Annotated in this window: 50 protein-coding genes (1 of these 50 running past the window's edge); 29 read left to right on the top strand and 21 right to left on the bottom strand. The window is 34.3% G+C overall.

Going from position 1 to position 57671, the window contains the following annotated elements; translation table 11 throughout:
* Together HQN85_RS12370 and HQN85_RS12365 are read left to right on the top strand one after the other, a co-directional pair.
* A protein-coding gene (locus tag HQN85_RS12370; protein ID WP_173272684.1) for an NAD-dependent epimerase/dehydratase family protein crosses the window boundary here: on the top strand, positions 1-592 show its 3' portion. 356 nt of this gene lie to the left of the window's left edge; 592 of the gene's 948 nt are visible here — the last part of the coding sequence; its start codon lies off the left edge, out of view; the stop codon is at positions 590-592.
* 41 nt (positions 593-633) lie between these two features.
* Positions 634-1362, top strand: coding sequence for a YebC/PmpR family DNA-binding transcriptional regulator (locus tag HQN85_RS12365; RefSeq protein ID WP_173272683.1), 729 nt, complete (start codon positions 634-636; stop codon positions 1360-1362).
* A gap of 54 nt (positions 1363-1416) precedes the next feature.
* Here the strand turns inward: HQN85_RS12365 and HQN85_RS12360 are convergent, their stop codons facing one another.
* The 11 genes from HQN85_RS12360 to HQN85_RS12310 form a co-directional block, all read right to left on the bottom strand.
* Positions 1417-2193 (bottom strand): carboxylesterase family protein, encoded by a 777-nt coding sequence (locus HQN85_RS12360; protein ID WP_173272682.1) that lies wholly within the window; start codon positions 2191-2193, stop codon positions 1417-1419.
* Positions 2193-4490 carry a beta-glucosidase BglX gene (gene bglX / locus HQN85_RS12355; protein ID WP_173272681.1) on the bottom strand — a complete coding sequence of 766 codons (2298 nt, stop codon included), beginning with the start codon at positions 4488-4490 and terminating at the stop codon, positions 2193-2195. The genes HQN85_RS12360 and bglX overlap by 1 nt, the downstream gene beginning before the upstream one ends.
* 24 nt (positions 4491-4514) lie before the next feature.
* Positions 4515-5843 carry a glucoamylase family protein gene (locus tag HQN85_RS12350; RefSeq protein ID WP_173272680.1) on the bottom strand — a complete coding sequence of 443 codons (1329 nt, stop codon included), beginning with the start codon at positions 5841-5843 and terminating at the stop codon, positions 4515-4517.
* Between the two features lie 29 nt (positions 5844-5872).
* Positions 5873-7549: a glucoamylase family protein gene (locus HQN85_RS12345; RefSeq protein ID WP_173272678.1), complete on the bottom strand. Its 1677-nt coding sequence runs from the start codon at positions 7547-7549 to the stop codon at positions 5873-5875.
* A gap of 57 nt (positions 7550-7606) precedes the next feature.
* The gene (locus HQN85_RS12340) at positions 7607-8479 is read right to left on the bottom strand and encodes a LamG domain-containing protein (protein WP_173272677.1); all 873 of its coding nucleotides are present in this window, start codon (positions 8477-8479) and stop codon (positions 7607-7609) included.
* 10 nt (positions 8480-8489) lie between these two features.
* Positions 8490-10049, bottom strand: coding sequence for a RagB/SusD family nutrient uptake outer membrane protein (locus tag HQN85_RS12335; protein WP_173272676.1), 1560 nt, complete (start codon positions 10047-10049; stop codon positions 8490-8492).
* A gap of 23 nt (positions 10050-10072) precedes the next feature.
* Complete coding sequence (locus tag HQN85_RS12330) at positions 10073-13093, bottom strand: SusC/RagA family TonB-linked outer membrane protein (protein WP_173272675.1); 3021 nt, start codon at positions 13091-13093, stop codon at positions 10073-10075.
* Between the two features lie 254 nt (positions 13094-13347).
* Positions 13348-16251, bottom strand: a complete 2904-nt coding sequence (locus HQN85_RS12325; protein ID WP_173272674.1) for a ligand-binding sensor domain-containing protein — start codon at positions 16249-16251, stop codon at positions 13348-13350.
* A 68-nt stretch (positions 16252-16319) separates the two neighbouring features.
* Positions 16320-16691 carry a DMT family protein gene (locus HQN85_RS12320; RefSeq protein ID WP_173272673.1) on the bottom strand — a complete coding sequence of 124 codons (372 nt, stop codon included), beginning with the start codon at positions 16689-16691 and terminating at the stop codon, positions 16320-16322.
* Positions 16688-17617: an oxygen-dependent tRNA uridine(34) hydroxylase TrhO gene (trhO, locus tag HQN85_RS12315; RefSeq protein WP_216847279.1), complete on the bottom strand. Its 930-nt coding sequence runs from the start codon at positions 17615-17617 to the stop codon at positions 16688-16690. Before trhO ends, HQN85_RS12320 begins: the two co-directional genes overlap by 4 nt.
* 146 nt (positions 17618-17763) lie before the next feature.
* Positions 17764-20217 (bottom strand): DUF5686 and carboxypeptidase regulatory-like domain-containing protein, encoded by a 2454-nt coding sequence (locus HQN85_RS12310; protein WP_173272672.1) that lies wholly within the window; start codon positions 20215-20217, stop codon positions 17764-17766.
* Between the two features lie 129 nt (positions 20218-20346).
* On the opposite strand from HQN85_RS12310, the gene kbl reads away from it, so the two are divergent.
* The 10 genes from kbl (at position 20347) to HQN85_RS12260 (ending at position 29053) form a co-directional block, all read left to right on the top strand.
* Positions 20347-21534 carry a glycine C-acetyltransferase gene (gene kbl, locus HQN85_RS12305; protein WP_173273506.1) on the top strand — a complete coding sequence of 396 codons (1188 nt, stop codon included), beginning with the start codon at positions 20347-20349 and terminating at the stop codon, positions 21532-21534.
* 26 nt (positions 21535-21560) lie between these two features.
* The gene (locus tag HQN85_RS12300) at positions 21561-22496 is read left to right on the top strand and encodes an alpha/beta hydrolase (RefSeq protein WP_173272671.1); all 936 of its coding nucleotides are present in this window, start codon (positions 21561-21563) and stop codon (positions 22494-22496) included.
* A 117-nt stretch (positions 22497-22613) separates the two neighbouring features.
* A complete protein-coding gene (pheS, locus tag HQN85_RS12295) occupies positions 22614-23654 on the top strand; it encodes a phenylalanine--tRNA ligase subunit alpha (RefSeq protein WP_173272669.1) in 1041 nt (346 codons plus the stop codon).
* Positions 23654-24067 carry a Rieske (2Fe-2S) protein gene (locus tag HQN85_RS12290; RefSeq protein WP_173272667.1) on the top strand — a complete coding sequence of 138 codons (414 nt, stop codon included), beginning with the start codon at positions 23654-23656 and terminating at the stop codon, positions 24065-24067. The genes pheS and HQN85_RS12290 overlap by 1 nt, the downstream gene beginning before the upstream one ends.
* Positions 24067-24642: a TetR/AcrR family transcriptional regulator gene (locus tag HQN85_RS12285; RefSeq protein ID WP_173272664.1), complete on the top strand. Its 576-nt coding sequence runs from the start codon at positions 24067-24069 to the stop codon at positions 24640-24642. The genes HQN85_RS12290 and HQN85_RS12285 overlap by 1 nt, the downstream gene beginning before the upstream one ends.
* A gap of 1068 nt (positions 24643-25710) precedes the next feature.
* A complete protein-coding gene (locus tag HQN85_RS12280) occupies positions 25711-26130 on the top strand; it encodes a hypothetical protein (RefSeq protein ID WP_173272662.1) in 420 nt (139 codons plus the stop codon).
* Positions 26131-26352: 222 nt separating this feature from the next.
* Positions 26353-26463 (top strand): phenylalanyl-tRNA synthetase subunit alpha, encoded by a 111-nt coding sequence (locus HQN85_RS12275; protein ID WP_173272660.1) that lies wholly within the window; start codon positions 26353-26355, stop codon positions 26461-26463.
* 176 nt (positions 26464-26639) lie between these two features.
* On the top strand, positions 26640-28073 hold the full coding sequence (rlmD, locus tag HQN85_RS12270) for a 23S rRNA (uracil(1939)-C(5))-methyltransferase RlmD (protein ID WP_173272658.1): 1434 nt from the start codon (positions 26640-26642) through the stop codon (positions 28071-28073).
* Positions 28070-28636: a hypothetical protein gene (locus tag HQN85_RS12265; RefSeq protein WP_173272656.1), complete on the top strand. Its 567-nt coding sequence runs from the start codon at positions 28070-28072 to the stop codon at positions 28634-28636. Before rlmD ends, HQN85_RS12265 begins: the two co-directional genes overlap by 4 nt.
* Before the next feature lie 3 nt (positions 28637-28639).
* Positions 28640-29053 carry a hypothetical protein gene (locus HQN85_RS12260; protein ID WP_173272654.1) on the top strand — a complete coding sequence of 138 codons (414 nt, stop codon included), beginning with the start codon at positions 28640-28642 and terminating at the stop codon, positions 29051-29053.
* Positions 29054-29209: 156 nt separating this feature from the next.
* Here the strand turns inward: HQN85_RS12260 and HQN85_RS12255 are convergent, their stop codons facing one another.
* Positions 29210-29920 (bottom strand): head GIN domain-containing protein, encoded by a 711-nt coding sequence (locus HQN85_RS12255; protein WP_173272652.1) that lies wholly within the window; start codon positions 29918-29920, stop codon positions 29210-29212.
* A 134-nt stretch (positions 29921-30054) separates the two neighbouring features.
* Here HQN85_RS12255 and HQN85_RS12250 point away from each other — a divergent pair, with 134 nt between their 5' ends.
* Genes HQN85_RS12250 through hemH form a run of 5 tightly spaced genes read left to right on the top strand, consistent with a single transcriptional unit; the run spans position 30055 to position 35565 of the window.
* Positions 30055-30564: a phosphoribosyltransferase family protein gene (locus HQN85_RS12250; protein ID WP_173272650.1), complete on the top strand. Its 510-nt coding sequence runs from the start codon at positions 30055-30057 to the stop codon at positions 30562-30564.
* Between the two features lie 53 nt (positions 30565-30617).
* On the top strand, positions 30618-31241 hold the full coding sequence (locus tag HQN85_RS12245) for a lysophospholipid acyltransferase family protein (RefSeq protein WP_173272648.1): 624 nt from the start codon (positions 30618-30620) through the stop codon (positions 31239-31241).
* 59 nt (positions 31242-31300) lie between these two features.
* Positions 31301-32152, top strand: a complete 852-nt coding sequence (locus HQN85_RS12240; protein WP_173272646.1) for a 4-hydroxy-3-methylbut-2-enyl diphosphate reductase — start codon at positions 31301-31303, stop codon at positions 32150-32152.
* Between the two features lie 23 nt (positions 32153-32175).
* Complete coding sequence (locus HQN85_RS12235; RefSeq protein ID WP_173272645.1) at positions 32176-34548, top strand: TonB-dependent receptor; 2373 nt, start codon at positions 32176-32178, stop codon at positions 34546-34548.
* Positions 34549-34551: 3 nt separating this feature from the next.
* Positions 34552-35565: a ferrochelatase gene (gene hemH, locus HQN85_RS12230; RefSeq protein WP_173272644.1), complete on the top strand. Its 1014-nt coding sequence runs from the start codon at positions 34552-34554 to the stop codon at positions 35563-35565.
* Here the strand turns inward: hemH and HQN85_RS12225 are convergent.
* Positions 35562-36776: a 3-deoxy-D-manno-octulosonic acid transferase gene (locus HQN85_RS12225; protein WP_173272643.1), complete on the bottom strand. Its 1215-nt coding sequence runs from the start codon at positions 36774-36776 to the stop codon at positions 35562-35564. The two genes, hemH and HQN85_RS12225, sit on opposite strands and share 4 nt — an antisense overlap.
* A gap of 66 nt (positions 36777-36842) precedes the next feature.
* Between HQN85_RS12225 and HQN85_RS12220 the strand changes: the two genes are divergently transcribed.
* From HQN85_RS12220 to HQN85_RS12195, 6 genes are all read left to right on the top strand, one after another.
* A complete protein-coding gene (locus tag HQN85_RS12220) occupies positions 36843-38153 on the top strand; it encodes a UDP-glucose dehydrogenase family protein (RefSeq protein WP_173272642.1) in 1311 nt (436 codons plus the stop codon).
* A 2-nt stretch (positions 38154-38155) separates the two neighbouring features.
* Positions 38156-39145, top strand: a complete 990-nt coding sequence (locus tag HQN85_RS12215; protein WP_173272641.1) for a UDP-glucuronic acid decarboxylase family protein — start codon at positions 38156-38158, stop codon at positions 39143-39145.
* Positions 39146-40168: a UDP-glucose 4-epimerase GalE gene (galE, locus tag HQN85_RS12210; RefSeq protein ID WP_173272640.1), complete on the top strand. Its 1023-nt coding sequence runs from the start codon at positions 39146-39148 to the stop codon at positions 40166-40168.
* 76 nt (positions 40169-40244) lie between these two features.
* Positions 40245-40811, top strand: coding sequence for a hypothetical protein (locus HQN85_RS12205; RefSeq protein ID WP_173272638.1), 567 nt, complete (start codon positions 40245-40247; stop codon positions 40809-40811).
* Positions 40812-40813: 2 nt separating this feature from the next.
* Positions 40814-41866 carry a dTDP-glucose 4,6-dehydratase gene (gene rfbB / locus HQN85_RS12200; protein ID WP_173272637.1) on the top strand — a complete coding sequence of 351 codons (1053 nt, stop codon included), beginning with the start codon at positions 40814-40816 and terminating at the stop codon, positions 41864-41866.
* Positions 41867-41868: 2 nt separating this feature from the next.
* A complete protein-coding gene (locus tag HQN85_RS12195; protein ID WP_173272636.1) occupies positions 41869-42606 on the top strand; it encodes a tyrosine-protein phosphatase in 738 nt (245 codons plus the stop codon).
* Between the two features lie 36 nt (positions 42607-42642).
* Here HQN85_RS12195 and HQN85_RS12190 read toward each other — a convergent pair whose 3' ends face one another.
* Together HQN85_RS12190 and HQN85_RS12185 are read right to left on the bottom strand one after the other, a co-directional pair.
* Complete coding sequence (locus tag HQN85_RS12190) at positions 42643-43875, bottom strand: ABC transporter permease (RefSeq protein ID WP_173272635.1); 1233 nt, start codon at positions 43873-43875, stop codon at positions 42643-42645.
* Between the two features lie 90 nt (positions 43876-43965).
* Positions 43966-44319 (bottom strand): HesB/IscA family protein, encoded by a 354-nt coding sequence (locus HQN85_RS12185; protein ID WP_173272634.1) that lies wholly within the window; start codon positions 44317-44319, stop codon positions 43966-43968.
* Between the two features lie 90 nt (positions 44320-44409).
* On the opposite strand from HQN85_RS12185, the gene HQN85_RS12180 reads away from it, so the two are divergent.
* The 3 genes from HQN85_RS12180 to dnaA all read left to right on the top strand — a co-directional run bounded on the left by HQN85_RS12180 (position 44410) and on the right by dnaA (position 48118).
* Positions 44410-44940 (top strand): DUF7935 family protein, encoded by a 531-nt coding sequence (locus tag HQN85_RS12180; RefSeq protein WP_173272633.1) that lies wholly within the window; start codon positions 44410-44412, stop codon positions 44938-44940.
* Positions 44941-44945: 5 nt separating this feature from the next.
* Positions 44946-46493 carry an acyl-CoA mutase large subunit family protein gene (locus HQN85_RS12175; protein WP_173272631.1) on the top strand — a complete coding sequence of 516 codons (1548 nt, stop codon included), beginning with the start codon at positions 44946-44948 and terminating at the stop codon, positions 46491-46493.
* A gap of 194 nt (positions 46494-46687) precedes the next feature.
* Positions 46688-48118 carry a chromosomal replication initiator protein DnaA gene (gene dnaA / locus HQN85_RS12170; RefSeq protein WP_173272629.1) on the top strand — a complete coding sequence of 477 codons (1431 nt, stop codon included), beginning with the start codon at positions 46688-46690 and terminating at the stop codon, positions 48116-48118.
* 77 nt (positions 48119-48195) lie between these two features.
* On the opposite strand, the gene HQN85_RS12165 is transcribed toward dnaA, so the two are convergent.
* The 6 genes from HQN85_RS12165 to HQN85_RS12140 form a co-directional block, all read right to left on the bottom strand.
* Positions 48196-51459, bottom strand: a complete 3264-nt coding sequence (locus HQN85_RS12165; RefSeq protein WP_173272626.1) for a S41 family peptidase — start codon at positions 51457-51459, stop codon at positions 48196-48198.
* 24 nt (positions 51460-51483) lie between these two features.
* Entirely contained in the window at positions 51484-52026 is a 543-nt protein-coding gene (locus tag HQN85_RS12160; protein ID WP_173272624.1) for an NUDIX hydrolase, read from the bottom strand.
* Complete coding sequence (locus HQN85_RS12155) at positions 52026-52424, bottom strand: hypothetical protein (RefSeq protein WP_173272622.1); 399 nt, start codon at positions 52422-52424, stop codon at positions 52026-52028. The genes HQN85_RS12160 and HQN85_RS12155 overlap by 1 nt, the downstream gene beginning before the upstream one ends.
* Before the next feature lie 55 nt (positions 52425-52479).
* Positions 52480-53259, bottom strand: coding sequence for a TPM domain-containing protein (locus HQN85_RS12150; RefSeq protein ID WP_173272620.1), 780 nt, complete (start codon positions 53257-53259; stop codon positions 52480-52482).
* Between the two features lie 38 nt (positions 53260-53297).
* Entirely contained in the window at positions 53298-53741 is a 444-nt protein-coding gene (locus HQN85_RS12145) for a TPM domain-containing protein (protein ID WP_173272618.1), read from the bottom strand.
* A gap of 75 nt (positions 53742-53816) precedes the next feature.
* A complete protein-coding gene (locus HQN85_RS12140; protein ID WP_173272616.1) occupies positions 53817-54398 on the bottom strand; it encodes a LemA family protein in 582 nt (193 codons plus the stop codon).
* A 189-nt stretch (positions 54399-54587) separates the two neighbouring features.
* On the opposite strand from HQN85_RS12140, the gene HQN85_RS12135 reads away from it, so the two are divergent.
* From HQN85_RS12135 to HQN85_RS12125, 3 genes are read left to right on the top strand one after another with little or no spacing between them, the layout of a single operon-like run.
* Positions 54588-56126 carry an NAD(P)/FAD-dependent oxidoreductase gene (locus HQN85_RS12135; RefSeq protein WP_173272614.1) on the top strand — a complete coding sequence of 513 codons (1539 nt, stop codon included), beginning with the start codon at positions 54588-54590 and terminating at the stop codon, positions 56124-56126.
* Between the two features lie 34 nt (positions 56127-56160).
* Positions 56161-56628: a DinB family protein gene (locus tag HQN85_RS12130; protein WP_173272612.1), complete on the top strand. Its 468-nt coding sequence runs from the start codon at positions 56161-56163 to the stop codon at positions 56626-56628.
* 3 nt (positions 56629-56631) lie between these two features.
* Complete coding sequence (locus tag HQN85_RS12125; RefSeq protein WP_173272610.1) at positions 56632-56991, top strand: CoA-binding protein; 360 nt, start codon at positions 56632-56634, stop codon at positions 56989-56991.
* Positions 56992-57671: the final 680 nt, after the last annotated feature.

The raw sequence follows: 57671 nt of genomic DNA, 5'->3' as shown, positions 1-57671 counted from the left end.
TGCCGTTTTTGGTCCAAATTCTCCAAAAGATCATACACCACAATATTGCACCATGGATCCAAATACGGTTTATGGTATTAGTAAACTGGCTGGCGAGCGTTGGTGTGAATATTACAATCAGAAATATAATTTAGATGTGAGAAGTATTCGTTACCCTGGATTAATTAGTTGGAAAGCGGCACCAGGCGGAGGAACAACAGATTATGCAATTCATATTTTTCATGAAGCTTTAAAAAAAGGAAGTTATTCATCGTTTTTATCAGCTACAACAGAATTGCCAATGATGTATATGGATGATGCAATTCGCGGAACAATAGAATTGATGGATGCTCCGGCAGAAAAAATTTCTATTCGTTCAAGTTATAATTTTGGCGGAGTTAATTTTACACCAGAAGTATTAGCCGCAGAAATTCGTAAACATATACCAGATTTTAAATTATCTTATACAGAAAATGATCCACGTCAGGAGATAGCTAATAGTTGGCCAAAATCAATTGATGATAGCTTTGCTAAAAAAGATTGGGGTTGGAAACCTGAATTTGATTTATCAAAAATGACGGAAGACATGTTAACGAATTTAAAAAAGGGATAAAACCAACTAAAAGCAGAATAAAGTATTCAATACTATAAATAATGGGAAGAGCATTCGAATTTAGAAAAGAAAGAAAATTTAAACGTTGGGCCAAAATGGCCGTTCAGTTTACCCGTATTGGTAAAGATATTGTAATGGCGGTTAAAGATGCCGGCGCAAATCCTGAAACAAACTCTCGTTTAAGAACAGCAATGCAAAATGCAAAAGCTGTAAATATGCCTAAAGATAGGGTAGAAGCTGCAATTAAAAGAGCTTCTGATAAATCACTGGCGAATTATGAAGAACTGGTTTATGAGGGCTATGCTGCACATGGTGTTGCTGTCTTGATTGAAACTGCAACAGATAATACCAACCGCACAGTAGCAAATATTCGTAGTTATTTTAATAAGACTAATGGAACTTTAGGCAAAACTGGTTCACTAGACTTTGTGTTTAATCGTAAATCTATTTTTAGGTTCGTACCTGCGGAAGACTTAGATTTAGAAGAACTAGAATTCGAATTAATTGATGCAGGTTTAGAAGAGTTATATGTAGAATCTGATGAAGAAGGTAATGATATTGCAGTAGCTCAAGGTGCTTTTGAAAATTTTGGCTCGTTACAAAAGGCTTTAGAAGAAAAAGGAATTGAGTTAAAGAGTTCTAAATTAGAGCGCATTGCATTATCACATCATGCAGTTTCTGAAGAACAGGCAGTTGATGTATTAAAGCTGATTGATAAGTTAGAGGAAGATGATGATGTTCAAGCTGTTTACCATAATATGGCAGAATAATAATTGAAAATTAAAAGAAAAGGCTTCGAATATTCGAAGCCTTTTCTTTTATAGTTACTGTTGTTTACTAAATAACCAAGGAATTAAATTAGGTTCTGCAAATGTAGAATCCCAACTGTTATGATTGGCTTTTAAGTAGATGGTGTATTTTGGCTCATGCCCTAATTTCTTTAATTCTCTATACACATTGTAAGATAATTGTGGATTTACAACATCGTCCAATCCTCCATGGAAGATCCATAAAGGCACATTTTTATATTTTTTTGCATTTGTAGGATTATCGCCTCCACAAATCGCGAATGCAGCGGCAAAGAGGTGTGGCTTTCTTCTCAAAATTTCAAACGTTCCCATTCCGCCCATAGATAAACCCCCTACATAAACTTTATTTTTATCAACAAAAGATTGATTTACGAATTGATCGGTTAATTTTAGTAAAAGCGCCATCGATTTTGTAGGTTCACCGCTTTTTTGAAAAGTGAAAAAACGTTTACCACTTACTTCTTCGATTTCTACATTAGACCAATAGCTATTCTCGGCACATTGAGGAAAAATAACAATAGCAGGATAGTTTTTTCTAAATTCATCTGTTAAAAATAACTTACCGCCATGTGTTAACTGTTTTTCATTATCGTTTCCTCTTTCGCCACTTCCATGTAAGAAAAAAACAACAGGATATTTTTTTGTAGCATCAAAGTTTTCAGGATATAAAATTCTGTACTTCAATGTATCATTAGCAAAAACGAAATTCTCTTTTTTATACTTTGATATATCTTGAGCAAATGCTGAAAAAAGTGTTAAACAGCAAATTAAGAAAGGGATTATTTTTTTCATTATTTAACTAATTTAAAGTCAGCTTCTTTTACATCTCTAACATTTGGTCCAACAAATACTTTAAAATCACCGGGTTCAGCTACAAATTTAAGCTCACTGTTGTAAAATTTCAAATCTTGTTCAGTTAGGTTAAATGTAACTATTTTGCTTTCACCAGGCTGTAATTTAATTTTTTGAAATCCTTTTAGCTCCTTAACAGGTCTGGTACTAGTACCAATTAAATCACGAGTATACAGTTGAACTATTTCTTCGCCAGCCAAATTACCAGTATTAGTTACTGTTATCGTAGCCGTTATTTTCTGACCAGGTTTTAATGTGTTCGAACTCAGTTTTAAATCGCCGTAGGTATAGGTAGTATAGCTTAACCCAAATCCAAAAGGGTATAATGGCTCATTACTTACATCTAAATAATTTGAACGGAAACGATAAAACCAATTTTGCTCTGCTAAAGGTCGACCAGTGTTTTTATGGCTATAATACAATGGAATTTGTCCAACATTTTGAGGGAAAGTTACAGTTAGTTTCCCTGAAGGGTTTGCATCCCCAAATAAGACATCCCCAATTGCTCTGGTTGCTTCAACACCGCCAAACCAAACATTTAAAATTGCAGGAACATTCTCACTTTCCCACTTCAACGTCATTGGTCTGCCTGCAAATAGAACCAACACCACAGGTTTGCCAGTTTTTAATAAAGCTGCCAATAATTTTCGTTGTGTTTCAGGAATTCCGATATCTGTACGACTTGAACTTTCTCCACTCATTTCAGATGCTTCGCCTAAAGCTGCAACAACAACATCTGATTTATTAGCAGTTTTTACGGCCTCAGCAATTATTTCTTCTTCAGGTCGATTATCTCTTGGGATATCCCTGCCATGAGCTGTTGCCCAAGCTTGTTGATTTGCATCTGCGATTAAGTTTGATCCCAATGCATGCAAAATTTTCACATTTTTACCTGCCACTTCTGTTAAACCTTGCAATAAAGTTGGCACATTCGCTAAATCAGCATTTACACTCCAAGTCCCAGGCATATTTGAGCTTGTGTTAGCCAAAGGGCCAATTAAAGCTATTGTTCCCGATCTTTTTAAGGGTAAGGTTTTATTATCATTTTTTAACAAGACAAAAGTTTTGGTTGCTGTTTCTCTAGCGAATTTTAAATTAGCAGGAGTTAAGATCTCGGTTTTAGCACGTTCTTCGTTACAGTATCTAAAAGGATCCTCAAATAAACCTAATTTATATTTTGCCTCTAAAATTAAGCGACAAGAGTTGTTTATTTGAGCAATAGTTACTTTGCCTTCTTTTAACGATTGCTTTAAGGTAGATAAATAACCTTCACTCACCATATCCATATCAGTACCTGCTTTGAGTGATAAAGCAGAAACAGTTTTTAAATCACCTAAACCATGATTGACCAATTCACTTACGCCGGTATAATCTGAAGCCACAAACCCCTTAAATCCCCATTGTTTACGTAAAACATCTGTTAAGAGCCATTTATTAGCAGTTGCAGGTACACCATTAATGTCATTAAAAGAAACCATAAAACTTCCAGCTCCAGCATCAAGCGCAGCTTTGTAAGGGGGTAAGTAATCGTTATACATTCTGTCCAAACTCATATCAGTCGTATTATAATCTCTTCCGGCTTCTGAGGCACCATATAATGCAAAATGTTTTACACAAGCCATAATGGTGTTGTATTTAGATAAATCATCGCCTTGATATCCTTTAACCATTACTTTGGCAATTTGCGAACCTAGATAAGTATCTTCACCACTTCCTTCAGCAATTCTTCCCCATCGGGCATCACGAGCAACATCCACCATAGGTGAAAATGTCCAGTTTAAACCATCGGCACTAGCTTCAATTGCAGCAGTACGAGCAGTTTTCTCAATTAAAGGTAAGTCCCAACTGGCAGCTAGAGCTAAAGGAATTGGGAATGTAGTTTTATAACCATGAATTACATCCTGCCCAAAAATTAAAGGAATTTTTAAGCGACTTTTCATGGCAATTTCTTGAGTTTTACGAATTTTCTCCGGAGTTGTCATGCTGAAAATTCCTCCAACATTGCCTTTTGCAATTTTAGCTTCTACATCAGTACTTACAGCAGCACCTGTTGTAGCTTCTCCGCCAGTAACTAAATTTAATTGACCAATTTTTTCATCGACGGTCATTTTTGACAGCAAGTTATTTATGAATGTATCCATTTTTTGCTGCGCAGGATTTACTGTTTTCTTTTGCTGAGCAGAAATAGAATTTGAGATAAGAGCGGCTAATAAAAGAAGGTAGCTGAATTTTTTCATTGTATTGTGTTTTGTATTCAAATTTTATTTTTTGTAAGTGAAGCCAAGTTTGTCTAAGCCTGTTTGAACTTCCGGGCAACTCATAAATAAGTTCCATAATAACCCAGTTCTTCCATTTTCAATCATGATTATTATAGGGCCTTGATCAATGCCTAAATATCTTTTAGGATACCAATTTGCTGTTTCGCTATAGGCATCATAAAATCCATATTCACCCCAAACTTTGTCGCCTAAATCTTCATATAAATGTCTAATCATTTTCATTGATTCATTAGGTGTATATGGATAAGAAGCTAGCGCTGCGGTTGGAGAAATTACCCCTAAGTCATTTGAAGGGCTATGTGCAGAATATCCGTTTACAGAATAGCTTGCGGTAAAACCCCAAGAATCTGCGCCATATCCTTTGTACTTTTTAGGGTTTTCTAGGGCATAATCGTAATGAATTAAGGCATGATTTGTATTTTCTTTCCAATAATCTGCATATCGATCTTTTAATCCTTTTGGATTTAATCCTAAATAAGAATATTGAGCCCAAAATAAAGGGCCAACATTATTTTTTTCGCCATTATGTGCTAATTTGATCTCATGACCGTACAACTTGAAGTCTGTGTTGATACCGCCACTTTTAGCCCAGCCCTTATGGTAAACTTCTGCAGGAATGGTATGAGTAGGAGAGGCTGCAGCCATAATGTACATTATTAAACATTCATTATAACCCGTAACTGGAAAATTCATTTTCCAACCAATATTAGGCGACCAATGCCAATACAATACATTTTTTCCGCCGTTGCGATACCAATCAAAATCTACTTCTTTCCATAATTTATCTATTTGTGCTGCTAGGGCTTTTTCTTTCTCATTACCATCTTTAAAGTATTGGCGAACACAAATTAATCCTTGCATTAAAAATGATGTTTCAACTAAATCTCCACCATCGTCATTTTTTCCAAAAGGTTTTACTTTTCCAGAGGGATAAATCCAATGTGACCAAGCTCCGTGAAAGCGATCTGCTTTTTGGAGGAAATCTACGTTCTTTTGTAAACGCTCAAAGCCCTGTTCTCGGGTAATAAATTTGCGTTCGATAGCAACCAAAATTGACATTACTCCAAATCCGGATGCTCCTGTGGCAATAACATTCTTGTCATTTTGTTCGTAAATATTATCACTATGGTATCTCTCTCTTGCTAAACCTGAAATAGGTTCTGCACCATCCCAAAAATAATTAAAGGTTTGTTTTTGGACTAAGGTTAATAATTCTTCGTCACTCAATTTTTTCTTGACGACAGTATTTCCTTGCTGCAGATTACAACTGCTTAGTATTAAAAGTAAAATTGATATAGAGATAAATTTCATTTGTGTTCTTTGAGTATAGAGGATTGATTTTATAAATTTGGACTAGTAAAGCCTAAGCCTTTCATTCCCATTTTTATTTCTGGTGCGCTCATAAATAAATTCCAAAGCAATTTAGTGCGATGGTTTTCTATCATGATGATAATCGGTCCCTGATCTATTGCTAATGTTGATGAAGCAAACCATGGGTCGTTTAATTTAAAGGCATCTACAAAACCATAGTCTTTCCAAATTTTATCACCTAGTTTATAATAGAAAAATTTAAGTGCCGCCATCGATTCTGTTGGTGTATAAGGGAAAGATGACAAGGCTGCAGTCGGAGCAATTACGCCCAAATCATTCGATGGAGAACTAGCTGCATATCCATTTGGAACGTCACTAGCGGTAAGTCCCCAACATTCAGCACTGTAACCCACATTTTTTGCGGGATTTGCAACACAATAGTTGTAATTAATTAAGGTATGTGCTTTAGTTTGGGTTTCATAATTAGCATAAGTATCCACTAAACCCATTGGATTTACACCTAAAAAAGTATAGTGTGCTAGGAATAACGGTCCACCATTTGCCACACCCAAAGGCAATTGTACACCGTAATATGTATTTCCGTTTTTCATTGCACCACTTCTTGCCCAACCTAAATCATAAACTGATTTTGGAATGGAGTAAGTAGGTGATGATGCCGCCATGATATAGGTGTTTAGCGCTTCATTCCATCCTTGTAATGGTAAATTCATATCCCAATTATAGGTCGGGCTCCAATGCCAATACAATACATTTCCACCATCTTTTCTAAACCAAGACCATTCAACTCCGTTATAAAGATTGGTAATATCGTTTCTTAAGGTAGTTTCTGCCGCATCATTACCAGTAAAATATTGTCTAGCGGTAATTAGACCTTGCATTAAGTAAGAAGTTTCGACTAAATCGGCACCATTGTCTTTTGTACTGAAAGGAATTACTTTCCCAGTATTTCCGTCTAACCAATGTGAATAAGCTCCATGAAAGCGATCTGCATTTTTTAGAAAAGCTACAATTTTTTGCAGTCGAGCTAGACCTTCTGCTCTCGTGATAAAATTTCTACTAATCCCAGTTACAATGGCCATAACGCCAAATCCGGATCCTCCTGTTGTTACAACATCTCCAGAAGTATTTCTTTCTCTTGCTAAGCCACTAGTCGGATGCCCAAAATCCCAAAAATATTTGAAAGTTTGTTTTTGAACTAAAGTGAGAAGTTCATCATCAGTAATTCGAGGAAATTTGTCTGTGTTATCAAGCCCTGAAACTAATGTAATATTAACAGGGTTGATTAAATTCCCTCCACTAGCAGATTTTAATTGATCGTTAACTGAAAGAGTATAAGTGCCAAACGAAGCTAAGTTATCTTTAGGACTTATATTAACTACTTTGTTGTCATCTTCATAAGTAGTGATGATAGTAATAACTGTTCCAGAAGCATCTTTAAATATGATGCTATTTTTTACTGTTGTTGGGTTTACTGGCTCGGTAAAGTTAAATTTTATAACTGGTTTAGGGCTAAGATTGATATACTTTAAAGTACCATTATTACTGCCATTAACAGTGAAATATAAAGATGTGTCTTTATTTATTGGATTATCAGAGCCTTTTTTTTTGCAAGAATACAACGCACATGCAACAATAATAGCCAACAAATAAAATTTACCATTAGTAAAATAGTTAGACAACTTCATATAATTATGTTATCGGAGTGAAAAAGGACACAGCATTTCAAACTGTGCCCTTATTAATTATTTACCTGCTTTACCTAAGTTGTAAAGCGCTTTGATGCTTGCGTCTTGAAGAACCGTGTTATATATACGTAATTCATCTACACTACCTGTCATAGCCGCAAAATCAGCTGCTGACCCTGCTATTTCCTTTCCGGGAATATTATTATAATGGGCCCCAATAATAAATTCGCTAGGTTCGTAAGCCTTAAAAATATTATTGCCAGTACCACGGCTATTATAAGAACCTATATCTTTTCCATCAGCCCAAACTTTAAATATTCCTGTAGTGCCATTATAGGTTAATACCAAATGTGTCCAAGCATTAGCGCCAAATGCTGGAGATAAATTAGCATTCAAATTATCTTGGCTACCACCACCTAGTGTAGTAAATCTAGGTCCTATTCCTAAAAAAGTAGTAGAAGTACTATTTGTATTTAACCTATAATCTAAGCTGCCTAAAAAATTGTTAGGGCGAGCAATTGTCATCAACATTGTTTTTTTAGAACCATTGTTGGTAATTTGCACCCAAGAGCTAATTGTAAAGTTTTTTAAAGCATCAGTCTTTAAAGCATCAAATTGCTTAGCATAATATAGGTATCCAGCGGTTAATTTTAAAGCTTTACCCTTTACACCAGTTATAAAACTGGCATTAGCTGTGTTTGTTGGAGCAGAATTCGATTTCAATTCATTGTTTGTGTCATCAAATGACCAATAAGCAACTAAATTGCTACTGTAAACTTCATCAGCATTGGCATAGCCATCAATTTTTCCTGCATAGCTTGAAGCATCAACATCTGATAAGTTGTTTGGGTTGCCATCTTTTTTACAGGCTACTATCATTAAGCTTGAGACAAGCAGAATAATTATTTTATTTAATTTAGTGAATTTCATATCAAAATGATTAATTATAACCAAAGTTTTGTGTTAATACGTTTTTACTTAAATCTATTTGTGTTAGAGGGATAGGTAAATATTTATCTCTATCAAAACTGAATGCTGTTTTACCTGCAGCGCTCATTGCAGCCTGAGCTGTAGTAGCTCCCCATCTTATTAAGTCGAAGAAACGATCATACTCCATTGCTAATTCTATTCTTCTCTCATGCTGTATAATTGTTCTAAGTGCTGTTTGGTCTGTAACAGTAATATCTGGTAATGTGCCAGCAGGTGCACCACGTCTTGCTCTTTCTCTAACACTATTTAGCGCAGTTAAGGCAGCTGTTGTGTTTGTTGCTCCACCAAGTTCGTTGGCGGCTTCAGCATACATCAATACCACATCTGCATAACGTAGAATGCGAACATTCATCCAATAGCCAAATCTGTGACCAACCGAGGCTCTGATAGCTGGGTTAGTATAAACTTTGTTATTATATCTAGGGTTAGGTAAACCTACTGGTAGTGTTTCTCCATAAATTGTTTGACGAGGATTTCCTGCAGTGCTAGTATAAAGAATAGTTCTTTCTCTACGAGGGTCATTTGTCTCATAAGCAGCTTCTAACTGTACACTCGGAGTATTCCATCCCCAACCTAAATCCCAAATACCTGAACCTCTAATGCCTTGATGACTGGTTAATTGAATGCCATTTGCTGTTGGTACAGCCGCACTAGCAGTTGCTTGTACTTCAAATACAGATTCTTTACTGTTTTCACCTTCTTCTCTAAAAACCTTATCATAAGAAGTAGATAGGTCATACTGGCCAGAAGTCATTACGGCATTTGCAGAGGCCATGGCCATACCCCATTTTTGTTGAGTTAAATATACTTTTGCAAGCATACCATTTGCAGCACCTTTTGTTAAACGGCCAACAAATTTTGATGGCCAAGAAGCTGGTAAGTTAGCCGCAGCGAATTGAAGGTCGGCTTCAATAAAGGTATAGATTTGAGCAGGAGTGCTTTGTGGTATATTACTATCTGAAGCCCCAACTACTTTGTCAACCAGAGGTACTCTGCCAAAAAGTCTAACCAACATGAAATAAGCATAGCCCCTAATAAATTTGGCTTCTGCTTGTGCTTGAATTTTTGCACCGTCTGTAGCAATAATATCCTTATTGTTTTCTACTTGATCTAATACTAAGTTAGCTTTTGAAATCATATTGTAATATCCTGTCCATAAGGCATTACATCTGCCGTTTGTAGGGACAATGGAGAAATTGTCCATCCCAATAACATCAGCTCCACCATCTGTAGGAGTACTACCTTTATCAGCATCATCACTCCTAATACTGGTAGCTACTAGGAACCCATCAACATGCACATTGTAAGAACGTAATTCATTGTATGCTCCAAAAACGTATTGGTCATATGGATTATCACCTGCACCATTTGCAAACGGATAAGTTTCTGTAGAATATGACCCTTGTTTTTGTGTATCTAGAAATTTTTTGCAACCAGATGCCATGATGGCAATAACAAAAACTGCTATGGTAAATATAAAGTTTCTAGTTTTTTTGTCGAATATTTTCATCTTAATTATAGTTAATAGTTTAATTAAAAAGTAACATTTAAACCAAAAGTGTAAACTGAGGTAATAGGATATAAACCGTTGTCTGCACCAGAGCTTGTTGGGTTACCAATAATTGCTTCAGGAGAATAGCCTGTTGTTTTACTCCAAGTTTTAATATTTTGTCCACTTAAGAACAACCTCAATTTTGATACACCAATTTTGCTTAAAAGCTCACGGTCAAAGGTGTAACCTAACTGAACGTTTCTCAAACGGAAATAATCACCTGGTTCAATAAAATAATTGCTGAACAGAAAATTATTTGCTCTTGTATTATCTAAAATTGGTTCTACATTGGTAGATCCAGGAGTAGTCCACGCATTTAGTCTGTTGGCTTCATAATTTAATGTAGCAAAAACTTGCGTTCTACGTTGTGTATAAATCTTATGTCCAGCAAATCCTTGGCCGTCAATAGTAGCATCAAATCCTTTGTAATTTAGGGTAATGCTTAAGCCGTAAGAATAAGGTGGAAAAGGTGAACCTAAATAGGTTCGATCCTGATCAGTAATCACACCATCACCGTTAATGTCTTGATAAGCGATATCACCAATTTGAGAACCTGCCATAACTGGCATTTTTGCCATGTCAGCAGCTGATTGATAAATACCTACTTGCTTATATCCACGGAAATACCCAATTGATTTGCCTGTTTCTGTAACATTTATGCCATTTGTTATTAAAAAATTGGTGCTATTCCCAATAGATACAACTTTATTACTGGTATAACTAAAATTAGGATTAATGCTGTAGCTAAAATCTTTTCCAAGTTTATCACTCCAGCCTAGTGAAACTTCAATTCCTTTATTAGTAACTGTACCTAGGTTATCATAATAGGTGTAATTTCCCGCAGGCCCAGGTAAGGTATAAGTAGTTAGCAAATCTTCGGTCTTTTTATTAAAGTAATTGATCTCGGCACTTAACTTGTTATTAAGTGCTTTTAAATCAAATCCAAAATCAAATCCCTTAATTTTTTCATAACCTAAATTAGGATTAACTAAATACGCATTACCAAGAGCTGTGTATATCTGATCCCCAAAAATGGCATTACTAGCTGTGGTTAAACCAACTTCAAAAAGATTGTTTGGAATACTTCCTCCATTTCCTAATGAACCATATGCGCCTCTAAATTTCAAGAAATCAATTCCTTTAATATTATCTTTAAAAAAGTCTTCTTCACTAGCAACCCATCCCAAACCTATACTTCCAAAAGTTTGCCATCTATTTTGATTGGCTAATTTTGAGTTTCCATCTCTTCTAATGGTACCATTGAAAAGATACTTATCTTTATATGAATAACTAGTTCTTAAAAATACACCAGCATTCGATTCTTCTTCACCACCTCCACCATTAAATGTTGGGTTGTTTTGATTAATTACACCTAAATACCACAAATTAGAATTGTTAGGGACATTTACAGTAGTATCTCTTCGGCTACCACTCAATGTGGTATATGATTCAAATACGGAGTTAAAACCACCTACAGCTGTAATTTTATGACCTCCATTAATCTCCTTGTTATAGGTAATTATATGGTCTTGTTGGTATTTTCTGTACTCATTTGCACTTTGGCTCACAGTCGTACGTATTGAGTTGTCAAGTACGGTTTCTGTTGCCGCCGTGCCTTCACCTAGGTTAACCGTTCTGTAAGGAAGTGGTGAGTAACTTCGACTGTTATTAAATCCTAAATCAGTATATACTGTAGAAGAAAGTGTAAAATCTTTTAAAAATTTAACTTCAGCATATAAATTACCACTTATTCTATAGCCTCTATTAATTGAGGTGTTTCTATTGCGCTCCATGCTATATACAGGATTGCCTACCTGTGCTCTCTGGAAAGAGGGCATGGAATTGTACAGCCCATTGGTTTGCACTCCAACAATAGGAGCAGCCCATAAAGCATTAGTAATGCTAGATGTATTAGGTTCGTTTCTCCAATGAAAGCCTGTAAGGTTTGTTCCGATTTTAATCTTTTCGGTGATTCTTATTTCTTCATTTAAACGGGCAATGAATTTTTTATAATTGCTATACTTCATTACCCCGTCTTGGTTATTATATCCTAAATTAATTAAAGTTGTACTCTTTTCACCACTATTAGATATACTTAAGTTATTGGTATTTATTACGGCATTTCTAAAAATCAAATCCTGCCAATTTGTATTCGCTGTATAGTTTGTATAATCGAATGGAGCTGCATTAAGATTTGCTAATTGTGCAGAATAAAGTTTCTTGAATCCATCAGCATCCGTCATTGCAATTTTATCATTAACACGTTGAATACCTATAGCACTACTAAAACTAACCAAAGTTTTACCTCTAGCAGCTTTTTTAGTGGTTACTGCAATTACTCCATTTGCCCCTTTTAAACCATAAATAGCTACTGATGAAACATCTTTTAGTACATCTATACTTTCAATATCAGCAGGATTTAGATAATCAATATTCTCTTGCATCTGTCCATCTACAATGTATAGAGGATTTACAGCACCTCCGGTACTATTTATCCCCCTTATACGTACAGTAGGGGAAGAGCCTGGAGCACCATTGTTAGTAATGGTTAACCCGGGTACTTTTCCCTGTAAAGCGTTTATTGGATTAGTAGCAGTTAACTTTTCAATTTCTTCTCCTTTAACACTTGCAATAGAGCCCGTTAAATCTCTTTTTTTCTGTGTGCCGTATCCAACAACAACAACTTGCTGTAAATCATTAGTAGAAGACTTAAGATCAACATTAATCGTTGTTCTACCATTAATGGAAATCTCTTGAGAAGTAAACCCTATATAGGTGAATACTAATGTTCCGTTTGATGGTGCACTAATGGAATAGTTTCCGTTAACGTCTGTTTGTACTCCATTACTTGTTCCCTTTACTATAACACTTGCGCCTGGCACAGTTAAGCCTGCGTCATCTTTAACTATACCCTTGACTGTAACATTTTGGGCATTAGCAACGTTTATTAGTAAAAAACAAAGGAAGATTAAAACAGAAAATTTTGTAAAGATTTTTTTCATACTGTTATACATATTTGTTTAATTGATTAATCTAATTTTCTGTTTTTGTGTGAGGAATACAAGTAATTTCACCTATACATTAATACATCAAAGCACAGATAGGTACTTTCTCATATAGGTAAATTAAATGGATTTTTAGTTCCAAAACGATGTTTTTAGAACGAGAGTAAGAAAATTATGCCTACTACAACTTCAATTTTTGACAGTTGTTTTAATAAAAAGAAAATAGAGGTATGAGAGGTAATGATGTAGTGCTAAAGTTCCATTAAAAACTCAGTTAAGTTTTTATCATGAGGAACTTCTAATTTTTTACGCAAACGATAGCGTCTTATTTCTACACCTCTAAGGGATATATTTAATAACGAAGCCATTTCTTTACTGCTCATATTCATGTGCAAATAAGCGCAGAGTTTTAGATCATTTGGAACTAGATCGGGATGATTAGCTTTTAGTTTTTTGAAGAAACTTTCATGTGCTTCATTGAAACTACTTTCAAATAAATTCCAATCTCGTTCATCATTCATTCCATCGTCAATTACTTTTTGAATTTTACGGAGTTGATCTTCCGAAAGCTTTTTGCCGTTTTCATCTTTCAGCTTATTCATCTCCTCGCTTAACTTCTGGAGTAATTCGTTTTTATACACTAAACTCATTGCAGAGTTTGCTAACTCTCTATTCTTACCAGCAAGCTCAGCTTGTAACTTCTCAGTCTGTAGTTTGATTATTTGTTTTTCTGTAGCTTCTGCTTCCTTTTTTAAAAACTCTTCTTTTTCAGTTTGCAGCTTTTGGGAGATGGCTTGTTGATCTTTACTTAATTTGGCTTCGTAAATTCTTTTGCCTGCAATAAGCGCAACCACGCCGATTAAAGCATAACATGCTAAAGCCCAATTACTACCATACCAAGGTGGTAAAACGCTAAATTCAAAAACCGTAACATCACTTATAGTTTGTTCATTTATTTTAGCTCGCACTTTAAATTTATAATTCCCTCTAGTTAAGTTGGTGAAATCTTTTTGTGTTGCAGCACTCCAATCAGACCATTGCTTAGAATATCCTTCTAGGTAGTACTGAAATTTAATTTTTGATTGACGATAATAGGGTAGGGAAAAAGAAATTCGAATGTTATTTCTGCTAAATGGAATTTCAACCACTTCTCCATCATTTCCATTTTCTGTAATTGTTGAATATTTATCGGTAATGTCTTCTATTTTTCTAATTAAAACAGAAGGTAATTTCAACTTCTCTTGCTTGTTTTCTGTATTAGTTGTGTTATAAATTACAAAGCCATCATCAACACTAATAAGGTAAATTTTACTGCTAATCTGACTTATATTTTCATAATACTGCACCATTCTTCCATCTAGAATGCTAAATCTATTCGAATCGATGAGTATTTTACCAGGCTCGCTTAAATTAACCAAACTCATTTTGCCATGGTTAATAAACCAATATTTTTTAAAGCCGGCATTGATGATTTTGTTTGATGAATAAAAACTGCCTAAGTTTTTATTGAGCACATCGTATTTAGTAAAGCGGTTGCTGATTTCATCATATACCAAAAAACCAGAGTCTGAAGAAAAAAGAATTTTATTTTCTACGTTAAAGATGTTGATGTTAAAATTACCTGGTAAGCCATTTTTTTCATCATAATACTTAATATTAGTCGCTCTTTTTAAATCTGGACTTAAGGTTAATTTATATAAACCTTTGTAGGCATGGCTTATCCAAATATCTCCCTTGGTGTCTTGCTCCACATATCTTGATGGTTCACCAAAACCAGTTACTTTATGGCTAAATTTCCAATTTCCATTGGCATCTTTTGCAAAAATAACTAAGCCATTATAAGTTCCTTGAATTAAAAAATTAGGATTTGAATTCAGTTTCTTGATTGTCCACCCACCGCTAATAGAAGATATTCTCTCCATTTTGTCACCGACAATATTGAAAGTACCATCATTATGGCCACATATTAACTGATCATTTATTTGGCTAAGTTCCCAAACTTGACCTTGGGAATTAGGGATTAATTTAAAATCGAAAGAATTAAATAAGTTTCCATTTTCAGGCAGCCAGGGGCTAGTAAATAAGCCTTGGTTTGTACCTAAGTATATCTTATTCTTTACGATTAAACTGGAATAAACTGTGCCGAACTGACCAGCTTTATCGAAATAAAAATATAAAGGAGAATTTAACTCTATTCTATCAATCCCGTTATCTAAACCCGCCCAAAGATTTTGTTCATTATCTGCATATAAACTTAATATGGTATTATTTTGTAAACCACTAGATTTATTTATTCGTTGAACAACATTCCCATCCTCATCGATAATGATTAAACCGTTTAGAATGGTGCCGTAAGCATAATATTTATTTAAAATTTTAACGCCGTTATTTAGTTGATAGGTTTTGAGAAATGCGTTAGCAGGGCTTATCATAGGGCTAATGGTGTGCCCATCATAAATGAAAAGTCCATTTTTGCTAGTGCCAATAATAAAGCTGTTATTTTTATATGGAAGAATAGAAAGTACGCCAGTTTTTAGAAGAACATCACTACCTACAATTGGTATTAAATTTTTGCCTTGCAATTCAAAAAGACCTTTACCTAAAACTTCTGCAATAAGACGATTTCCTGCCTGATGCAGAAATAAAAATGCACCTTGAGCTTTAATAACACTTATTTTTTTATTCTCGTAGCTATAAATAGTGGAGAATGACTGAAAGATAACCTTCTTTCCAACGACATAAATTTTCCAAATTTCATCAGTTATTTTATACGGCTTTGGAATTAAATTAATCAATGAAGTATAGCTAAGGTGCTTGTCTTGGTACGACCAATAACCAAATTCCCCAAAACTCCCAGTGTAAATCATTCCATTCACATCCGTAGTTACAGCTCGTACAATTTGACGGTTTGGCATTTTATATTGCTGCCAATATTTACCATCGTAAGTAAGCAAGCCTTCAGCATTACCAAAATACATAATCCCATTTTTGTCTTTAGCTATAGACCAGTTTTGATTACCAGCTAAATAAGATGATTTAGGATAATTCTGAACATACGGAACTCCAATACTTTGTATATCGCTGGCCAAAGCAATATTTGCCTGGAGTAGAATTGCGAAGAAAACAAGAAGGTAGTTAAGGAATTTATTTTTCATTTATTGCAAAGGCGACACTAAATCATTGCAAAATAAATATTTAAACTTTATAAATGATGATGGTATTGTTATTTCTTAATGAACGCAAAGAAAACAGCAAGAATTATTAGCGCAAACGCCACTACATGATTCCATGCAATTTTTTCTGTTTTAAAAAATAAGATAGAGAAAATAAGGAAAACACTTATTGAAATTGCTTCTTGCGTAATTTTCAATTGCATTAAACTAAAAGGGCCACCATTTTCTTTAAAACCTATTTTATTTGCTGGGACTTGAAAAATGTACTCAAACAATGCAATACCCCAACTAATAGCAATAATGCTAATTAAGCCTAAACTTTTGCTCCATTCCATATCCTTAAACCTTAAGTGACCGTACCAAGCCAAAGTCATGAAGGTATTAGAAATTGTTAAAAAAGCGATTGTTATGAGGGCTCTCATGCTTTTGCAACTTGTTGAGGAACTTTTACATAATAGCCCGTTCCATCGTATGGGCGTTTACGCGGATGCGTAGTACAAGCTACTGAACAACAACCCTGTAATTCTTCACCACATTCATCACATTGCGTAAAATGTTCATTGCATTCTGGATTTGCGCAATTGATCATTTTTGGGGTAGTTTTACCGCAATTATAGCAGGTAGAAACGATCGTCGGATTAACAGAATTTACATCAACGGCAATACGATTATCGAAAACATAGCATTTGCCTTCAAAGTCTTTACCTCCGGCTTCTTTACCATATTTAATAATACCGCCGTGTAATTGATATACATCTTTAAACCCATGGTGTAATAGCAAAGCTGATGCCTTTTCACATTTAATACCACCAGTGCAATAAGTCATTACTTTTTTGTCTTTGTACTTGGCTAATGCATCTATCTGATCTGGAAAATCACGAAAATTCTCAATATCAAGTGTTACGGCATTTTTGAATTTGCCTAAATTATGTTCGTAATTAGAACGCACATCCAAAACCACCACATCATCTCGATCTAGCATTTCACTAAACTCAGCGGGTTCTAAATATTTTCCTGTTTTTTCGTTAGGGTTAATAATGCTAGTATCACGTAAGCCAGAATGTACAATTTCTGGTTTATATCTACAGTGCATTTTAATGAAAGAAGGTTCGGTTACCTCATCAATTTTAAAATCTATTTTGGCAAAACGTTCATCTGCTTTTAAATGTGCCATGTAACTTGCACAAGCTTCTACCGTTCCAGAAACAGTTCCGTTAAGACCTTCTTCTGCGACTATAATACGGCCTACAAGATTTAAAGATTTACAAAAAGCTAAATGATCTATAGCAAATTGTTCAGCATCTGCTATTGGAGAATAGCAATAGTAAAGTAAAGTATTGTATATCATAATTCATTGATACCGCTGCAAACGGCGTTTAATGCGTGGCAAAGATAGCAAATAAGTTATGAAGACCGAAAGTCCGGAAGATTAAATAGGTGATTTCTAAAATTGATATCAAAATGTTAGACTAAAAACCTAAAAATTTCAACTATTTAAAATCCATAAGCAATTCTAAAACCTTGCTCTACTTTTTTACTACCATCATATGCATAGCCATAACTTATACCAAAACCTAAGCGTTGAATACCAAAATAATACTCAGTATAATTTCTTTTAGCGGGTTGTGTTAAATAATTAATCCCAACAAATTCTTCTAGTTTCAATTTTCGTAATAACGGAACTTTGTTTAAGAAAAAACCAGCAAAGTTATGTTCTAAGTGAGCTTCTGCATATTGTCTATCTGTACTATATTGATAGAAATCTAAGTACCTGAATTTTCGCAAATTAGTAGGAGATATGGTAGAGTTGTTTCCTCTAAAATGTTTACTATCTGGATAAAAAACAGCGTTATTGTTTAAGAATTTTCCGGCGCCAATTACAAAGGAAGTATAACCTAGTAATCCTGCGCTTATACGTTCTTGATAAATTTCTAAACTTAATAAATCATAATCAACATCGCTATTTAAAACTCCCTTAAGTCCTTTTCTGTAACCTAATTGGAAGCGAGGATATTTTGATTCTTGATAGAATTTTCCATCTGGTCTGGTGATATATTTTTGCCCAATAGTATAAGTTAAACCAGCAGAAACACTTACCGAAGTATACGTTGGAAATAGTGGTGTTTCAGTTGTTGGGGTAAATGGGTTATTCGATGTATATTCTTCGTCTTTAAGATCTCGAAGTTTATAATTGCTAGTGTTTTGTAAGGTATAATTTTTACTATAGTCTATACTTGCAGAAGCTTGTAAACCATCGGCCAGTTCTCTAGTACTATTAATATTAGCGAATTCCTTTTTATAAAATTTAGAGAGATTTCGCTCAAAAAGTAACGTATTAATAGAATTGGATAGCAAACTCATCGAGCCATATGGATTAAGGTCGGCAATGTCTGTTCCGAAACTTGCACCTACACTAGCTCGTTTTAATGGATCGTAAAAATAACTACCACTTAAATTTGCTGTAAAAACATGATTAGAAAAGCCATAACGTGCTTCGGGTCTAATGCTATAACTTTTCCTGTCTTCTAGATTTTTACGGAATGTGATGCCATATTTTAACCCCAATCCTTCAACCGTGTTATAAAAGACAGACCTAATTATTGGATCGAAAGAAATGTATTTTTTCTCGTATCTTTTATTAATTGTATATCCAGTTAATATCATCTTTCCAATACCAAACTCATTATTTTCTTTCTCTAAAGAATCGAGGTAGTGTTTAGATGTTTTACGCAATGCTATACTATCTTTCTTTTTGTAATCGTACTTTTCTTCATCCGTTAATGGAATAGGACGGATATTCATCCAGTACAAGGAATCCTTTTTATTAACAGCTTTAGTCACTTTTAAAATCTCTGCTGTAAAATAGTTTTTAGGAAAATTAGGATGAATATTATAGTTGCTATAAATGCCTACATAATAGCCTTCAAATTTAAAACCAAGTACATTTCCATTAAACTGAAATTTAATATCTGAAGGCATGTACACCTCATCAATTTTAATAAACTGCTGACTTATATTTAATGTGTCTACAAAATTAATTCCTGCATCTTCTGTTAAATTAAGGTTTGTGCCCATTAATCGCCAACTATCATCGGCTATGTAGATAATGCCTCTAAAAACAGGATCATTTGTACGACGGGGAATTACCTCTATTTTATTAATGGTAACTCCGTTTTCTTCTGTAGTACCTAAAAGTTTGTACCTATAATAGAATAAAGCGTTATCAGCAATTGGTGAAACGAAGCTTCGAGAACTCAAACCAGTTCCTTCCAATAATAAATTTTCATAAAAATTGATAATTAAATCAGATGCTTTATTAAAGCTGAAAGAGTTATTTCTGCCAGAAACTTTTGAAGAAACCATTTCTTCATGAATTTTATTCGGACGTTTAAAGCTAAAAATTGATTGCGATTCTGATAAATACAAGATCCCTTTTCTATTGGTATCCAAATCGAGTGTTTTTTGAATATCTCTACCAAAAAACTTCTTTGGTGCCCCAACTAATTTTTGCAATCCTTTAATATATACATTGCTGCTATACTCATCAACTTCGTTTAAATGCACCTTCCTGTTTTTAATAGCTTGCCTAATTATTTCATAAGCAGGATCTTCGGCATTTGGCCTAATGGTCACATTTTTAAGTGTATAGCTCTCAGATGCAAGTTTTTCATTTACCATTAAATCTGCGTTGACTGATATTACACGTTCTGTAGTTTTAAACCCAATAGCCTTATATACAAGTGTATAATTACCTTTATCAAGTGTAATTTTATATACTCCGTCTGCATTTGCAGAAACGCCTTTTGCAGTATTCTTAACATAAACAGATGCGAACGGAATAACTTCACCACTGTTTTCAGTTATTTTTCCACTAATTTGATATTGTTGAGCTAGAGAAACATTAAAAAATGCTAACATTAAAATTAGCAAGAGATGAATTTTATTCATAAAAGTTAATAAGCTATAAATATCGACTAAGTTCTAGAAGTTAACACAAATATTATGTTAAAGTTTGTTAACGAGCAAAATATTATATTTGCGCAAGCGAATCCATTATTAGCACCAAAAATTATAATCATGTATAAAACTCTACAACCCGTATTACAAAAAGAACTCGAAGAAATAGAAAGTGCTGGCTTATATAAACGTGAACGCATTATTACCACTCCGCAAGGTGCAGATATTAAAGTGAGCACTGGCGCTGAGGTAGTTAACTTTTGTGCGAATAATTATTTGGGCCTGTCATCTCATCCAAAGGTAATTGAAGCTGCAAAAAAAGCGATAGATGAATATGGGTATGGAATGTCTTCAGTGCGTTTTATTTGCGGTACTCAAAATATTCACAAAGAATTAGAGTCTAAAATATCTGAGTTTTTAGGTACAGAAGATACGATACTATATGCTGCAGCTTTTGATGCTAATGGAGGCGTTTTCGAGCCTTTGTTTAACGCTGAAGATGCTATAATTTCTGATGAATTAAACCATGCTTCTATTATTGATGGTGTTAGACTTTGTAAAGCACAACGTTTTCGCTATAAAAATGCAGATATGGCAGATTTAGAAGCACAATTAATTGCTGCAAAAGATTGTAGACACAGGATTATTGTAACTGATGGTGCTTTCTCTATGGATGGTTCTGTTGCGCCATTAGATAAAATATGCGATTTAGCAGATAAATATGAAGCATTAGTAATGATTGATGAATCGCATTGCACTGGTTTTATTGGTAAAACTGGTCGCGGTACACACGAACATTTTGGTGTAATAGATCGTGTTGATATCATTACAGGTACATTAGGTAAGGCATTAGGTGGCGCATCTGGCGGATTTACTTCAGGTAAAAAAGAAATTATTGATATGCTACGTCAGCGTTCACGCCCATATTTATTTTCAAATACATTAGCACCAGCAATTGCAGGTGCATCCGTAGCGGTTTTAGATATGTTAAGTGAAACTACTTCGCTACGAGATAAATTAGAAAATAACACTAAATATTTCCGTGAAAAAATGACGGCTGCTGGTTTTGACATTAAACCCGGTTTCCATCCAATAGTTCCGGTAATGTTATATGATGCTAAAATTGCACAAACTTTTGCTGCAAAAATGCTCGAAGAAGGAATTTATGTGGTAGGATTTTTCTATCCAGTTGTTGGCCAAGGAAAAGCAAGAATTAGAGTGCAACTTTCTGCTGCGCATGAGCAACATCATTTGGATAAAGCAATTGCGGCATTTACAAAAGTAGGTAAGGAATTAGGTGTTATTTAGTATCTCCATCTTATTTTAATCAAGTTATGAAAAGCATCTCAAAAATTAGTGGTGTAGGAATTTTATTGTTAATGCTTTTCATAGCATGCGAAAAAGTGGAGGAACCTGCTTATCAAACGAAAGCTGAGGCCCAACTAATTTCAAATTTAGCGTATGGTAATGATCCAAAACAAACTATGGATGTATATTTACCACCAAATCGGACCTCAAATACAAGTGTAATTATATTTATACATGGAGGGAGTTTCATTGGAGGCGATAAAGCCGATTTTAATAAACATGCCATATATTTAGCAGGTTGTGGTTATGCAGTGTTAAATGTTAATTATCGCTTAGTAGATGGAAGCGGTTTAACTAATACGTCGTTAGAACCACCACATATTGAAAGTGAAATAAAAGTAAAAGATCAAGTAAGTGATATAGCAACTGCAGTAGATTTTGCAATAGCGCATGCCAAAGAATGGGTGGTTAGCAGTAAGCGAATTGCAATTGCAGGTCATAGTGCAGGTGGCACCCTTGCTTTATTATATAGTTATGATTTAAGAAATAGCAATAAAGTTCAAGCAGTTTCAAATATGGCTGGGGCTTTAGATTTGGTTTTTACGAATGTTCCAAATTGGGAACTATATCCCAAGTATGTTTTTGAAGGAGGATATCGTTACACAGGATTTGATGCTTCCGTCGCTAATCAGAAATATTACCAAGATATCAGTCCGTTATTTACAGCGAATGCAGCTAAGAAAGTTTCGACTTTAAATATTCTTCCAGAGAATAACAACGTAATGGGATTACCAAATCTGGATTTTGCTACCTATGATAAATTTATTGCAAGATTAGAGGAGCTCAGAGTGCCCAATGATTTTTTGTTTGTTAGTGGCTCAGACCATAATTTTTCGCAATCTGGTAAATGGCAAATTGTACTCGACTCAACAGTTGCCTATTTCAATAAAAATATCAAATAATATACTGTCGGTTATTTTTATGTTCTTAGTTCATTTTCTTGTAATAAATACGTTTCAAGTTCATTTATAGACTCGTAAGCTGTAAAATATTTCTATAAATTGCTGTATATTTGGCAGATGTTACAAGACCAGATTACACAGTATACGGCAGAAATCAATTCATTTGATACTACTAGTGCCGAAGAACTGGAACAATTCCGTATTCGTTTTTTAGGAACCAAAGGTATTATTAAAGGTATTTTTGATGACTTTAAAGCAGTTTCTCCTGAAGAAAAAAGAACATTAGGTAAAGTATTAAATGAGTTTAAGCAATTAGCAGAAGCTAAATATCAAGCTTTAAGTGAAGTTACAGCAGGCTCAAAAGATAAAACTGAAGGTTCTAAAATAGACATGACTTTGCCTGGTGAGGGCTTCGAAGTTGGTGCTCGTCATCCTTTAGCGTTAGTTAGAAGAGAGATTATTGAAATATTTAATAAGCTAGGGTTTAGTGTGGCAGAAGGACCGGAAATTGAAGACGATTGGCATAACTTTTCTGCCTTAAATTTCCCAGAAGAGCACCCAGCTAGAGATATGCAAGATACTTTCTTTATCCAAAAAGGAGGAGAAAAAGGTGATATCGCTTTGCGTACCCATACTTCATCTGTACAAGTACGTATGATGGAAGCTGGTCAGCCACCATTTAGAGCATTAATGCCTGGTCGCGTATACCGTAATGAAGCAATTTCTGCAAGAGCACACTGCTTCTTTCATCAAGTAGAAGGATTATATGTAGATGAGAATGTATCATTTGCAGATTTGAAACAAACCTTATTTTACTTTGTTCAAGAATTATATGGGGAGGGAACAAAAGTACGTTTCCGTCCATCGTATTTTCCATTTACAGAACCAAGTGCCGAGATGGATATTTCTTGTACAATTTGTAAAGGAGATGGATGTCAAATGTGTAAACATAGCGGTTGGGTAGAGATTTTAGGCTGCGGTATGGTAGATCCTAATGTATTGGAAAACTGCGGCATTGATAGTAAAAAATATAGTGGTTTTGCGTTCGGAATGGGAATTGAACGTATTGCTAATCTAAAATTCGAAATTAAAGACTTACGTTTATTCTCTGAAAACGATGTGCGTTTTTTAAAGCAATATAAAACTGCAATTATATAATGAATAGGCTAATCGGTTTATTTTTGATTATTTTACTTGGTACATCTTGTGCTAAGGAAGAAAACCTAATACCTGATTTGCCCGTAAATTTTAGTGCACCTTTGACAGATCCAAGGTTAAGTCGATTAAGCACAGCAGGTGGTGCTATAAGTTTGACAGGTTATGGTGTTGCAGGTATTATAATTTATCGCAGGGCAGATAATGCCTATGTAGCTTATGATAGATGTAGTACGGTTAATCCTGAAAAGAAAACAGCAGTAGTCCTAGATGATCCAACATTAACAGCAACAGACCCAGTATCTGGCGCTAAATATTTATTATACGACGGAAGTCCAGTAAAAGCTCCTGCTAAAACATCATTAAAACAATACAACGTTATTGTAACAAGCTCTACTTTACAAGTGATTAATTAATGGAACCAGAAAAAATAAAAGAAAGCATTATAAAAGCTGCTAAAGAGCTGTTTAGAAAATATGGTTACCATAAAACCAGTGTAAATGAAATTGCCAAAAAAGCACGTATTGCAAAGGCAACCATTTATAAGTATTTCGATAGCAAAGAACAGGTGTTAGATGCTATTTTAATGGATTACCTGGATGTAAATCTTCATGAAATTTTAAGTAATAAAGTAACTTTTACAAGTGAAGAAGAACATTTAAAAGCATTGGTAATGAAAACTTGTCGTTTATCATATACAGTTTGTAATGAGTTTATTGGTTGGGATTTTGTTCGTGAAAATACCAATTCGCAAGAATTTCTAAAGCATTTGTCAGATCAATTAGAAGCGCTTTTACTGTCTGCTTATTTAGAACTTGATCATTTTAAAAAGAACCCAGCTCGCCGCGGCGGACTAGCATTCCTTCTAAAAGCCAGCAAAAGTATCGTTTTCTCTTTCGCCTTCACCTCAGTAAGCGATGCCGATGTACGCAAGAACTTTGTAACTTTTCAAAAAGAGATCTTACCTTATTTAGTTAAAGCGGCGTTGTAGCAAATAACCGTCATTCGTGTTAGTGCAATGACGAGGAATCTGTAAAACAAATTATTATGGTTCGTACTTACGAGCCATTTTTTGTTGGGCGTGTTTTCTTTAGATATCTTGTCTTACCAACACAATCCCTAATCAAATTTCAAATCATTTAAACTTACATCTTTCCTTTATTGTAAGTTTAAACAAGTAATTATTTTTATGCTACAGAATTTATGATGTTTTAAATCATAAATTTTCTATCGGTATTTTTTAACGATTAAATCGTAGAAAAAAATGCTTAATTGTTAATCTTTGATAAAGAGTTCAGTCGGGGTTTGGTCGGGGTTAGTTCGGAGTTTGGTCGGACTTGTGACAATTGTACCCGAACAAAGTCCATCGCAAATACGAATTAAGTCCGAGTTGATATGCTTTCTCTTCACCAAGACGATATTCACGCTTTCTTAAATTGGTAAATTCTACATATTAGTTGTTGAAACTTCTTTTTCTTTCGTCATCTCGACTGGAGCGAAGCGGAATAGAAAGGTCTGTGCTATCACAAACCAATTGTGCCTTTCAAATAAATTACTTTTCTACTAATTTCTTTATTTAAGATCTGTTATAACCTAAATTGAGAAATCTTTGTTCAAAACAAAAAGTGACTTAATTAAAAATTATAAATGTTAATAAAACAAATTCTGGCCTTTTGCGAAGCAAAAGCGGCTTGATGGGGTATGCTGAAACTGAAGTTAGGCAGCAAGATAATTTTGACGAATGTTAATATAAATCATTGTAGTGAATTAAGTTTTGAAAGATTTACTAACAGATTTATTTGAATTGAAACGATTGAAAGCCGTAAATTTTGCACTAGCTATTCAGTACAGAAATTTTTATGGTTAAATTGGACGGGTAATTGGGATCTCAAAAAATTAACAAACAAAATTTAAATAGACATATGAACGTTTTACTTGCAAAACAATTTAATTTTTATTCAAAAAAGATTCGATTTGGTGTAATTATTGATGATATTTAAATAATATCTGCTAATACTTCTCTCAAAAATAATATGTATAATAATCCAATCCCTTCAATATGAATTTAATTATCAAACATACTATCAAAATTTTCCTAATATTTTTTTTTGCAGTCTCTTTCCATTCGAATGTTTTTGCTCAAGCGAAAACATATAGGCCTGCCAAGGAACCTTTCGCCTCACTTTCTAGCTCGGAAAAGCTAGAGGTTCAAAAAAAACTAATTGCTAAACTACGTACCGATACGGACTTTATAGCTATGCAGAAAGCTGAAAATCAATTTTTTAATGACAGAGCATCAAAAGCTAAGAAAAGCAGCGATTCGGAAATCAAAAACGCTGACTCACTAAAATCAAAAAGAAGTGAGAATACTTTTCAAATATTTAGCACATTAGTTATATTAATGAAAAAATATCCCGAATTGCGCCAGTTGGACTCAGAAACTTTAAAAACAGTTATGAGACAGGCAAGGGCTAAATAGATAGGTAAGGTCTTTAAATAACCATAGTAATTTAAAGATTAATTATTGTCCTCCATTGAATCTTGAAAGTCTCTCAAACAGTATAGCGCTTTGATCAACAATCCAAAGATTTCTCTACTACGGTCTAAATGCCTAAAAAAACTTAACAAAAAATTAACATATACCGTTTTGGTTTTTGGTTCATAATAAGCTATATTTGTATTATTATCAACATAAAATACAATGAGTAAAGAAATTTTAGAGATTTCTGTAATGGTTGATGAACAATTTGATATGAGCTTTAACTTAGTAGAAGGCATTTTTGGATTAATCCTTAAAGTTTTTGGAAAGTAAGAATCCTATCTTAGTTGTTTAGGCAAAAATCTTCAATATTGAAGAAGGGGTTAAATATGTACTAGATTTTTTCACATCCTCTATTGTAATTTCTTTGTTCTTTTATCCTTTTAAAGTCTCTTTCTGCTTAAACCTTAAAACCCACAACCTTCTACCTTTTTATTATATTTGCAACAATGAGTAGAAATAGAAGAAATGCTGAGCCGATGCGAATTTCGGGCTTAAGTATTATTGACATTGCCGAAGAGGGAAAAGGTGTTGGCAAAGCCGACGAATTGGTGATTTTTGTTGATAAAGCCGTTCCTGGAGATGTGGTTGATGTTCGTATAGTGAAGAAGAAAAAGAACTTCGCAGAAGCCATCGTGGAGCAGATCCAAACTCCATCAGAACTTCGTCAAGATCCTTTTTGCAGTCATTTTGGTACATGTGGAGGTTGTAAATGGCAACACATGGAATATGATGCGCAATTAAAATTTAAGCATAAAAATGTAGAGGCAGCCTTACAGCGTTTGGCAAAAATTGATACATCAGCAATGGAACCAATTTTGGGTTCAGCAGTAAATAGATACTATAGAAATAAATTAGAATATACTTTTTCGAATAAACGTTGGCTAAATGCTACCGATATGGAATTTGAAGCAGAAGGCAGAGAAATGAATGCTTTAGGTTTTCACGTTCCATTGCGTTTTGATAAGATTTTAGATATTGAACATTGCTATTTACAAGCCGAGCCTAGCAATAGCTTGCGCTTAAGAGTTCGTGAATATGCTTTAAAAAACGGATTAAGTTTTTACGATTTACGTAATCACGAAGGTGCGCTACGTAATTTGATTATTAGAACTTCATCTACTGGAGAAGTGATGGTTGTGGTGGTTTTCGCGTATGCAGAACAAGAGCAAATTAGAGGTTTAATGGAATATTTAAAAGTTTCCTTTCCTGAAATTACAGCTTTGCTTTATATCGAAAATCAGAAAAAGAATGATACCATTTTTGATCAAGAGGTAATTACTTATGCAGGTAGAGACCACATTTTTGAACAAATGCCGATTGAGAATGGAGGGGTAGTTAAATTTAAAATTGGTGCTAAATCATTTTATCAAACCAACTCTGAGCAAGCGTACGAATTATATAAAATAACAAAAGAATTTGCTGACTTTAAAGGCGATGAATTGGTGTACGATTTATACACAGGCGCTGGTACAATTGCCAATTTTATTGCGGGTAGTGTAAAGCAGGTAGTTGGTATTGAATATGTACCAACGGCAATAGAAGATGCTAAATTTAATGCATCGCTTAACGGCATAAAAAATACCATTTTTTATGCCGGCGACATGAAAGATATATTAACAGGTCATTTTATAGCAGAACATGGTAAACCAGATGTTGTAATTACCGATCCGCCAAGGGCTGGTATGCATGCAGATGTAGTAGAGCGTTTATTAGAAATGGAAGCTGAAAAAATTGTGTATGTAAGCTGCAATGCTGCCACGCAAGCACGTGATTTAGCTTTATTAAAGGAAAAATACGATGTGGTTCGAATTAAGCCTGTAGATATGTTTCCGCATACGCAACATGTAGAAAATTTAGTTTTATTACAGCTGAAATCATGAAAAAATATTGGGTTTATTTAGTATTAATTGCTGCATTAACAGGGTGTAAAGGCAAAGTTAAAACTGAAGAAAACTCAGGAAAAGAATCTGATTCTTCAACAGCAAAAATGATAGTTGATCCTACAAAACAAGTTGTAGATACTATTTTACTAAATAAAACTGATACTGCATTTGTGGTTAAAAACAAAATGATTAAAGATGATATTGGCGATAAGCAAAAGCAATACATCATTCAAATATTTTTTACCAATGAACATTGGCCAGTATTAATTTATAAAAATGCAATTGGCGCAGATTTGGCTCTGGCAGGAGATTTAAATGGAGATAATCAGCCAGAAATTTTACTAAGACCAGAATGGTTTAGCAGTTGTTGGTCAAGCGTGAACCTGTTTTCATTGCGCAATAATGAGTGGAAGTTAATTAAAAAGGGCAGTATGTATTTTTGCTCGGATAAATATCCACTGCCTAAAAGAGTTGTAAAAACAGATAAAGGTTATGGCTTATTAACAGATAGCTTAACCGATGATAAATTTATTACCCTAAAAAAAGAGATAAAGTTTTAAAATATGGAGAGTGAAGAGTTATTGGGCAATTTAAGCTCAGATGAGAATGGAGCGCCAAAAAAAGAGAAGAAGAGTCCGTTAATAAGCTTAGAAAAGGACTTAACATTTTATGCAGATTCTATTAAAGAAGTAGCAGTAGAAATTATGGTAGAAGGCATTTCTGCAACGCCAATTTTCATTGCACACCAGCATGAGGTAAGCATTGGTGAAATAATTTTAAATAGAGCAGAGCTGAATACAGATTGGACCATCCAAGCTTCTACACTAGAAGAATTTATTCAGAAAGGAATTATTCATCCTGATAAGAAAGAGCAATTTTTAAAGAGCTATAAAAAGCCAGAAAACTATATGTGTGTTTTTGTGGTAGTTCCAGAAGGAGCCAATTTTGTTTATTATCCTTATCCAAAAGGAAAATAACATTCGTCATACCCAACTCGATGGGGTATCCTAAAGCTATAAGAAAATAATCATCGCATTAAGAACCCACTTTCGTGAGGATGACGCAAATGCAAAAGCCAATATTGCATCCACAATATTGGCTTTTCCCTAAACTAAAAACTAAACTAAATTGTATTAATTAACGTGATTAACATCACCACTTTTTGAAGAAGTAGTTTTCTTTAACGACGCATTTCCTTTATAATTTACATCGCTACCGCCACTAGCGCCAGCTTCTAAACCTTTATTTACGTAAATATTAGCATCAGAGCCACCGCTTACGCTTACTTTTGCATAATTTACAATGTAACCGAATGCATCTACATCACTTCCGCCACTAGCATTTAGTTGCATATTTTCTCCACTACCAGTTAAATCTGCATCTGAACCACCACTTACACTAACCGTTAGATCTTTACAAGCCAACGTTAATTTAAGATCCGAACCACCGCTACCTCTAACATTCAGCACATCAGCTTTTAAAGTGTTTTGAGTATATACATCAGAACCACCACTTGCAGTTAAGCTCTTTAATGCTTTAAAACTTACATACACTTTAATGCTTTGGTTTCTAAATAGTCTACTCCAATTCACTCCTTCTTTATATTTAATAGTAACTGCACTTCCATTTTGCTCTACAATAACATCTTTAATTAAACTGTTATCTCCTTTTATGGTTAAAGTTTCGGTATTACCTTGCGTTAAATACAAATCTATTCCGCTACTTACGGTTAGTGTATTAAAATTTTTTACACCTACATTTTTACTTTGTGCTTGGGTAGTTAAGTAACTTAACATGGCAATTGCTACTAAACAAGCCAATTTGGGTAAACTGATAAATTTCATAATATATTTTTAAGGTTTGTATTTATTAGACGCCGATGACTAGGTAAACGTTGCAAGAAATTGAAATTATTTTTTTTATTTGATTTTGAGGCTTAAAATCGTTCTTTTGTACAGTACAATAAAAGCGCTTAGCCATGCCCGAAAATCAAGTACTTATTTTAAATAAACAGCAAATCGAACAAAAGATTAATCGCATTGCTTTTCAGATTTTGGAAGATAACTTAGAAGAAAAGGAAATTGTATTGGCTGGTATTTGGGATCGTGGATATAAACTTGCATTGCGTTTAAAAAGCGTCTTACAAGAAATAGCAAGTTTTAAAGTCACTATGCTTCGTATAGATCTTGAAAAACAAAATAGCAAATTGGTTGCAAAAACAGATTTGCAAGAAGCAGAGTGGAAAAATAAAGTAATTATATTGGTTGATGATGTGCTAAACAGTGGCAAAACATTAGCCTATGGATTAGGAGTTTTCTTAAATACGCCTCATAAAAAAATCCGTACTGTTGTATTAGTAGATAGAAGTCATAAAATTTTTCCAATTGCAACAGACTTTGTAGGATTAGAACTGTCTACTATTTTAAAAGAACATGTGGATGTTGTGATGGATGTAACTGGAGAAGAGGATAGGGTTTATTTAAGCTAATCCACCTAATGAATATATTTGCAAATCAGCCCAATTTTTTGCAATTTCCCTGAATGTATCACTCTCGTAAAAATGGTTTAATCTTTCATTGTTATTCATGGTATATCAATTATATCTTAAAGAAAGATTTTTCTTCTTTTACCCATAATCAGCTTGTTATTAAAGATGATGAGGCTGTATTATTATTAGCAAATCGTTTCAGTTGGTGGGATGGGTTTATGTTGTTTCAACTAAATAAAAAGGTTTTTAAAAAACAGTTTCACGCCTTAGTTACTACAGATGATTATAAGCAACTTAATTATTTAAAATATTTTGGCTGTTTTGCTCCAGAAACTAAAGGGAAAGATGCACTAGAGACATTACTATATGCAGGTTCTTTACTTGATGATCCAAAAAATTTAGTCCTTATTTTCCCACAAGGAAAAATTAAATCTTCACATGTAGATACCATTGCATTTGAAAAAGGAGTGATGCAACTCATCAATGCTTCTAAAAAGAAATTTCAAACAGTGTTTTCGGTTATCCTTACAGATTATTTTAACAATAGAAAGCCTAGAGCCAAAGCATATTTAACAACTTGGCAAGTTGCAGAATACACGAGCTTGCAATTGCTTAAAAGCGAATACAATAAACATTATGACACTGCAATTTTAAAACAAACACAAAAAGCATCTTAAGCTTTAAATTCTCATGCTCTTTTTGTGTATTTTTGTAAGTGTAATTGTGGTAATTTAAAATGGGATACAATTTAAACGTAACAATCGATAAATCTTCTGGCTTTTGTTTTGGTGTAGTATATGCGATAGATATGGCCGAAGATATTTTAGATAATGAAGAATATCTTTATTGTTTGGGCGATATTGTACATAATGATGAAGAAGTAGAACGTCTAAAAGCGAAAGGACTTCGCATTATAGATCACGATCAATTACACCAGCTTTCTAATGAAAAAGTATTAATTAGGGCACATGGTGAAGCACCTTCTACTTATGAATTAGCCTTAAATAACAACTTAACGTTAATTGATGCATCTTGTCCGGTAGTTTTAAAATTGCAAAATCGCATTAAGAATTCTCATGATGACAACGAGCAAATCCTCATTTTTGGTAAACATGGTCATGCGGAAGTTATTGGCTTGCAGGGGCAAACTAATGGAAAAGCAATTGTTTTTCAGGATTTAGCAGAGCTGGATGAAATGGAATTGCCTAATAAGTTCACTTTGTATAGTCAAACTACTAAAAGCACTGATAAATTCTATCAAATTAAAGATGAATTATTAAGTAGAGGTTATGATGTAAAAGCTAATGATACAATTTGCAGACAAGTTTCTAATCGTTATGAAGAATTAGAGAAATTTGTAGCAGACTTTGATAAAATTATATTCGTATCAGGAAAAAAATCATCAAACGGAAAGGTTTTATATGATGTTTGCAAAAAACACAATGCCAACTCTTATTTTATTTCTAATGTAGAAGAATTGGATAAAATTTGGTTTTCACCAAATGATAAAGTTGGTATTTGCGGGGCGACTTCTACACCAATGTGGTTAATGGAACTTGTGAAATCTGAGTTAGAAAACCTTTCGTAAGTACCCCGAAAAAACATCATTACATGCGTATAAGACTTACTTTAGTACTCCTTTTTTCATTTCTAAGTTTCTCGGTTTTAGCGCAAAATGCTATTATAAAAGGAAAAATTACCAATTCTTTTACTAATCAGCCAATTGCTGGAGTTACTGTTTCTATTCAAGGGAAAACAAATAATGCGATTAGTGATAGTTTAGGGAATTATAATTTAGCAAATTTAGTACCTGGAGTTTATAATCTAAAGTTCAATTTTATTGGGTATAAATCTAAATCTGTTTTTGATATTGAAGTTAACAATGCAAAACCTACAGTTTTAGATGTTGCATTAGAAACTGAAGTAAGTACTTTAGATGAAGTTGTAATTCAAAAAGCACGATTTATTAAGCCAGTAGAAAGTCCTTTATCATTAAGAACTATTGGCGCTACTGAAATTAAAAGAAATCCTGGAGGGAATAGAGATATATCAAAGGTGATTCAATCTTTACCTGGAGTTTCTGCTCCAGTGAGTTATCGGAACGACATTATTATTCGTGGTGGTGCACCAAATGAAAATAGGTTTTATTTAGATGGAGTAGAAATTCCCAATATTAATCATTTTACCACACAAGGCTCATCTGGTGGTCCAGTTGGTTTAATTAATGTTGATTTTATAAAAGAAGTTGATTTTTATTCTGGAGCCTTTCCAGCAGCTAGAGGAAATGCCTTAAGCTCTGTTTTTGAATTTAAACAAAAGGATGGGAATTCTGATAAAATGGGTGCCTCATTAACTGTAGGTTCTAGTGATTTTGCAATAGTAGCAGATGGGCCAATGAGTAAAAAAACAACCTATATGGCATCTTATAGATTATCTTATTTACAGGGTTTGTTCAAAGTACTAGGTTTACCATTTTTACCTTCTTATCAAGATTTTCAATTTAAGCTTAAAACAAAGTTTAATACCAAGAATGAGTTAACAATATTGGGTTTAGGTGCTCTTGATAAAGCGGTATTAAATTTTAATACAGAAAAAACCGAAAGTAATTTATACACTTTGGCTAATCTGCCAGAAAATAAGCAAGATAATTATACAATTGGTGCAGTATATAAAATGTATCGTGAAAAAGGATTTTCTACTGTTGTTTTAAGCAGAAATTATTTAAATAATAAAGCGTATAAATTTCAAGATAACGACCAAAGCAAAACTCAGGTATTAGATTATCATTCTACAGAAACTGAGAATAAAATGAGAGTAGAAAACTCATCTCGTGAAGGAAAATATAAAATAAACTTTGGGGCAGGAATTGAAACAGCAGATTATACAACAAATAGTTTGCAGTTTTTGCCAGGTGGAGTTGAAGGATATGTTTCTGCCATTAATTTTATTAAATATGGAGCTTTTGCCCAAGTAAGCGCACCGTATTTAGGAGAAAAATTAAATCTTTCTTTTGGAGTAAGGTTTGATGGAAATACTTTTAACTCAAAAGGAGAAAATCCGCTTAAAACATTGTCGCCTAGATTTTCTGCTTCCTATAATTTCAATGAGAAAATCAGTTTCAACTTTAATACGGGTATTTATTATCAATTACCAGCCTATACCGTATTAGGTTTTAGAAACAATACAGGTGGCCCATTAGTAAATACAAATGTAAATTATATCCGCTCTGCACAATTAATAGCCGGATTTGAATACAATACCTTAAAAAATACCAAAATCACGATAGAAGGGTTCTATAAAAGTTATAGTCGTTATCCTATGGTTAAGATATTTGGAGATGTAATTCCTTTAGCAAACCTGGGTGCCGATTTTGGAGTGGTTGGAAATAAGCCTGTGGTTGGTGAAACAGATGGAAGAAGTTATGGTTTAGAATTTTTTGCGCAACAACGATTAAACAAAGGATTTTATGGAATTTTTGCATTAACACTCTTCCGCAGTGAATTTAAAGATAAGTTAAACGAATATATTCAGTCGAGTTGGAATAATAGATATATCTTAAGCATGACTGCGGGAAAGATCTTTAAAAAAAACTGGGAGGTTGGTGCTAAGTTTCGTTTAGGTGGAGGAACACCATATACTCCGTATGATATTGCTTATTCATCACTAAAAAGTAATTATTCTATATTTCCACAAGGAGTTCCAGATTATGATCGGCTGAATAGCAATAGGTTAAAGGGCTTTTACCAATTAGATGTTAGGGTAGACAAAAAGTATCCTTTTAAGAAATTTAACCTTAACGTATATTTGGACATTCAAAATTTGACATATAATAAATACGAAACACAGCAACAATTGGTGTTGGATAGAGATATTAATGGAAATGCACAAGATGCAACCGGAGATCCATCCCGTTTTAAAACAAAATTATTAAAAAATACTAGTGGGAATATATTGCCTACAATTGGTGTAATATTCGAATTATAAATCATGGGAAAAAAAGGAGTTTTATTAGTTAATTTAGGTACGCCAGACAGTCCAGAAGTTAAAGATGTAAAAAAATACTTAGATCAATTTTTAATGGATGGTAGGGTAATTGATATCCCTAAGTTGAATAGAACTTTATTGGTAAAAGGTATTATTGTACCTTTTCGAAGCCCTAAAACTTCTAAATTATACAAAGAAATTTGGGACGAAAAAGGCTCTCCATTATTGTATTACAGTAAAATTCAGGCCAAATTACTGCAAGAACAATTAGGTGATGATTATCAGGTTGAGCTGGCAATGCGCTATCAAAATCCTTCTATTGAAGCCGCTTTAGAAAAATTAAAAGCAGGTTTAGTAGAAAGTATTAAGGTAATCCCGATGTTTCCGCAATATGCATCTGCAAGTACAGGTTCCGTTATGCAATTGGTAATGGAATTGTTAAGTAAATGGCAAACTATTCCACCAGTTTCATTTGTAAACTCATTTCACAATAATAGTTTAATGATTGATGTATTTGCAGAGAATGCAATTAAGCATCAGCCAGAAACTTACGATCATGTGCTTTTTAGTTTTCATGGTTTACCAGAAAGACAATTGTTAAAATGTGATCATACAGGTAATTATTGCTTAAAAATTGATAATTGTTGTGATACGCTAAACGAGACAAATAAATTTTGTTATTCTGCTCAAGGACATCATACTGCAAGCTTAATTGCTGCAAAACTTGGCTTGTCTAAAGATAAATACACCGTCTGTTTTCAATCTCGATTAGGAAAAGAACCTTGGGTACAACCTTACACTACAGATGTATTGAAAAAATTAGCTGCGGAAGGCAAAAAGAGGTTATTAGTTTTTAGTCCTGCGTTTGTAGCTGATTGTTTGGAAACGCTATATGAAATTACAGTAGAATATCACGAAGAATTTAAAGCGCTTGGTGGTGAACATGTGCAGTTAGTGGAGAGTTTAAATGATCATCCGAAGTTTATTGAAGCATTGGTAGAGTTAGCGAAGAACTAAGATTCGGCAATTGCTCTTACAATCATATCTGTAGCTCCTTTTTTCTGTTCCACATACTCTTTCGCATCGGCGGATGCAGTTTCATTTGCCTTAAAAAAATTAAAAGCACTCATTAATTCATCAGCCGTAGTTATGCTTTTAGCAGCGCCAATTGCTATTAAATCTTTAGCTTCTTGAAATTTATGGTATTTCGGGCCAAAAATTACAGGTAAACCAAATGCTGCGGCTTCTAGGGTATTATGTATTCCTGCCCCAAAACCACCACCAATATATGCTACACTTGCAAATTGATATAAAGAAGAAAGAATTCCAATATTATCTATAATTAAGATAGAAGGTTGAGGATTGAAAGTTGATGTTTGAAGGTTGGAAAACTTTACAGCTTCTGGAAATAGTTTTTCAATTTCTTCAATATGTGAAGCTCCAATCTCATGTGGGGCAATTATAAATTTCCAATCTGGGTATCTTTCAGTTAACGAAACCAATAGTTTTTCGTCGGGTAGCCAGGTGCTTCCGGCTATAAAAACATTATCAGTACGGCAAAATTGCTCAATCAGCTCTAATCTTTTAGGATGCTGAGCATTTTCATAAACCCGATCAAAACGAGTATCACCACTTAAGCTCACATTATCAATTCCCAAACTTTTTAAAAGAGAGACACTTTCTTCATTTTGCAAAAAAAAGTGTGTTACAAATTTTAAAATCCCTCTATAAAAGCTTCCATACCATTTAAAAAATACCTGGTTTGGTCGAAAGATCCCAGAAATTAAATAAAGTGGTATTTGCTTTTTGTTTAATTCATTAAAATAATGATACCAAAATTCATATTTTGTAAATACTGCAAACTTCGGATTTACAACTTTTATAAACCTCTCAGCATTGTCTTTTGTATCTAATGGTAAATAAAAAACATCTGCCAATGCATAATTTTTTCTAATCTCATATCCTGAAGGAGAAAAAAAGGTAATGACAATTTTTTGTGATGGATTGTTAGTTTTCAACTTTTCTAATACAGGTCTGCCTTGTTCAAACTCTCCTAAAGAAGCAAAGTGAAACCATATTGGTTTATCATTAGGATTAATTGTTTGTTGAATTTTATTGAAGATATTTTTCCTTCCAATTACAAATAATTTGGCTTTTGCATTAAAAAGCGATGCCAACCTTAATAATAAGCCATATATTACAACCCCAATATTATAAATCCAAAGCATTTTGTGTCTTAATTTCTTATCTTCGTCCGAAGATAAATGAATAAATTTAAAACCTTCAATTAATATATGAAGATAGCTGTAATTGGAACAGGATATGTAGGCCTTGTAACCGGAACGTGTTTAGCAGAAACAGGAAACAATGTAATTTGCGTAGACATTAATAAAGCAAAAGTTGAAAAAATGATTGCTGGTGAAGTTCCAATTTATGAGCCTGGTTTAGATGTATTGTTTCACCGTAATATTGCGCAGGGACGTTTATCATTTACAACGGATTTAGCGCTCGCGGTTAAAGAAGCTCAGATTATTTTTATGGCACTACCAACTCCTCCAGGCGGAGATGGAGCTGCAGATCTTTCTTATATTTTAGGTGCTGCAAAAGATATTTCAAAACTAGTTACAGAATACAAAGTAATCGTAAATAAATCTACAGTTCCTGTAGGTACGGCAGATAAAGTTCAAGCAATTTTTGCAGCTAATACTTCAGTTGAAGTAGATGTAGTTTCTAATCCAGAATTTTTACGCGAAGGTGTAGCAGTGGAGGATTTTATGAAACCTGATCGCGTTGTAATTGGTACACGTAGTGAGAAAGCACAAAAATTAATGACAGAATTATATGCACCTTATGTTCGTCAGGGAAATCCTATTTTCTTTATGGATGAGCGTTCTTCAGAATTAACTAAATACGCAGCAAATTCATTTTTGGCAACAAAAATCACGTTTATGAATGAGATTGCAAATCTTTGCGAAATTGTAGGAGCAGATGTAGACGCAATACGTAAGGGAATTGGCTCTGATGATCGTATCGGTAAACGTTTTCTTTTCCCTGGAATTGGATATGGAGGAAGCTGTTTTCCTAAAGATGTACAAGCTTTAGCTATTGCAGCAGATACACATAATTATGATTTTCAAATTTTGAAAGCCGTAATGAATGTAAATGAAAAACAAAAAACGGTTTTAGTAGATAAAGTATTAAAATATTATAAAAACGATATTAAAGGTAAACATTTTGCACTTTGGGGTTTAGCTTTTAAACCAGAAACTGATGATATTAGAGAAGCACCAGCATTATATATCATTGATGAACTGATTAAACAAGGTGCAACAGTTACTGCTTTTGATCCCGAAGGAATGGAGAATGTGAAATCAATATTGGGGGATAAAATTAATTTTGCTGAAAATCAATACGATGCATTACAAAATGCAGATGCTTTATTAATTGCAACAGAATGGTCGGTGTTCCGTAATCCGGATTTTGAAAAAATGGATGAGCTATTGACTAATAAAGTAATTTTTGATGGAAGGAATTTATTTGACTTGCAAAAAATGATCGATTTGGGTTATTACTACAATAGTGTTGGTAGAAAACTAATAAATTAACGATGGAACGGAAAAGAGTTTTAATAACAGGAGCAGCTGGCTTTTTAGGTTCGCATCTATGCGATCGCTTTATTAAAGAAGATTTTCATGTAATTGGAATGGATAACCTAATTACTGGTGATTTACAAAACATCGAACACTTGTTTAAGCTTGAGAACTTTGAGTTTTATCATCATGATGTTTCTAAATTTGTTTACGTTCCTGGAAATTTAGACTATATTTTGCATTTTGCTTCTCCAGCTAGTCCAATTGATTATTTAAAAATTCCTATTCAAACATTAAAAGTTGGGTCATTAGGTATCCATAATTTGTTAGGGTTGGCAAGATCCAAAAATGCTCGCTTATTAATTGCTTCAACTTCAGAGGTATATGGTGATCCAACTGTAAATCCTCAACCAGAAGAATATTGGGGAAATGTAAATCCAGTTGGACCACGAGGTGTGTATGATGAGGCAAAACGTTTCCAAGAAGCAATGACAATGGCATACCATACTTTTCATGGTTTAGAAACAAGAATTGTACGGATATTTAATACTTATGGCCCTAGAATGCGATTAAATGATGGTCGTGTTTTGCCAGCATTTATTGGACAAGCATTGAGAGGAGAGGATCTTACTGTTTTTGGAGATGGAAGTCAAACACGATCTTTCTGTTATGTAGATGATTTGATCGAGGGAATTTATCGATTATTGTTTAGCGATTATGCTCAACCAGTAAATATTGGTAATCCTGATGAAATTACAATGTTAGATTTTGCAGAGGAAATTATCAAATTAACAGGTACCACACAGAAAATTATCTGCAAAGAATTGCCAACAGATGATCCTAAACAACGTCGACCTGATATTACAAAGGCAAGAGAATTATTAAATTGGGAACCAAAAGTGAATAGAGCGGAAGGCTTGAAAATTACCTATGATTACTTTAAATCTTTGCCAAAAGAAGCACTTGTAAATAAAGAGCATAAAAACTTTAATACATACAATAAATAAATGAAGAAAATATTAGTTACGGGAGGTGCGGGTTATATAGGTTCACATACTGTAGTGGAGCTTTTTAATGCTGGATACGAAGTGGTTATTGTTGACGATTTTTCAAATTCTGATCCTAAAATGTTAGATCAAATTGAAAAAATAAGCGGAAAAAAGCCAGAGTTTGTTAAACTCGATCTTTGTAATGAAGAAGCTGTTCATTCGTTCGCTAGCCAACATCAAGATATTAGCGGCATTATCCATTTTGCAGCGTTTAAAGCAGTAGGTGAATCAGTTCAACAACCTTTAAAATATTACCGTAACAATTTTTATTCTTTAATTAATATTATAACAGCATATAACAGTAATATAAAGCTAGTATTTTCATCGTCATGTACTGTATATGGGCAACCAGATAAATTGCCTGTAACAGAATCAGCACCGGTAAAAAAGGCTGAATCGCCATATGGAAATACGAAACAAATTGCTGAAGAAATTTTAGCAGAAACTTGTGCAGTAACACCAGATTTAAGAGTGATCGCTTTGCGTTATTTTAATCCGGTTGGTGCGCATGCATCGGCTTTAATTGGTGAATTACCTATTGGGGTACCACAAAATTTGGTTCCATTTATTACACAGTCTGCAATTGGTAAACGTGGAGCAATTACTGTTTATGGCGATGATTACAATACGCCAGATGGATCTGCAATACGAGATTATATTCACGTGGTGGATTTAGCAAAAGCACACGTTGCCGCAATTAAAAGATTAGAAACTGAACAAGGGGATAACTATGAAATATTTAATATTGGCACGGGTAAAGGTTCGTCTGTACTAGAAATTATCCACGCATTTGAACAATCTACAGGAGAAAAATTAAATTATACAATTGGCGCACGCAGAGAAGGAGATATTGAACAAACATATGGTGACGTAAGCCGATCTAACACTGTTTTAGGTTGGAAAGCTGAGTTGGATATTAATGAAATGATGAGTTCGGCATGGAATTGGGAGAAATATTTAAGAGACAATCCTTTTAAATGAACCATCATGAGCAATCACTAATGCATAATAGGAAATGCTCATGATAGCTCATTAGCGATAAAATATAAATGAATAAATGAAACTAAGTGAGCACAAAGAGCTTAAAATAGAAATTTTAGCATTGCCGCCTAAAGAGAAGGACAAATTATTGCTTCGCTTGGTGGCAAAAGATAAAGTGCTTACCGAACATTTACATTTTTTATTATTAGAAGATGAAAGTAATCTGCGTGATCGGGTATCTACAATTAAAGAAGATATTCTGCAAAATATGCAGAGTTTAAAAGAGTTAAAAAAATTAAATGCTAAAGATGTATTAGTGAATTTACGTAGATTAGCGAAACAGGTTAATCATAATTTGAGGGTAACTAAAGCTAATTTTGAAGATGTTGAGTTGAGGATATTTCTTTTCAATAATACCGTTACTCAATTTAAATCAAGTATATTTTCATCTAATAAAAACTATGAACAACTTTTTGCAAACTATTTTGTGAAATCTACATTAATAACTTTGCGAAAATTGAATAAATTACACGAAGACCTTCAGTTTGATTTGAAAGAAGGAATGAATAACTTACTGACCAAAATATACAATGGAAAAATGGCTAATATAGCTCATGAGCTAGGTTTGCCAGAACAATTATAACTATGAAGAAAATTTTAATTACTGGCGGTGCTGGTTTTATTGGCTCACACGTAGTCCGCAGATTTGTAAACAACTATCCGCAGTATGAAATAATCAACTTAGATGCGCTAACCTATGCGGGAAATCTGGCCAATCTTACCGATGTTGAAAATAAGAATAATTATAGGTTTATAAAGGCTGACATTACCAATGCCTCAGAAATAAACAATCTTTTTAAGACGGAGAATTTTGATGCTGTAATCCATTTGGCGGCAGAATCACATGTTGATCGTTCAATAGCAGATCCAAGTGCCTTTGTAATGACCAATGTGATAGGAACTGTAAATCTGTTGAACGCAGCAAGGGAATATTGGAAAGGTGGGTATGCAGATAAGCGTTTCTACCATGTCTCTACAGATGAAGTTTATGGTGCCCTGGGAGAAACAGGGATGTTTACAGAAAGTACCAGCTACGATCCCCATAGTCCATATTCGGCATCAAAGGCGAGCTCTGACCACTTTGTGAGAGCCTACCATGATACTTATGGTTTAGATGTGGTGATTTCAAACTGCTCTAATAATTATGGGTCGCACCATTTTCCAGAAAAGTTAATCCCACTTGCGATAAACAATATTAAGAATAATAAACCGGTACCTGTTTATGGCAAGGGTGAGAACGTACGCGATTGGTTATGGGTTGAAGACCATGCAAGGGCGATCGACGTAATCTTCCATAACGCTAAGACTGGTCAGACATATAATATCGGGGGCCATAATGAATGGAAGAACATAGATCTAATCCATTTGTTATGTCAGATAATGGATCAAAAACTTGGCAGGGCAGAGGGAGAATCTGCAAAATTGATCACCTTTGTAACCGATAGGGCAGGGCATGATTTACGCTATGCGATAGACTCTACCAAGCTACAGAATGAATTGGATTGGGTGCCTAGTTTGCAGTTTGAAGAGGGTTTGGCAAAAACAGTAGATTGGTACTTGCAGAATGAAGATTGGTTAAATAATGTAACTTCAGGCAATTATCAGGCCTATTATGATAATCAGTATAAAGGGAGGTAAGTTTGTTTGGTTGGTTTAAAAAGGATAAAGAACCTGAGTTTAATTTTTCAGTGATTGGAACAGATATGCACTCGCATATTATTCCAGGAATTGATGATGGAGCAAAAAGCCTTGATGATTCTTTATTATTAGCCAGACGTTTTAAGTCATTGGGGTTTAAAAAACTTGTTGCAACTCCCCATATTATGGCAGATTATTTCCGTAATACGCCAGATATTATTCATAGAGCGCTAGATGTTTTGCGTGAAGGTTTATTGAAAAATAACATTGATTTAGAAGTAAGTGCTGCAGCTGAATATTATTTAGACGAAACTTTCGAAAAGAAAATTGAGAAAAAAGAGGTCCTTAGCTTCGGAAAAAACAAATACTTGCTTTTCGAGCTATCTTATATCAATCCACCTCATAATCTATTTGAAGTTATTTCTAAAATTCAACATGCTGGCTATCAACCTGTGTTAGCGCACCCTGAGCGCTATCCGTATTACAATGGTTCTTTAGAAAGCTACCAACAAATTAAAGATGCTGGTTGTCTTTTACAATTAAATACCATTTCCTTAACAGGGTATTATGGTAAAGGTTGTAAGCAAACAGCAGAAGAATTGATAGATAACTATTGTATTGACTTTTTAGGTAGTGATATGCATCATCTTCGCCATGCAGATGCTTTAAAAGATAGTTTGAATATAAAAAGGTTGCAAAATATTTTATTGCAACCTCAAATCAGTAATCTCTTATTATAATAGATTTAATTAGCTAAATCTTTTCAAGCTTTCTTTTTATTCGTAGCGCAATGCCTCTACTGGGTCAAGTTTAGATGCTTTTTTAGCCGGGTAATATCCAGAAACAATTCCTACAATAACACATAAGGCAAATCCTCCGAAAATAAATAACCAAGGAATTAGAAAGGAACCTCCCATAGAAAATGAAATTAGATTCCCTATTCCAATACCAAGTAAAATTCCAAGTGCCCCACCCATCAAGCAAATTACCACAGCCTCTATTAAAAACTGTTTTCTTATTACCGCTGGATTTGCACCTATTGCTTTTCTGATACCGATTTCTCTTGTTCTTTCAGTCACAGATACCAACATAATATTCATCAAGCCTATAGATGCACCAATTAATGTGATTACACCAATGGCTATACCACCAACACGTATATAAATTAAATTCTCAAATAGTGTTTGTGCAACAGCATCGCTTTTAGTAATCTCAAAATTGTTGGTTTCACTTACTTTAACTTTTCTAATATTTCTAAACTCAGCAGTGGCTTCGCCAATAATGTTATCCATTAAATCGGCATTTGGAACCATTACGGTGATAGTATAAGATGGATTATCATTTGAGTTAATTAGCTTTGCTTTATATAAAGGCACATAAACGGCTCTATCGGTATTAGAACCCATACTCGAACCTTTAGACACTAACACGCCAACTACCTTTAATCTAGTACTACCAGCGGTGATAATTTTATCGATTGGCGATTCTTTTTTAAAGAGAGTAGAGGCTATCTCACTTCCAATGATACAAACATTATTTCCAGATATTGCTTCAGCGTTATTAAAATTTCGTCCTAAAGCAAGTTCTAAACCTTGCGAAGCTAAACCATTTTCATCTATACCTTGTACACTTGTATTTGGATTTGTTTTTTCTTGCTCGTATTTAACTGTAGAGCCGCCGCTTGCAAAAACACTAACTGAAACAGTAGCAGGCGTATTTAGTCTTTCTTTAAATTTAATCGCATCCTCGTAGCGTATCGATTTAAAAGGTTTTGGTCTTTTGCCAGAACCTCCAATTCTAATCCCGGTTCCTCTATTTCTGATATTAAACGAGTTTGCACCCATGCTCGAAAATGCGTCAGTCATGCTTTTTTTAATTGCATCTATTGTGGTAAGGATGCCTACTAAAGCCATAAGACCAAGTGCTATGATTAATGCGGTAAGCATTGTACGAAGGCGATTACTTTTAATAGATTGTAGCGCAAGTCTGACGTTTTCGGTATAGGTCATTTGATAGAAATAAAATTCTGTTGAGATAAAAATAAAAAGTCCCGCTGTTAAGACAACGAGACCTATTAAAATGTTACAAATATTATGTGCTTAAACAGAGAAACTTGTTCCGCATCCACATGAACTAGTTGCGTTTGGATTGCTAAATGTAAAACCTCTAGAGTTTAATCCATCTTGCCAATCAATCTGCATCCCTAATAAATACATTTGATGTGCTTTATGCATAAATATTTTAATGTTGTCTATTATAAATTCTTGATCACCTTCTTTTTTTTGGTCAAAACCCAAAACGTAACTCATGCCTGAGCAACCACCACCTTCAACACCAACACGTAAGCCAAAATCATCAGCAATTTCTTGTTGGTTTTTTAGTTTCAAAAGTTCTTTAACAGCGGTTTCGGTAAACGATACAGGCGCAAAAGCAGTTTCTACAGTATTACTCATGTTTTTAAATTTATCTATTACAAATATAAATATTTATGTACATTTTTGCTCGGTGTACTTTTTAATATTACGGTATTCAAACAAAATATAATGAACGTTACAAATTTTTTAACACAAGTAGCAATTCTTGCAACTGGTGGTATATTAGCATTATCAGTTGGTTATTTTTTAATTAAAAATGATATACAGAATTATTTCAGGTTTAAGACGCTTGAAGTAAATAAAGATCATAAAACTGCTCTGTTACCCCTTCGTTTACAAGCACACGAAAGGCTAATTGTTTTTATAGAACGCATAAATCCTGCTAATTTATTAGTGCGTCTACATCAACCTGCAATTGAGCTTTCTGCATTGCAATCTTTAATTTTAAATGAGATAAAGGCAGAATATCAGCATAATATTGCACAACAACTATATGTAGATTCTACGAGTTGGAATGTGGTTCGAAAACTAAAGGATGATACAATTGCGATGATCAACAATGTTGTGCAAGGTTTGCCTGAAAATTCAACCGGTGTTGATTTAAGCAAAAAAGTATTACAACACATGAGTACGATAGAAGAAAATCCTTACGATTTAACCATCAATATTCTTAAAAAGGATATCCATGCCTTATTTTAATTATTATGAGCGATAGAAAATTTACAACTACATCAGGGATCGAAATAAAGGATATTTACACTTTGGCAAAACCTTCAGCAGAAATGCCTGGGCAATTTCCGTTTACCAGAGGGATTCAAAAAGATATGTATCGTGGTCGCTTATGGACGATGAGGCAGTATGCAGGTTTTTCTACTGCGGAAGAATCAAACAAGCGCTACCATTATTTATTGGCGCAAGGTACCATGGGCTTATCGGTAGCTTTTGATTTACCCACACAAATAGGTTATGATTCTGATCATGATATGGCAGAAGGAGAAGTTGGTAAAGTTGGTGTGGCTATTGATTCGTTAAAAGACATTGAAATTCTATTTGATGGTATTGAATTGAAGAAAATCACTACTTCAATGACGATAAATGCAACTGCATCTATCTTATTAGCGATGTATATTGCATTAGCTAAAAAACAAGGTGCAGACTTGAAAGAAATCTCAGGTACGATACAAAATGATATTTTAAAAGAATATGCTGCAAGAGGAACATACATCTATCCTCCAAAACCGTCAATGCGTATTATAACCGATATTTTTGAATATTGTAGTAAAGAAGTGCCAAAATGGAATACAATTTCTATTTCTGGATATCATATACGTGAAGCTGGCTCAACGGCAGTTCAAGAATTAGCTTTTACATTAGCTAATGGTAAAGCTTATTTAAATGCAGCACTAGAAAAAGGATTGGATATTAATGTTTTCGCAAAGCGATTGTCTTTCTTTTTCAATTGCCATAATAACTTTTTTGAAGAGATTGCCAAATTTAGAGCGGCAAGAAGAATGTGGGCGCACATTACAAAATCATTAGGCGCAACAGATGAAAAAGCAATGATGCTTCGTTTTCATACTCAAACTGGTGGTTCTACCTTAACAGCACAACAACCGTTAAACAATGTAATTCGTGTAACTAACCAAGCAATGGCTGCGGTTTTAGGTGGTACGCAATCTTTGCATACCAACGGATATGATGAGGCTTTATCCTTACCTACAGAAGCAGCGGCTAAAATCGCCCTGCGTACACAACAAGTTATTGCCTTTGAAAGTGGAGTAACTGATACGGTAGATCCGCTTGCAGGTTCTTATTTTGTAGAAACATTAACAGATGAAATTGAAACTGCAGCTTTAGCATATATAGATAAGATAGATGCAATGGGTGGTTCTGTAAATGCAATAGAAAATGGATATATTCAACAAGAGATTGCGAACTCTGCGTATCAATATCAAAAAGAAGTAGAATCTGGAGATCGAATTATTGTTGGTGTTAATAAATTTACTCAGCAGAAAGAAGGAATTACTGATGTTTTAAATATTGATGAAACAATAAGAACGATACAGACTGAAAAATTAAAATTGTTAAAAGCTCAACGAAATAATGATGCTGTTAATTTAGCATTGGACAACTTGCAAAAAGCGGCAAAATCTGACCAAAATTTAATGCCTTATATTCTAACAGCAGCGGAAGAGTATGCCACACTTGGTGAAATAGCAGATTGTATGCGAAATGTGTTCGGAGAATACTAGAATCAATGTTAAAAAATAGTTATCAACACAAAAAATTTAGGTTAAGAGGTATATAATACTGCTTTTGAACTACTTACAAATTAATTAAAATTTTTGTTCTTTTTGTTGATAATTTTTTGAATATTCGATGTTCCAAAAGGGCATGTCCGTAATGCTCTTATAAGAACTGAAAACCAACAAATTATATAATAACAATGGAAAAAACTTGTACCGAAGTATGGAAGAACTGTCTCCAAATAATTAAGGATAACATCCCGACCCAAAGTTTTAAAACGTGGTTCGAACCGATATCCGCACTTAAATTAGAAGGGAAAGTTTTAACCATCCAGGTGCCTAGTTTATTTTTTTACGAATGGCTAGAAGAACACTATGTTGGTCTGCTTCGTAAAACAGTAAAAAAGCAATTGGGAGACGAAGGAAGATTAGAATATAATATCGTAGTTGACAAGTCGTCAAATAGCGGTTCTCCTTATACTACAAATATGCCCTCTAACGGAAATGGGGCAGAAGCGAAAATGCAATCAATGCCTATTCCTGTTTCGATAAATAAGGATATCAAAAATCCTTTTATTATACCGGGATTAAAAAAGTTGACCGTTGATCCGCAATTAAATGCAAATTATACTTTCGAGAATTATATTGAAGGCGACTGCAATCGTTTAGCTCGTTCTGCTGGCTATGCTGTAGCGGCAAAACCTGGTGGAACCTCATTTAATCCATTAATGATTTATGGTGGTGTAGGTTTAGGTAAAACGCATTTGGCGCAAGCAATAGGAAATGAGATTAAACGTAGCATGCCAGATAAGCTGGTGATCTATGTTTCTTGTGAGAAATTTTGCCAGCAGTTTGTGGATTCCCTTAAAAACAATACGATTAATGATTTCGTTAACTTTTACCAGGCAATGGATGTAATCATTATGGATGATGTACATAATTTTGCTGGTAAAGAAAAAACTCAAGATATCTTCTTCCATATTTTTAATCACTTACATCAATCAGGTAAACAAGTAATCTTAACATCTGATAAAGCTCCAAAAGATTTAGCTGGTTTAGAAGAAAGATTATTGAGCCGTTTCAAATGGGGATTATCTGCTGATCTGCAAATTCCTGATTTAGAAACTCGTATTGCCATACTTAAAAAGAAAATGTATGCTGATGGTATTGAACTGCCAGGTGAAGTGGTTGAATACGTAGCACACAATATTGATAATAATGTTCGTGAATTAGAAGGTGCAATGGTTTCTTTATTGGCGCAATCTACATTAAACAAAAAAGACATCGATTTAGCTTTGGCTAAACAAATGTTGAAGAACTTTATTAAGAATACATCGAAAGAAATTTCAATGGAATATATTCAGAAATTAGTTTGTGAATATTTCGAAGTTCCAGTGGATATGGTAAAATCTCAAACACGTAAACGTGAAATTGTACAAGCTCGTCAAATTTCTATGTATTTGTCAAAAAGCCATACTAAATCATCGTTAAAAACTATTGGCGCTTTCTTTGGCGGTAGAGATCACTCGACTGTAATTTACGCTTGCCAAACGGTAGAAGATTTAATCGAAACAGATAAAAAATTCAAAGCTTATGTTAATGATATTCAGAAAAAACTGAAAATGAGTTAATCATTTGCTAACAAATACTAGCATGAAAAAAGCCGTTCAATAATTTGAACGGCTTTTCTTTTGTCTATAGCTTTTTCTTATTTTTTGGTTACTCTTCGCATTTCTTTAACTGCAGCTTCAATCTGAGTGTCTTTACCCGAAAGGAAAGATTCATAATGAAGCGGAACTTTAATATCTGGTTCAACTTGTAGATTTTCTGTGGTTCTACCTTCTTTTCCAATAGTACCAATCATCGGTATACCAAATACAATTGTTGGATCGATCTGAGTTTCCCACCAAACAGCAGTCCCAGTACCTGGAACAGGCATGCCAATTAATTTTCCAGTTCCTGTTTGTTTATAAATGTACGGGAATATAAATGCGTCACTGTAATTGCTTTCACTCATTAACACTGTACTTGGCTTAGTCCATGTATTAAAAGGTTCTTGTCCTTTTAATGGATTACCTTGAGAACTAAATGTTAAATAAGGTTTCCCACTTAGAAAAGCATTGAGATCGTTGTGCAGCCATCCACCACCATTAAAACGAGTATCAACAATTAATGCGTCTTTTTCTTTATTTATTCCTAAGGCTTCGTCAACAACTACACGGTAACTTCCGTCATTCATACCACGAACGTGTACATAACCAATTTTTCCTCCGCTAAGTCTATCAACCATTTCACGCATGTTTTTAACCCAACGCTTATACATCAACTCATTCTCTTCTCCTGCTGAAATCGTTTTAACTGCTTCATCAAATCGTGTTTTGCTAATAGGATCGTAAATGCTCAACAAAATGGTTTTCCCAATTTCACGGTTTAGATATTTAGTCCAATCATCAGTAGCAGCAATTTCATTTCCATTTATTTTCTCTATGATAAAACCAGCCTTAATTTTTGATTCAAATCTATCTAAAGGCCCAGAAGTTAATACTTCTGCAATTTTAACTCCTTTATCAGCATAAGTCTCATCTTCTAAAATCCCAATTGATGCAGTTTGATCGGGAGCAACAGGTCTTGGTGCATATCGGCCACCGGTGTGTGAAGCATTTAATTCACCCAACAACTCGCTTAATAATTCTTGGAAATCAAAGTTGTTTGAAATATGAGGTAAAAATTTGGCGTATCCTGCTTTATAAGCATCCCAATTTACATTATGCAATTTCGGATCGTAGAATTTCTGTTTTACTTGACGCCAAATGTGCTCGTAAATATAAGCTCGCTCACCAACTGTGTTTAAGGTAATCTCACCATTGATATTAATTGGAGAAATTTTTCCGTTTTCTGCATCAACTTTAACTAACCTGCCATTATTACTCACAAATAACGACTTTCCGTCTTTGCTAATCTCTAATCCACTAGGAGAACCACCTAATTTAGCTAGTATTTTCGTATCGTGTGTTCTAGGTTCTGTTACCCATAAATCATAACCATTTTCAAATTCTGCCAAGTAAAAGAGTTTGGTTCCCTCATTGTTTAATGCATAATCGCTAATTGAAGAACTATTAATTGTCAGTTTAATTGTACGATTATCCAGATCTTTTATTTCTAGTACATTAACCTTTTTAATACTATCTGGAGTTTTTATATTTTTTGATGGAACTTTTGAAGCAACGGTTTTTGTGGTATCTTTTTTAGCAGCCTCAGTTGTTTCTTTCCACAAGTTAAATTCGTCTTTGCTAAGTTTAAAATTATCGTACGCAGCTTTATCAAAAAATGAAATAAAAATATCAGTTTCTGCAGAACCTTGTTGCGCCAATGATTTTCTGCCATTTTTACTATTTACCCAAGTTAATGCCTTTCCATTCATTGCCCATTTTCCTCCACCTTCTCCAAATCCACTGTTAATTGGCTGAATGATTTGACCTGATCCATCAGTCTTAATTAATGAAATATTACTTGCAAAAGTGTAACCGTTTTGATCATCTACTACAAGCCATTTACTATCAGGGCTCCAATTAAAGCCCCAATCTCCATCACTATAAGAATGATTTCGTCCTTCAGGTAATACTGTTCTTGTATTTTTTGAAGCTAGATTATAAATTTTTAAGATATTTCTATTTTCTACATAAGCAATCTCTTTTCCATCTGGAGAAAAATCTGGCTGAAATTCTTCTGCTCCAGTTGCAATAACTGCATCTTCTTTTAATACAGTTGAAGCATAAAAATAAGGCTCTGATGAACGTGTTTTTTGAATTCTGAAAATATCCCAGCTGCCATTTCTTTCTCCGGCATATACAAGACTCTTTCCATCAGGACTCCATCTTACAGAGCGTTCTTGTTGTGGAGTATTGGTAATTCTTTTGGTCTGACCATTTTCAACACTTGACACAAAAATTTCTCCTCTAGATACAAATGCGATTTCTTTTCCATTAGGACTAGCAGCAAATTCACTGATATTTGTATTAATTGGAATATTCTTTTCGATTTCAGCACTTGTTTCATTTCCAATCTCTACATTAACTTTTCGAGGTTGGCCATTTACTGGCATTATATAAATTTCACCGTTGTAAGTAAAACATAATGTATTATTAGCCGCAATGCTTAAATTTCTAACAGGATAATCTTTAAAAGAAGTTAACTTTTTAGCTGGTCCAGCAGCTTGTTGGCTATACACATTTTGAGTTCCATCTTTTTCGTTTAAGTAAAAAATTTGGTCGTCATTTGTACCATATACCGGTTCACGATCTTCTCCCTCAAAATCTGATATTTTTTTATATGTATTGCTTTTTAAATCAAGTTCCCAAATATCTCGAGTTACCGAAGAAATATGATGTTTTCTAAAAGCATCTTCATATCCTTTTCTATCTTGGAAAATTAGCTTTGTGCCATTGCTGTTATAATGAGCATTCTCTGCTCCAGCTGCACTTACTAATAAAGGTTTGCCACCAGTTGCTGCTACAGTATAAAGGTTCAAAAATAATCCACGTTGAGGAAAACGTACACTTGCTGCGGGAGATTGATGTCCTGAAGAAAATAGTACACTCTTATTGTCCACAGTAAAATCTGATGGATAATCATTTGCACTGTTAAAAGTTAAACGTTTTGCAGCTCCACCCGTTGCAGGTAAAGTGAAAATATCAAAATTGCCATATCTATTGCTAGCAAAAGCGATAGATTTTCCGTCATGACTCCATATAGGCATTTGATCATGATATTCGGAAATGATTAAGGGCGTAGCAAGCCCACCATCGGTACTAATTTTATAAATATCTCCTTTGTATCCAAATGCAATAGTTTTTCCATCAGGAGATATAGATGGATAACGAAGCCATAAAGCATTCGTTTGCGCAAATGAAAATAATGCGCTAAATGAAAATGCTGTTGTGCACAACAGGGTTTTGATAAATTTTTGTTTCATAAAAGGGCGTAAATAGGTGAGTAATTATATTAATTTCATTAAACCATAATAAAGACCAGCAACATGCAAGGCTTGATCAATTTTATTATCTTTTAATAATTGTTGTACTTCTGCTATCGTATATTCTTCTACATTTAAGATTTCATGTTCATCTAAATGCTGAGGATGAGTTTTAATTCCGCCTGTTAATAAATAAGTAAAGGTTTTATTGGTAGATGTTGCAGGATTGGGATAAAGTGTGGCAATTAACTCGCAAGTTTCGAAAGTGTAGCCAGTTTCTTCCTGCAATTCGCGTAAAATCGCATCTTCTGGATTTTCGCCATCATCTATTACTCCACCAGGAATTTCTAACGAAATAATATCAGCGGCGAAACGATACTGCCTGACTAAAATTATTTTATTTTCTTTGGTTAAAGCAATTGCATTTACCCAGTTTGGATATTCAAGCACATAATAATCATCTTTAATACTGCCATTTTGTAATTTGCAGGTATCAACTCGTAGCGTAGCCCACTTTTCTCTAACTAAATATGTGGAGGCTAATTTTTGCCACTTTAGAATTTCCATTAGTTTGATAAATATTGTTGTATCATTTTCTGCCGCCCTAAATTAATTAAGTGTACAATTTGATGATCGTCTATTAAAGATTGATAAATTAAATTTAATTTCTGTGCACACAAAGTTGATGATATTGGATTATTTTCAAAATCAAGCTCACTATATATGAAATCTGTTAGGGCGTTCAACTTCTCGGTATTATGATTAGATTTTTTAAGCCAATTGATGAAACCTTCATTATCACTTTCCAGCAAAAGTGAGCTGTCTAATCCAAAACTAGATATTATTGTTTCGTTAAATAGATCTTCAGCCTCCTTTAGTTTTAATTCAGTTTTTAAGCCAATTATTTTTGCTAAAACTTGAGCAAGCTTTTCTATTTCGGCTGTAATTAAATCTTTTCTATACATAATATGTTGTATCCCTGAGAAGTTTTCTCATTCCAACTGATAACTGATAACTGGATTACCAGCTTCCGCTACTACCACCACCACCAAAACTACCACCGCCGAAACCGCCAAATCCGCCACCGCCTCCACTACTTCCTCCACCAAAACCACCTCCAAATCCACCACCAGAACTACGACCACCACCTAATAGCATACTCCAAAATAGCGCATCAGCAACGCCTCGTCCACCAATAACTTGACTTCCACCTCCGCCACCACCTTTTCTTAAAATAATTACGATAATCACAATAATGATGAGTACAATAAAACCAGCGCTTCCCTTACCACCTTTAGATTTCGCTTTAGGGTTGTCGTTTTTATATTCTCCTTTAATTAAAGATATAATTGAATTCGTTCCGGCATCAATACCAGCATAATAATTATTTTCTTTAAAGAATGGTTTAATGTCATTTTCGATTATCCGCTTTGTATAAATATCTGGCAAAGCACCTTCTAAACCATAACCGGTTTGAATAGCTAGTTTTCTATCGCCAATGGCAATTAATAAAATTACGCCATTGTTTTTGCTCTTTCCGCCAATTCCCCATTTGCGACCTAATTCAAGCGCATATTCATTAATATCATAATCGCCTACAGATTTCATAATCACAACAGCAATTTGGTTAGATGTAGAATCATCGTAGGCTACCAATTTTTGTTCTAACTGTTGTATCTCTCCTGCTGTAAGTGTTTGTGTATAATCGTTAACTAAAGTATTCGGCTTTGCCGGAAAATCTTGCGCAAAGCTGAAACTATAACTAAGCGTTAAAAGAAATAAGATGATTAATTTTTTCATCAATATATAGGTTGTTTTAAACGTGATGGTTTCATCAGTTATTTAGGCTCTACTTGATCCATAAATATAATATCATTCGGCAATTCATTTATATCGCCACTTTGGTAAGGAAAAAATAAAGCTAATTTTTCACCAGCTAATGCCACACCAGCAATAATGCCATCTGCTAAATTTCCACTTAAAAAATGAGCCTTCATGGCAACTTGTGTAGTTTCCCAAAAATCAGCAGGAACAACCGCATCAATACCTCTGTCACCAATAATAGCAAATTTTTTATCTTCGTGAGCTAGGTAAATGAGTACTCCGTTATGTTGAGCAGTTTTGTCCATTCCTAATTCAGCAAAGTATTGGGTTGCTCTCTCAAAAGCACTGCCATGACAATGTTTCTCAATGGCAATTCTAATTTCTCCCGAGGTTGCTTTTTCAGCTTCGGCAATGGCATTGGCAATTAATTCTTGTTCTTGTGTTGTGAAAAGAGACATATTCTTTGTTTTAAAAAGTAAAGGGTAATGTGTGTTAGTTCATAACACGCATTACCCTGAAATGTTAGTATATAACTAAAATTCTACTTTAGGTGCATTTTGAGCTCCTGCATCAGCTTTAAATCCAGCTTTTGCACTGAAGCCAAATAAGCCAGCTGTTAAATTAGTTGGGAATGATCTAACCTTAGTATTAAACGTCTGAACAGATTCGTTAAAATCTTTGCGAGCAACAGTGATACGGTTTTCAGTACCTTCTAATTGAGCAGAAAGATCGCTAAATTGTTGGGTAGCTTTTAATTCTGGATAATTCTCAGTTAATACCATTAATTTTCCTAATGCCTGAGTGATTTGACCTTGAGCGGCTTGATATTTCTCAATATTTTCTGAATTTAATTTATCAGGATCAATAGTGATTTTACTTGCACTTGCACGAGCCTCAATTACAGCAGTCAATGTACTTTGCTCAAATTTTGCAGCGCCTTTAACAGTACTTACTAAATTAGGAATTAAATCTGCTCTACGTTGATATTGTGTTTCAACATTGTTCCATTTTGTTTTAACATCCTCATCTAATTTAACTAAGCCATTATAGCCACATCCACTAAATAAGGCTAATAAAACTACAACTGCTAATATTCCAATTACTACTTTTTTCATGTTATTGTTATTGTTATTGTTTTAGGTTTCTATTTCAAATTAGATATCAATATCTGTACCTTGTTACGAAAACAGACAAAATACTGACAACTTGCCATAAAGGTCACATAAACATACTATTTTAAACCCATAACTTACAACTGTATTTACTAAATTTGTACTATTCGAGATAAAAACTCGACGAACCATATGCAAAAAGAAATCGAAATTACCATTGCTCCAGAGCATGTAACCAACGAACAAATAATTCTTCAACATTTAGCCAAAGGGTTAAAGGTCGAAATTTCTACTATTAAACAACATAAGGTTTTAAAACGCTCAATAGATGCTAGATCCCGTAAAGTTATTTACCGCTTACAGGTAAGAGCTTATATTGATGAAAACCCGATAATTGAAGGAAATACCATCAACTATCAAAAAGTAACTAGCGATAAAACTGTATTAATTATTGGTGCTGGCCCTGCTGGGCTTTTTTCGGCTCTACAATGCATAGAGAATGGTCTAAAACCCATTATTGTAGAAAGGGGTAAAGATGTTAAACAGCGACGTAGAGATTTAGCTGCAATTAATAAACAAGGGCTTGTAAATACAGAATCTAATTACTGCTATGGCGAAGGGGGAGCAGGGACTTATTCTGATGGTAAATTATATACACGTTCCAACAAACGAGGAGATATCAATAAGGTATTGCAGATATTTGTACAACACGGAGCAGATCAGGATATATTAATTGATGCTAGACCACATATTGGAACTAATAAATTACCTCAAATTATCACTGCTATTAGAGAAACAATTCAAAATGCAGGTGGCGAAGTATTATTCGATTCTAAACTTACAGATTTAATTATTGAGGAGGGAAAAATAAAGGGGATTGTCATTAATCAAGAACAAGAACTTTTGGCTAACTCAGTTATTTTAGCCACCGGCCACTCTGCAAGAGATATTTATGAACTATTACACAAGAAAAATATTTTAATTGAGGCAAAACCTTTCGCATTAGGCGTACGCATCGAACATCCCCAACAAATTATAGATAGTGCTCAATATCATTGTGATACAAGAAGCGACTTTTTACCGCCAGCATATTATAGCATGGTAGAGCAGGTTAAAACCAGAGGCGTATTTTCTTTTTGTATGTGTCCAGGAGGCATTATTGCACCTTGTGCTACCGACTTAAATGAAATAGTTGTAAATGGATGGTCCCCGTCAAAAAGGAATAATCCATATGCAAATTCAGGAACAGTAGTACAAGTTACATTAGATGATGTTCAGGGTTACGATCCATTAAGGATGTTAAAATTTCAATCAGAGATAGAACATCTTGCTTTCGATGCAGGTGGTGGCAATTTAGTAGCTCCAGCGCAGCGGATGATAGATTTTGTTCAGAATAAATTATCAATCGACTTGCCAAAGAACTCATATCTACCAGGAGTAAAGAGTGTAATGCTAGATAATATTCTACCTGATTTTGTGTCTCAAAGTTTAAGATCAGCACTTCCAATTTTTGGAAAAAAAATGAAAGGCTACTATACCAATGAAGCAATTTTAGTTGGTGTAGAAAGCCGTACTTCTTCTCCAGTCCGCATTCCGCGGGATAAAGAAACACTTCAACATCCACAAATTACCGGTTTATTTCCTTGTGCGGAAGGTGCAGGCTATGCTGGTGGTATTGTTTCTGCTGCAATAGATGGCATTAATTGCGCTAATGCAGTTTTAAACAATTAGGGCTTCTAAACGTTATAAGTATAATTTCTTTATCATGATTAATTTAGTAGACGAATTAGAAAAAGCCTATAATGGCGATGCTTGGCATGGAAGTAATGCTTTAAATTTAATATTGAAAGCAGATACTCAAAAAGTTTTTACGCACCCAATTCCTAATGCACATTCAATTGCTGAGTTGGTACTGCATCTCACAGCATGGACAGAAGAAGTTTTGGATAGAATACAAGGTAAAGAAGCAAAATCACCAACACGAGGCGATTGGCCAACTCCAATAGAAAAAACAGAACAAGAATGGGAGATTATAGTAAAGGATTTTTCTTCAGCTAATGAAAGATTAATTGCAGCTGCTAATAATCTCTTACCTGCACAGTGGCCTAATATAGTTGTAGATAAAAGAAGCCCAGAGCTAGGAACAGGTGTAAACAATGCTCAACTTATCAACGGATTAATTCAGCATCATGCATATCATTCGGGTCAAATTGCTTTACTTTTAAAATTTTAAGCCATGAAAAAGACATTAATTATAGGAGCAACCCCAAATGCAGATCGTTATGCTTATCGTGTTGCGCATATGTTAACCGCAAAGGGGCATCCTATCGTAAATATAGGTGTTAAGCAAGGAGAAGTTGCGGGTGTTAAAATCGAAAAACAAGGTACTCCATATCATGACATTGATACAATTACCTTATATATAGGTCCGGCTCTGCAAGCGGGTTATTACGATTACATCTTAGAAACCAAGCCTAAACGTGTAATTTTTAATCCAGGAACTGAAAATCCAGAATTTGAAAAAATGCTAGATCTGCACGATATAGAACCTGTTGAAGCCTGTACTCTGGTACTATTAAGTATTGGTCAATATTAATAGAGCGAGCTCAGCATGTAATTAATACATCTATGCCGCTCACCACTTTGATCTTTCGCATTTTGAAAGCTCAACAACCCATAGTGCTTTAGAGCACCTCTTCATTTATATAGCCTGTCTAGTTTTTATTATTAAGGATTTACTCCTTAAACCTTATAAGGTAAAACTGGGTTAGTATTCAAAGTCATTCACTAATATCCAAAGGTTAGCATGTCAATTCAAAATAATGCATTCCATTAAAGCAAAAAGAATAGCCATAAGACCTGCATATATTTTCTCCTTTAGAAGGATTGTTTGGTCGGGGTTAGTTCGGGGTTCGGTCGGGGTTTGGTCGGGCTTGTGACAATTGTGTGCGAACGAACTGCGGGGCAAGCGCGAACCATTTCCGGGTCGGCTACGGACCGGATCAAACTTTTTCATGGTGTTTTTCATACACTTAGGTGTTCTTTGGTAGAAAAAGTGGGTTTGGTATTTGTCTTTTCGGATAATTTCCCTACTTTTGCAACCTGCTTCGGAGGAGGCTAGGGGGACATTGAAAGTGGCACTGCGTTAGGCAGGGAGGGGATTGAAAGTAAAACGGCTAGTATTTAGCCACTTACGGATAGGGCGAAAAAAACTTTAAAAAAAGTTTTGGGAAGCTAAAAAGTTTCCTACCTTTGCAACCCGCTACGGAGGTAACG

The sequence above is a fragment of the Pedobacter boryungensis genome, assembly GCF_013204825.1.
In the GTDB taxonomy this organism is placed as follows: Bacteria; Bacteroidota; Bacteroidia; order Sphingobacteriales; family Sphingobacteriaceae; genus Pedobacter; species Pedobacter boryungensis.
The sequence above is the reverse complement of the archived record's forward strand: the minus strand, read 5'-3'. Positions and strand labels throughout refer to the sequence as shown.

Coding starts and splice junctions, on each gene's coding strand:
- HQN85_RS12365 (WP_173272683.1), top strand. CDS start 634: ATGGGAAGAGCATTCGAATTTAGAAAAGAAAGAAAATTTAAACGTTGG.
- HQN85_RS12360 (WP_173272682.1), bottom strand. CDS start 2,193: ATGAAAAAAATAATCCCTTTCTTAATTTGCTGTTTAACACTTTTTTCA.
- bglX (WP_173272681.1), bottom strand. CDS start 4,490: ATGAAAAAATTCAGCTACCTTCTTTTATTAGCCGCTCTTATCTCAAAT.
- HQN85_RS12350 (WP_173272680.1), bottom strand. CDS start 5,843: ATGAAATTTATCTCTATATCAATTTTACTTTTAATACTAAGCAGTTGT.
- HQN85_RS12345 (WP_173272678.1), bottom strand. CDS start 7,549: ATGAAGTTGTCTAACTATTTTACTAATGGTAAATTTTATTTGTTGGCT.
- HQN85_RS12340 (WP_173272677.1), bottom strand. CDS start 8,479: ATGAAATTCACTAAATTAAATAAAATAATTATTCTGCTTGTCTCAAGC.
- HQN85_RS12335 (WP_173272676.1), bottom strand. CDS start 10,049: ATGAAAATATTCGACAAAAAAACTAGAAACTTTATATTTACCATAGCA.
- HQN85_RS12330 (WP_173272675.1), bottom strand. CDS start 13,093: ATGAAAAAAATCTTTACAAAATTTTCTGTTTTAATCTTCCTTTGTTTT.
- HQN85_RS12325 (WP_173272674.1), bottom strand. CDS start 16,251: ATGAAAAATAAATTCCTTAACTACCTTCTTGTTTTCTTCGCAATTCTA.
- HQN85_RS12320 (WP_173272673.1), bottom strand. CDS start 16,691: ATGAGAGCCCTCATAACAATCGCTTTTTTAACAATTTCTAATACCTTC.
- trhO (WP_216847279.1), bottom strand. CDS start 17,617: ATGATATACAATACTTTACTTTACTATTGCTATTCTCCAATAGCAGAT.
- HQN85_RS12310 (WP_173272672.1), bottom strand. CDS start 20,217: ATGAATAAAATTCATCTCTTGCTAATTTTAATGTTAGCATTTTTTAAT.
- kbl (WP_173273506.1), top strand. CDS start 20,347: ATGTATAAAACTCTACAACCCGTATTACAAAAAGAACTCGAAGAAATA.
- HQN85_RS12300 (WP_173272671.1), top strand. CDS start 21,561: ATGAAAAGCATCTCAAAAATTAGTGGTGTAGGAATTTTATTGTTAATG.
- pheS (WP_173272669.1), top strand. CDS start 22,614: ATGTTACAAGACCAGATTACACAGTATACGGCAGAAATCAATTCATTT.
- HQN85_RS12290 (WP_173272667.1), top strand. CDS start 23,654: ATGAATAGGCTAATCGGTTTATTTTTGATTATTTTACTTGGTACATCT.
- HQN85_RS12285 (WP_173272664.1), top strand. CDS start 24,067: ATGGAACCAGAAAAAATAAAAGAAAGCATTATAAAAGCTGCTAAAGAG.
- HQN85_RS12280 (WP_173272662.1), top strand. CDS start 25,711: ATGAATTTAATTATCAAACATACTATCAAAATTTTCCTAATATTTTTT.
- HQN85_RS12275 (WP_173272660.1), top strand. CDS start 26,353: ATGAGTAAAGAAATTTTAGAGATTTCTGTAATGGTTGATGAACAATTT.
- rlmD (WP_173272658.1), top strand. CDS start 26,640: ATGAGTAGAAATAGAAGAAATGCTGAGCCGATGCGAATTTCGGGCTTA.
- HQN85_RS12265 (WP_173272656.1), top strand. CDS start 28,070: ATGAAAAAATATTGGGTTTATTTAGTATTAATTGCTGCATTAACAGGG.
- HQN85_RS12260 (WP_173272654.1), top strand. CDS start 28,640: ATGGAGAGTGAAGAGTTATTGGGCAATTTAAGCTCAGATGAGAATGGA.
- HQN85_RS12255 (WP_173272652.1), bottom strand. CDS start 29,920: ATGAAATTTATCAGTTTACCCAAATTGGCTTGTTTAGTAGCAATTGCC.
- HQN85_RS12250 (WP_173272650.1), top strand. CDS start 30,055: ATGCCCGAAAATCAAGTACTTATTTTAAATAAACAGCAAATCGAACAA.
- HQN85_RS12245 (WP_173272648.1), top strand. CDS start 30,618: ATGTATCACTCTCGTAAAAATGGTTTAATCTTTCATTGTTATTCATGG.
- HQN85_RS12240 (WP_173272646.1), top strand. CDS start 31,301: ATGGGATACAATTTAAACGTAACAATCGATAAATCTTCTGGCTTTTGT.
- HQN85_RS12235 (WP_173272645.1), top strand. CDS start 32,176: ATGCGTATAAGACTTACTTTAGTACTCCTTTTTTCATTTCTAAGTTTC.
- hemH (WP_173272644.1), top strand. CDS start 34,552: ATGGGAAAAAAAGGAGTTTTATTAGTTAATTTAGGTACGCCAGACAGT.
- HQN85_RS12225 (WP_173272643.1), bottom strand. CDS start 36,776: ATGCTTTGGATTTATAATATTGGGGTTGTAATATATGGCTTATTATTA.
- HQN85_RS12220 (WP_173272642.1), top strand. CDS start 36,843: ATGAAGATAGCTGTAATTGGAACAGGATATGTAGGCCTTGTAACCGGA.
- HQN85_RS12215 (WP_173272641.1), top strand. CDS start 38,156: ATGGAACGGAAAAGAGTTTTAATAACAGGAGCAGCTGGCTTTTTAGGT.
- galE (WP_173272640.1), top strand. CDS start 39,146: ATGAAGAAAATATTAGTTACGGGAGGTGCGGGTTATATAGGTTCACAT.
- HQN85_RS12205 (WP_173272638.1), top strand. CDS start 40,245: ATGAAACTAAGTGAGCACAAAGAGCTTAAAATAGAAATTTTAGCATTG.
- rfbB (WP_173272637.1), top strand. CDS start 40,814: ATGAAGAAAATTTTAATTACTGGCGGTGCTGGTTTTATTGGCTCACAC.
- HQN85_RS12190 (WP_173272635.1), bottom strand. CDS start 43,875: ATGACCTATACCGAAAACGTCAGACTTGCGCTACAATCTATTAAAAGT.
- HQN85_RS12185 (WP_173272634.1), bottom strand. CDS start 44,319: ATGAGTAATACTGTAGAAACTGCTTTTGCGCCTGTATCGTTTACCGAA.
- HQN85_RS12180 (WP_173272633.1), top strand. CDS start 44,410: ATGAACGTTACAAATTTTTTAACACAAGTAGCAATTCTTGCAACTGGT.
- HQN85_RS12175 (WP_173272631.1), top strand. CDS start 44,946: ATGAGCGATAGAAAATTTACAACTACATCAGGGATCGAAATAAAGGAT.
- dnaA (WP_173272629.1), top strand. CDS start 46,688: ATGGAAAAAACTTGTACCGAAGTATGGAAGAACTGTCTCCAAATAATT.
- HQN85_RS12165 (WP_173272626.1), bottom strand. CDS start 51,459: ATGAAACAAAAATTTATCAAAACCCTGTTGTGCACAACAGCATTTTCA.
- HQN85_RS12160 (WP_173272624.1), bottom strand. CDS start 52,026: ATGGAAATTCTAAAGTGGCAAAAATTAGCCTCCACATATTTAGTTAGA.
- HQN85_RS12155 (WP_173272622.1), bottom strand. CDS start 52,424: ATGTATAGAAAAGATTTAATTACAGCCGAAATAGAAAAGCTTGCTCAA.
- HQN85_RS12150 (WP_173272620.1), bottom strand. CDS start 53,259: ATGAAAAAATTAATCATCTTATTTCTTTTAACGCTTAGTTATAGTTTC.
- HQN85_RS12145 (WP_173272618.1), bottom strand. CDS start 53,741: ATGTCTCTTTTCACAACACAAGAACAAGAATTAATTGCCAATGCCATT.
- HQN85_RS12140 (WP_173272616.1), bottom strand. CDS start 54,398: ATGAAAAAAGTAGTAATTGGAATATTAGCAGTTGTAGTTTTATTAGCC.
- HQN85_RS12135 (WP_173272614.1), top strand. CDS start 54,588: ATGCAAAAAGAAATCGAAATTACCATTGCTCCAGAGCATGTAACCAAC.
- HQN85_RS12130 (WP_173272612.1), top strand. CDS start 56,161: ATGATTAATTTAGTAGACGAATTAGAAAAAGCCTATAATGGCGATGCT.
- HQN85_RS12125 (WP_173272610.1), top strand. CDS start 56,632: ATGAAAAAGACATTAATTATAGGAGCAACCCCAAATGCAGATCGTTAT.